Origin of the sequence: Coleofasciculus sp. G2-EDA-02 (assembly GCF_040226375.1) — a bacterium.
Lineage (GTDB): Bacteria > Cyanobacteriota > Cyanobacteriia > Cyanobacteriales > Coleofasciculaceae > Coleofasciculus.
On record NZ_JAVKEW010000197.1, the window covers coordinates 1 to 57,671 of the forward strand.

Annotated in this window: 48 protein-coding genes and 1 pseudogene (1 of these 49 running past the window's edge); 24 read left to right on the plus strand and 25 right to left on the minus strand. The window is 43.8% G+C overall.

The window, feature by feature from the left end; all coding sequences use genetic code 11:
• Positions 1-135: 135 nt before the first annotated feature.
• A pseudogene (locus RLO19_RS23150) lies at positions 136-1,008 on the plus strand (RNA-guided endonuclease InsQ/TnpB family protein); the annotation flags it as partial.
• Positions 1,009-1,150: 142 nt separating this feature from the next.
• Here the strand turns inward: RLO19_RS23150 and RLO19_RS23155 are convergent.
• Both RLO19_RS23155 and RLO19_RS23160 read right to left on the minus strand, forming a co-directional pair.
• Positions 1,151-1,294, minus strand: coding sequence for a chlorophyll a/b-binding protein (locus tag RLO19_RS23155; RefSeq protein ID WP_446359763.1), 144 nt, complete (start codon positions 1,292-1,294; stop codon positions 1,151-1,153).
• A 65-nt stretch (positions 1,295-1,359) separates the two neighbouring features.
• Positions 1,360-1,503, minus strand: a complete 144-nt coding sequence (locus RLO19_RS23160; protein ID WP_006101425.1) for a chlorophyll a/b-binding protein — start codon at positions 1,501-1,503, stop codon at positions 1,360-1,362.
• A 381-nt stretch (positions 1,504-1,884) separates the two neighbouring features.
• Here RLO19_RS23160 and RLO19_RS23165 point away from each other — a divergent pair, with 381 nt between their 5' ends.
• The 4 genes from RLO19_RS23165 to RLO19_RS23180 all read left to right on the plus strand — a co-directional run bounded on the left by RLO19_RS23165 (position 1,885) and on the right by RLO19_RS23180 (position 7,368).
• Positions 1,885-3,438 carry a pentapeptide repeat-containing protein gene (locus RLO19_RS23165; protein ID WP_446359764.1) on the plus strand — a complete coding sequence of 518 codons (1,554 nt, stop codon included), beginning with the start codon at positions 1,885-1,887 and terminating at the stop codon, positions 3,436-3,438.
• Positions 3,439-3,974: 536 nt separating this feature from the next.
• Positions 3,975-5,321 (plus strand): MBOAT family O-acyltransferase, encoded by a 1,347-nt coding sequence (locus tag RLO19_RS23170; protein ID WP_446359765.1) that lies wholly within the window; start codon positions 3,975-3,977, stop codon positions 5,319-5,321.
• Positions 5,322-5,331: 10 nt separating this feature from the next.
• Positions 5,332-6,186: a hypothetical protein gene (locus RLO19_RS23175; protein WP_446359766.1), complete on the plus strand. Its 855-nt coding sequence runs from the start codon at positions 5,332-5,334 to the stop codon at positions 6,184-6,186.
• Positions 6,187-7,368 carry a glycosyltransferase family 87 protein gene (locus RLO19_RS23180; protein WP_446359767.1) on the plus strand — a complete coding sequence of 394 codons (1,182 nt, stop codon included), beginning with the start codon at positions 6,187-6,189 and terminating at the stop codon, positions 7,366-7,368.
• A gap of 2 nt (positions 7,369-7,370) precedes the next feature.
• On the opposite strand, the gene RLO19_RS23185 is transcribed toward RLO19_RS23180, so the two are convergent.
• The 3 genes from RLO19_RS23185 to RLO19_RS23195 all read right to left on the minus strand — a co-directional run bounded on the left by RLO19_RS23185 (position 7,371) and on the right by RLO19_RS23195 (position 12,258).
• Complete coding sequence (locus RLO19_RS23185) at positions 7,371-9,671, minus strand: GumC family protein (RefSeq protein WP_446359768.1); 2,301 nt, start codon at positions 9,669-9,671, stop codon at positions 7,371-7,373.
• 119 nt (positions 9,672-9,790) lie between these two features.
• On the minus strand, positions 9,791-10,834 hold the full coding sequence (locus RLO19_RS23190; RefSeq protein ID WP_446359769.1) for a glycosyltransferase: 1,044 nt from the start codon (positions 10,832-10,834) through the stop codon (positions 9,791-9,793).
• A gap of 107 nt (positions 10,835-10,941) precedes the next feature.
• The gene (locus tag RLO19_RS23195) at positions 10,942-12,258 is read right to left on the minus strand and encodes an SLBB domain-containing protein (RefSeq protein WP_446359770.1); all 1,317 of its coding nucleotides are present in this window, start codon (positions 12,256-12,258) and stop codon (positions 10,942-10,944) included.
• A 161-nt stretch (positions 12,259-12,419) separates the two neighbouring features.
• Between RLO19_RS23195 and RLO19_RS23200 the strand changes: the two genes are divergently transcribed.
• From RLO19_RS23200 to RLO19_RS23215, 4 genes are all read left to right on the plus strand, one after another.
• Entirely contained in the window at positions 12,420-13,811 is a 1,392-nt protein-coding gene (locus RLO19_RS23200; protein ID WP_446359771.1) for an O-antigen ligase family protein, read from the plus strand.
• A 92-nt stretch (positions 13,812-13,903) separates the two neighbouring features.
• Positions 13,904-15,250 carry a flippase gene (locus RLO19_RS23205; protein WP_446359772.1) on the plus strand — a complete coding sequence of 449 codons (1,347 nt, stop codon included), beginning with the start codon at positions 13,904-13,906 and terminating at the stop codon, positions 15,248-15,250.
• Positions 15,247-16,470 carry a hypothetical protein gene (locus RLO19_RS23210; protein WP_446359773.1) on the plus strand — a complete coding sequence of 408 codons (1,224 nt, stop codon included), beginning with the start codon at positions 15,247-15,249 and terminating at the stop codon, positions 16,468-16,470. The genes RLO19_RS23205 and RLO19_RS23210 overlap by 4 nt, the downstream gene beginning before the upstream one ends.
• A 26-nt stretch (positions 16,471-16,496) precedes the next feature.
• Positions 16,497-17,723 (plus strand): glycosyltransferase family 61 protein, encoded by a 1,227-nt coding sequence (locus tag RLO19_RS23215; RefSeq protein ID WP_446359774.1) that lies wholly within the window; start codon positions 16,497-16,499, stop codon positions 17,721-17,723.
• A gap of 109 nt (positions 17,724-17,832) precedes the next feature.
• Here RLO19_RS23215 and RLO19_RS23220 read toward each other — a convergent pair whose 3' ends face one another.
• Together RLO19_RS23220 and RLO19_RS23225 are read right to left on the minus strand one after the other, a co-directional pair.
• Positions 17,833-18,651, minus strand: a complete 819-nt coding sequence (locus RLO19_RS23220) for a glycosyltransferase family 2 protein (RefSeq protein ID WP_446359775.1) — start codon at positions 18,649-18,651, stop codon at positions 17,833-17,835.
• A 117-nt stretch (positions 18,652-18,768) separates the two neighbouring features.
• Complete coding sequence (locus RLO19_RS23225) at positions 18,769-19,947, minus strand: glycosyltransferase family 4 protein (protein ID WP_446359776.1); 1,179 nt, start codon at positions 19,945-19,947, stop codon at positions 18,769-18,771.
• Between the two features lie 217 nt (positions 19,948-20,164).
• Between RLO19_RS23225 and RLO19_RS23230 the strand changes: the two genes are divergently transcribed.
• The 5 genes from RLO19_RS23230 to RLO19_RS23250 all read left to right on the plus strand — a co-directional run bounded on the left by RLO19_RS23230 (position 20,165) and on the right by RLO19_RS23250 (position 25,093).
• Positions 20,165-21,094 carry a hypothetical protein gene (locus RLO19_RS23230; protein WP_446359777.1) on the plus strand — a complete coding sequence of 310 codons (930 nt, stop codon included), beginning with the start codon at positions 20,165-20,167 and terminating at the stop codon, positions 21,092-21,094.
• A 140-nt stretch (positions 21,095-21,234) separates the two neighbouring features.
• Positions 21,235-21,870 (plus strand): class I SAM-dependent methyltransferase, encoded by a 636-nt coding sequence (locus tag RLO19_RS23235; RefSeq protein WP_446359778.1) that lies wholly within the window; start codon positions 21,235-21,237, stop codon positions 21,868-21,870.
• 94 nt (positions 21,871-21,964) lie between these two features.
• Positions 21,965-22,840, plus strand: a complete 876-nt coding sequence (locus RLO19_RS23240) for a glycosyltransferase family 2 protein (protein ID WP_446359779.1) — start codon at positions 21,965-21,967, stop codon at positions 22,838-22,840.
• Between the two features lie 75 nt (positions 22,841-22,915).
• The gene (locus RLO19_RS23245; RefSeq protein WP_446359780.1) at positions 22,916-23,905 is read left to right on the plus strand and encodes a sulfotransferase family protein; all 990 of its coding nucleotides are present in this window, start codon (positions 22,916-22,918) and stop codon (positions 23,903-23,905) included.
• Between the two features lie 36 nt (positions 23,906-23,941).
• A complete protein-coding gene (locus tag RLO19_RS23250; protein WP_446359781.1) occupies positions 23,942-25,093 on the plus strand; it encodes a glycosyltransferase family 4 protein in 1,152 nt (383 codons plus the stop codon).
• A 225-nt stretch (positions 25,094-25,318) separates the two neighbouring features.
• On the opposite strand, the gene RLO19_RS23255 is transcribed toward RLO19_RS23250, so the two are convergent.
• The 3 genes from RLO19_RS23255 to RLO19_RS23265 all read right to left on the minus strand — a co-directional run bounded on the left by RLO19_RS23255 (position 25,319) and on the right by RLO19_RS23265 (position 30,580).
• Positions 25,319-26,383, minus strand: coding sequence for an exostosin domain-containing protein (locus RLO19_RS23255; RefSeq protein ID WP_446359782.1), 1,065 nt, complete (start codon positions 26,381-26,383; stop codon positions 25,319-25,321).
• Positions 26,384-26,389: 6 nt separating this feature from the next.
• On the minus strand, positions 26,390-27,637 hold the full coding sequence (locus tag RLO19_RS23260; protein WP_446359783.1) for a glycosyltransferase family 4 protein: 1,248 nt from the start codon (positions 27,635-27,637) through the stop codon (positions 26,390-26,392).
• Between the two features lie 111 nt (positions 27,638-27,748).
• Entirely contained in the window at positions 27,749-30,580 is a 2,832-nt protein-coding gene (locus tag RLO19_RS23265) for a DUF4114 domain-containing protein (RefSeq protein ID WP_446359784.1), read from the minus strand.
• 794 nt (positions 30,581-31,374) lie between these two features.
• On the opposite strand from RLO19_RS23265, the gene RLO19_RS23270 reads away from it, so the two are divergent.
• Positions 31,375-32,208 carry a WecB/TagA/CpsF family glycosyltransferase gene (locus RLO19_RS23270; protein WP_446359785.1) on the plus strand — a complete coding sequence of 278 codons (834 nt, stop codon included), beginning with the start codon at positions 31,375-31,377 and terminating at the stop codon, positions 32,206-32,208.
• Between the two features lie 319 nt (positions 32,209-32,527).
• Positions 32,528-33,322, plus strand: a complete 795-nt coding sequence (locus RLO19_RS23275) for a DUF3153 domain-containing protein (RefSeq protein WP_446359786.1) — start codon at positions 32,528-32,530, stop codon at positions 33,320-33,322.
• A 27-nt stretch (positions 33,323-33,349) separates the two neighbouring features.
• Here RLO19_RS23275 and cobS read toward each other — a convergent pair whose 3' ends face one another.
• The gene (gene cobS / locus RLO19_RS23280; RefSeq protein ID WP_446359787.1) at positions 33,350-34,141 is read right to left on the minus strand and encodes an adenosylcobinamide-GDP ribazoletransferase; all 792 of its coding nucleotides are present in this window, start codon (positions 34,139-34,141) and stop codon (positions 33,350-33,352) included.
• A gap of 396 nt (positions 34,142-34,537) precedes the next feature.
• Between cobS and RLO19_RS23285 the strand changes: the two genes are divergently transcribed.
• Entirely contained in the window at positions 34,538-34,990 is a 453-nt protein-coding gene (locus RLO19_RS23285) for a hypothetical protein (RefSeq protein ID WP_446359788.1), read from the plus strand.
• Between the two features lie 299 nt (positions 34,991-35,289).
• Entirely contained in the window at positions 35,290-36,435 is a 1,146-nt protein-coding gene (gene tgt / locus RLO19_RS23290; protein ID WP_446359789.1) for a tRNA guanosine(34) transglycosylase Tgt, read from the plus strand.
• Positions 36,436-36,482: 47 nt separating this feature from the next.
• Here the strand turns inward: tgt and RLO19_RS23295 are convergent, their stop codons facing one another.
• The 5 genes from RLO19_RS23295 to RLO19_RS23315 all read right to left on the minus strand — a co-directional run bounded on the left by RLO19_RS23295 (position 36,483) and on the right by RLO19_RS23315 (position 40,802).
• Positions 36,483-37,589 (minus strand): mechanosensitive ion channel family protein, encoded by a 1,107-nt coding sequence (locus RLO19_RS23295; RefSeq protein WP_446359790.1) that lies wholly within the window; start codon positions 37,587-37,589, stop codon positions 36,483-36,485.
• A gap of 205 nt (positions 37,590-37,794) precedes the next feature.
• Positions 37,795-37,986, minus strand: coding sequence for a chlorophyll a/b-binding protein (locus RLO19_RS23300; RefSeq protein WP_446359791.1), 192 nt, complete (start codon positions 37,984-37,986; stop codon positions 37,795-37,797).
• Between the two features lie 446 nt (positions 37,987-38,432).
• On the minus strand, positions 38,433-38,858 hold the full coding sequence (locus RLO19_RS23305) for a hypothetical protein (RefSeq protein WP_446359792.1): 426 nt from the start codon (positions 38,856-38,858) through the stop codon (positions 38,433-38,435).
• 472 nt (positions 38,859-39,330) lie between these two features.
• On the minus strand, positions 39,331-40,176 hold the full coding sequence (locus RLO19_RS23310; protein ID WP_446359793.1) for a transglutaminase-like domain-containing protein: 846 nt from the start codon (positions 40,174-40,176) through the stop codon (positions 39,331-39,333).
• A gap of 215 nt (positions 40,177-40,391) precedes the next feature.
• Complete coding sequence (locus tag RLO19_RS23315; protein ID WP_446359794.1) at positions 40,392-40,802, minus strand: DUF2294 domain-containing protein; 411 nt, start codon at positions 40,800-40,802, stop codon at positions 40,392-40,394.
• Between the two features lie 276 nt (positions 40,803-41,078).
• On the opposite strand from RLO19_RS23315, the gene RLO19_RS23320 reads away from it, so the two are divergent.
• The gene (locus RLO19_RS23320) at positions 41,079-41,864 is read left to right on the plus strand and encodes a response regulator transcription factor (RefSeq protein ID WP_446359795.1); all 786 of its coding nucleotides are present in this window, start codon (positions 41,079-41,081) and stop codon (positions 41,862-41,864) included.
• Positions 41,865-42,036: 172 nt separating this feature from the next.
• Here RLO19_RS23320 and RLO19_RS23325 read toward each other — a convergent pair whose 3' ends face one another.
• The 4 genes from RLO19_RS23325 to RLO19_RS23340 all read right to left on the minus strand — a co-directional run bounded on the left by RLO19_RS23325 (position 42,037) and on the right by RLO19_RS23340 (position 45,491).
• The gene (locus RLO19_RS23325; RefSeq protein ID WP_446359796.1) at positions 42,037-42,831 is read right to left on the minus strand and encodes an ABC transporter ATP-binding protein; all 795 of its coding nucleotides are present in this window, start codon (positions 42,829-42,831) and stop codon (positions 42,037-42,039) included.
• Positions 42,832-42,873: 42 nt separating this feature from the next.
• A complete protein-coding gene (locus RLO19_RS23330; protein ID WP_446359797.1) occupies positions 42,874-44,058 on the minus strand; it encodes a hypothetical protein in 1,185 nt (394 codons plus the stop codon).
• 50 nt (positions 44,059-44,108) lie between these two features.
• Entirely contained in the window at positions 44,109-44,705 is a 597-nt protein-coding gene (locus tag RLO19_RS23335; protein WP_446359798.1) for a hypothetical protein, read from the minus strand.
• A 444-nt stretch (positions 44,706-45,149) separates the two neighbouring features.
• Entirely contained in the window at positions 45,150-45,491 is a 342-nt protein-coding gene (locus RLO19_RS23340) for a 2Fe-2S iron-sulfur cluster-binding protein (RefSeq protein WP_446359799.1), read from the minus strand.
• Between the two features lie 81 nt (positions 45,492-45,572).
• Between RLO19_RS23340 and cimA the strand changes: the two genes are divergently transcribed.
• Both cimA and RLO19_RS23350 read left to right on the plus strand, forming a co-directional pair.
• Positions 45,573-47,303 (plus strand): citramalate synthase, encoded by a 1,731-nt coding sequence (cimA, locus tag RLO19_RS23345; protein WP_446359800.1) that lies wholly within the window; start codon positions 45,573-45,575, stop codon positions 47,301-47,303.
• Between the two features lie 405 nt (positions 47,304-47,708).
• Positions 47,709-47,927: a DUF4327 family protein gene (locus RLO19_RS23350; RefSeq protein ID WP_446335399.1), complete on the plus strand. Its 219-nt coding sequence runs from the start codon at positions 47,709-47,711 to the stop codon at positions 47,925-47,927.
• Positions 47,928-47,973: 46 nt separating this feature from the next.
• Here RLO19_RS23350 and RLO19_RS23355 read toward each other — a convergent pair whose 3' ends face one another.
• The 4 genes from RLO19_RS23355 to RLO19_RS23370 form a co-directional block, all read right to left on the minus strand.
• A complete protein-coding gene (locus RLO19_RS23355; RefSeq protein ID WP_446359801.1) occupies positions 47,974-49,200 on the minus strand; it encodes a protein kinase domain-containing protein in 1,227 nt (408 codons plus the stop codon).
• A 563-nt stretch (positions 49,201-49,763) separates the two neighbouring features.
• Entirely contained in the window at positions 49,764-51,956 is a 2,193-nt protein-coding gene (locus tag RLO19_RS23360; RefSeq protein WP_446359802.1) for a serine/threonine phosphatase, read from the minus strand.
• A gap of 155 nt (positions 51,957-52,111) precedes the next feature.
• Positions 52,112-52,711, minus strand: coding sequence for a pseudouridine synthase (locus RLO19_RS23365; RefSeq protein ID WP_446359803.1), 600 nt, complete (start codon positions 52,709-52,711; stop codon positions 52,112-52,114).
• A gap of 20 nt (positions 52,712-52,731) precedes the next feature.
• Positions 52,732-53,619 (minus strand): mechanosensitive ion channel family protein, encoded by an 888-nt coding sequence (locus RLO19_RS23370; protein ID WP_446359804.1) that lies wholly within the window; start codon positions 53,617-53,619, stop codon positions 52,732-52,734.
• A 558-nt stretch (positions 53,620-54,177) separates the two neighbouring features.
• On the opposite strand from RLO19_RS23370, the gene RLO19_RS23375 reads away from it, so the two are divergent.
• A complete protein-coding gene (locus RLO19_RS23375) occupies positions 54,178-55,026 on the plus strand; it encodes an SPFH domain-containing protein (protein ID WP_446359805.1) in 849 nt (282 codons plus the stop codon).
• Between the two features lie 80 nt (positions 55,027-55,106).
• Here the strand turns inward: RLO19_RS23375 and tatA are convergent, their stop codons facing one another.
• On the minus strand, positions 55,107-55,271 hold the full coding sequence (tatA, locus tag RLO19_RS23380) for a twin-arginine translocase TatA/TatE family subunit (protein ID WP_446359811.1): 165 nt from the start codon (positions 55,269-55,271) through the stop codon (positions 55,107-55,109).
• A 674-nt stretch (positions 55,272-55,945) separates the two neighbouring features.
• Between tatA and RLO19_RS23385 the strand changes: the two genes are divergently transcribed.
• Together RLO19_RS23385 and RLO19_RS23390 are read left to right on the plus strand one after the other, a co-directional pair.
• On the plus strand, positions 55,946-56,686 hold the full coding sequence (locus RLO19_RS23385; protein WP_446359806.1) for a phycocyanobilin:ferredoxin oxidoreductase: 741 nt from the start codon (positions 55,946-55,948) through the stop codon (positions 56,684-56,686).
• Positions 56,687-56,889: 203 nt separating this feature from the next.
• On the plus strand, positions 56,890-57,671 hold the 5' portion of the coding sequence (locus RLO19_RS23390) for an HlyD family efflux transporter periplasmic adaptor subunit (protein WP_446359807.1). Its footprint extends 637 nt past the window's final position; only the first 782 of its 1,419 coding nucleotides appear in the window; the start codon lies at positions 56,890-56,892; the stop codon falls past the right edge of the window.

Genomic DNA, 57,671 nt, shown 5'->3' on the forward strand with positions numbered 1-57,671 from the left:
TTAAAAGCTTTGTTACGGGGTCTCAAGCCCTAAGATTTTTAGCTTGGTTTTCGCTTGCGTTCATTATAACACAACAAAACCTGGACAAAATATCCAACAATGTCCAAAAGTGTCCAGCTTTTTAGTTACAGTTACTTCCCCCTTCCTGAATTCATCGACTCCGATTGGGTCAAGGAATTGACAATCCGTCCATACTTCGGTGAATTCTGGATTGACTGGGTGATTGACGACGGCAAAGAACCCATAGAAAGTAATCCGCATCTGGATTACAGCCAAGTTTGGGGATTTGACCACGGCGGTACTAATTGGCTAACCGGAGTATCAACCCAGGGAAAAAGCCTAATCATTGACGGGCGCAAACTCAAATCAATGAATCAGGGGTATTGCAGATTGGTTGCAAAGTACAAGCAGGGGAAGTCTGATTTTTACTGGGATGCCAATCTAGACCGAGTACAGCGCAAGCGTAACAATCAAATGCGGGATGCCATCAATAAAGCCGCTCGGTTCATAGTTAACCGATGCTTGGCTGATGGCATAGGTAATTTGGTCATTGGTTGGAACGAGAAACAGAAGAATGCCCCTAGCATGGGCAAGCGTGGAAATCAGAATTTTGTACCCATTCCTACGGGCAGGCTGATTGAGCGCCTTAAGCAGCTCTGTCCTGAGTACGGAATCATTCTCACGGTGACTGAGGAAGCATACACTTCAAAAGCGTCTTACCTAGATGGTGACACCTTGCCGAAACACGGTGAAAAACCCGAAGGTTGGGAACCATCAGGCAAACGGGTAAAACGTGGGTTGTATAGAACCTCTAGCGGTCAATTGATTAACGCAGATTGCAACGGTGCTGCGAATATCATTAGAAAAGTAGCCACACAGCTAGGACTCAACCTAGCCAAGGTGGGCATGGGCAGCTTGACACTGCCAAAACGATATGACCTGTTCATTAACCTGACTCGATCATACCGCGAGAAATGTTACGCGCTGTGCTTTCAAGCCAGCGCGTAACATCCGCTCTCCAATCCCCTCTCTTTTAAGGAGGGGAGATGTCAAACGCGAATAATCAGTTCTAGATGTCTTGGCTACCAACGATTTAGCCGAGCCGTAGGGATACGAAGCGTCTTCTAGGAAGGAGTCAGGTATCGCTGCATTACATTAAACCGATTTGTTGGAGAATGCCTTGCCCTGTGAGGTATTCGGTTGCGATACCGATGATGAAACCCAGCATCGCCAAGCGACCATTCCAGGTTTCAGCAAATGAGGTGAAGCCAAACTTTGTTTGTTGTTCTTGCATAACTATTCCCTCTACATACCCTTTGGTGTACGTTTTCGCCTTGTCCAATTACCCGTCTTTTGCCATTACATTAAGCCGAGTTGTTGGAGAATGCCTTGACCTGTGAGTAATTCGGTGGCGATACCGATGACGAAACCCAGCATCGCCAAGCGACCATTCCAGGTTTCAGCAAATGAGGTAAAGCCAAACTTTGTTTCTTGTTCTTGCATGAGTGGTGTCTCCTGTATCTGTCTCTGTAATAAAATTTAACGTACTTTTTCTAAAACCGCAACATTTCTTTAGATTCATTAGCCACACAATCTGCTATGGATATGATTGATTTTGCTTATGTAGAGACGTGCCATGGCGCGTCTAGGATCAGGGGAAGACAAGTGAAGGGTTAAGCGTAAGCCCCGACACCCGCCCGGAGTTCAAACTCCGGGCTAAAAGCTTAAGTCCATTAAAATGGACTAACACTAGAGATGCATTCGTCTTTAGACGACTGCAAGCTTTTGGTTTCTTGGGTTTCACCCCAAGGCGGTTGGTGAGACTGGTGCAAGATGTAAGTTCAAACAGGTTCAAAAAACGAGCGATCGCGCACAACTGTGATCATGAAAATCCCTTTCATTCTCCCATTCAACACTGAAAACGTCGGTCGAGGCAGGTTGAGTCACATCGAGGTAGGAAAAAACACGATAAAAGTCAAACCCGCCCCTACATTCGTCAACACGGAAAACTTGGGTTGGGGTGGGTTGAGTCACATCGGCGTAGAAAAAAACACGATAAGAGTCAAACCCGCCCCTACATTCTGGAAAACCCTTGTCTTGGTGATTTCCCTCGTCATGACTCAAGGGTTCACCAACGCCACCCATGGGGCTAACCCCCAACAATTGGAACAGCTAAAGACAACCAATACTTGTCCTCAATGTGACTTAACCGATGCTGATTTAAGCAATGCTAATCTTCAACAGGCAGATTTGAGCGGTGCTAACTTAAAAGGAGCAATCCTAACGGGGGCTAACTTAAAGGGAGCAAATCTCAGCAACGCCGAATTGAACGGTGCTAAATTGGCTGGGGCAAATTTAGCGAGGGCGAATTTGAGGGAGGCGAAACTGGCGTTAAGAGAACGGGATGCGAATAACCCCTTACCCTCTCAGGTCGAACCCGATAATCTCTACAATACTCTATCCTGGCTGGGCTATTTTCCCGCATTTATTGCCAATTGGTATGAAGCCGTGGTCACTGATTTGCGCGATGCTAACCTGCAGGGGGCTGACTTGTATCGGGCTAACCTGAATGGGGCGCTACTGACTCGTGTTAATCTCCAAGAGGCTCAACTCGACTACGCTAGCTTAGTCAGCACGCACTTACAGGAAGCTACACTCACTAAAGCGAACTTAGTCAGTGCAGATCTACGCAATGCTAATTTAACCGACGCCCAACTAGAGGTAGCCGATATTCGCTCAGCGGATTTGAGGGGCGCTAACCTGAATCATGCCAATCTGGATACCGCGAATGCGGATAGCGCTAACTTAAGCGGTGCTAATTTAAGTCAAGCTTATATCAGTAGCGCTGATTTTAATGGCGCGGTTTTGGTGGGGACAACACTGCAAGGGGCGGTTCTGAATGGGAGCAATTTTCAGAAGGCTGATTTGAGTCAGGCGAACTTGCAAGGGGCGCTATTGAAAGGGACGGGACTCAATCGTGCTAATTTGACAGGGGTGAATCTGGAGGGGGCAGACTTGAGCAATGCTAAACTCGCGATCGCAGACCTAACTAATGCCCAACTGACGGGGGCGATTCTCCATTCAGCTTACCTACACAGTGCGACGCTGACAAATGCCAATTTAAGTGGTGTGGATTTGCAGCAGGCGCAACTGCGAGAGGCGAATTTAAGTAATGTTACATTGGTTGGCGCCACGTTAGAAGATGCCAGCCTGATTCGTTCTACGTTAACTGGGGCTAATTTAACCTATACCAATTTAACCCGATGCGATTTACGTGGGGCTAACTTAACTGGGGCAGATTTAAGTTATGCTAACCTGACGCAAGCCGATTTTGCCCAAGCCGCTTTGATGGGCGCAACCTTACAGGGAGCGAACCTCAGCGACGCCAACTTCAAAGGCGCGATCGGATTTAATCGCTATGCTGTACCTGAGCAGTAATCTATAAGTATCCAATATATATATGTAGTGGTGTGGCACACCTCATTTGATGAATTCATCCCACGCCCGTCAACCTTAGGGGCGCAAAGCTTTGCGCCCGATCCAATGGTAATATCTCATCATTTTAGCGATACCACGCCAGTAGTATTTAGGGCGTAAGTCCTACTTAGTTGACTTACTCTCTGAGAATATCAAGATACCGGATATGTTATTTTGTTAAGAAAGTATTTGCATCAGCTAGAGGGACTTTTAGAATATTAATGCGGATAGGAGTGGACTATATGCCAGCAATATACTTGCCCCATCCATAATAACTTGAAAAAAATGTTATGCTCCTGAGCCAATCACATTTACATTTGGTATACTCTCCCTCAAATCGTGTCTAGCGGGCTACCAAACCTATGTTATTTAATAGCTTTGCTTTCTTAGTCTTCTTTTTAATCACCTTCTCAGTCTACTACTTGCCCGCCTGCAAGACTATACAAATTCCTATCTTACTTGTAGCGAGTTTGATATTTTACAGTTGGGATAATCCGATGCTGGTTATCTTGCTAATTATATCAATGCTGCTGAATGGGTTCACAAGTTTCCGAGTTGCCCATGCGCCTGACAAACAAGGTGAATTCTTTTGGGCGTTTACAGGCGTTACGACTAACTTGGCGATATTGGGCTTGTTTAAGTATGGGTCTTTAGTAACGCATCTATTCGTTGATAACTTAACTACGGTTAATCCAGAAGAAGGGGTTGTTGCTTTACTGTTACATTTGCCGCTACCGATTGGGATTTCATTTTATACATTTCAAGGAATTAGTTTAGTTGTTGATGTTTTTCGCAATCGGGACAAAGACAACTCGTATGTAGGAGATAGTTTAGTTCGTCATCTTATCAATACTTCATTCTTTATTGCCTTATTTCCCCAAATTATTGCAGGTCCTATTGTAAAAGCAAATACCTTTTTCCCTCAGATAAAAACGAAGTATTTTAAATACATTAAGTGGGATATTGTTTTCCGTTCCTTGACCGTTGGTTATTTTCTAAAAATGGTCGTAGCGGATAACTTAAAAGATTATACGTATTGGATTACTTGCCCATACTGCCAAGGACAAGCCACTTCGACTAATCTAGTCTTGCTCTTCGGCTACTCGATGCAAATATTTGCCGACTTTGCCGGATACTCTATCATTGCCATCGGTTTAGGAGCGTCGTTGGGATACCGTTTTCCCGAGAATTTTAACTTCCCTTATATTTCGCGATCGATTGCTGAATTCTGGCGACGTTGGCATATTTCCTTATCAAGTTGGTTACGAGATTATTTATATTTCCCGTTAGGCGGGAATCGCAAGGGTAACATTAGGACATATATTAACTTGATGATTGTTATGACTTTGGGAGGACTTTGGCATGGTGCGGCTTGGAGTTATGCGGTTTGGGGGATGTTTCATGGGTTTGGCTTAGCCCTAGAACGATTTTTGGGTGTAGCTAACAAGAAAGCAGAAGAACAAGTGAAGCAATTACCACTCTGGCAGCAGTTTATCTTAGATTCCATTCGAGTGATAGCTGTATTTTGGTTTGTCTCTCTAGGCTGGCTTTTATTTAAACTACCTCAGTTTGGAGAAGCGCTACAGTTTATGGGGGCACTGTTCAATAATATAGGTAAACCTCCAGATTTAAGGTTTGTGGCTCCGATTTTAATTTTCTCGTTACCCGTTGTTATTTATCATATACCCCATTTTCCCACATTTGAACATCTAACCAACCGTTATCTTGATCCCTCAAAAAATAAAGTCGCAAAACGGCTTCAAAACATAGCCCTAGCGACAATGTTATTTTTTATACTATTAAATAGTGGCAGCTCTAATGAATTCATCTACTTCCAATTCTAGTTGGCGCTTTATGATGCGTCCGCTATTAATCTTGATTTTCTTACTGAGCTTATATCATACCTTAACGATTGGTAAAGTGTTACCTTCTAGTGAGGGCATCAGTATCGAGGAAACAAACTATGTCAAAGTTGAAAAATACGTCTATCACGATAGCAAAATTGATGTGTTATTAGTGGGAAGTTCGCGCACCGCTAAACTTGATCCCCAGTATATTAGTGATGACGCGGCGAATCTAGGAATGCGGGGATTGTCTTCAGCAACGGGTTTAGAGTTAGTGAAAAAGACTAAATTAAAGCCATCCCGTGTTTTAGTAGAAATTAATGAGACAATTGGTCGGCAAGATGAAGACCTAATCAAGTCGTTATTTAGTCCCTTCAATTACTATATTCGTCAGTATCTTCCTATGTTTAGGACTGAGTATAGACCTGTGAGTGTTTTTATCCAAGCTGTCCGAAATATTTTGGAAGAGAAAGATATTATTAGTCTAGAGGAAATAGACCAACAGCGCATTAATCTAGAATTTAGAGAAACCATCGTCAAAGAAGCGATTCAGGACAATAATCGACCATTATCAGAAGAAGACAAAGCAACTCTAAGGCGAGATGCAGAGTCTATTAAATCTCAAATTGAAGCTATTGAAACAATTGGTGTGCGGGTTGTTTTGTACAATGTACCTGGAGATCCACGGATTGATAATACAATGAAGCAACGTCAAGAGCAAGAATTTCTACGAACCTTATTTCCGCCCAATAAATTTGAGTGGTTACCTGAGCCACCCGCGAGAGAGTGGAACACTTCAGATGGTACTCATTTAATCAGTAATGATGCTAAGGTGTTTACTGAATTTATTAGAGATAAAATATAATTGTTAAAATTCACGGTATTGATTTCTCGTCCGTCCCCAAATTTGTGGGTGCGGTGTGCTTGTTTGCTGAGTGCTTGTGTACTGTTGGTTATCGTTAGCATCATTGGCTTTAACCAACACTTTGACACAAAATACCTGTATGTGGCTGGGTTGTCTTGGTGGGAAGGGTCAAATGCTTATGATCCGAATGTAGCCAGCCGTCTAGGGGCAAACCAGAGTTTAGGGAGTTTTTTCTATCCTCCCCAGATTGCGCCCCTATGTCTTTTTCTCGGCGCATTTCCTTGGACACAGGCAAAAGTAGTAATGACCCTTATCAATGGGATTAGCGCTGGGGTATTAGCTTATTTCTCTGTGTTATTGGTTAAACAGCCTCAGATGAAACGGCTAAGGGTTAAAGGTTCTGGTGCAGTGTGGTTTATTCCAGCAATTGTTCTGGCTAATCCCTTTACCCTAAATATCATTGTTTTGGGACAAACAACCTTAATTGTTGCCGCAGCGCTGGTTGGGGGTTGGTATTATGCTTATCGTGATAAGTGGGTTTTAAGTGGTATTCTGATTGCCATTTCTACGATTAAACCGCAGTTGAGCTTGCTAGTTATCCTGTGGTTCCTTTTAGAGAGACGTTGGCGAATTTTGGCAGTAGCCGCTGTTACTACCTTGATTTTTTGCCTAGTTCCAATGGCGATTAGTGGTCCAATTGAGGTGTTTTTTGATTGGTTCGCTACTTTGGGTAAACATAAAACGATATTTGCTAATGTTTTAGGCACTGGGGGGGTTTTCAGTCTCCAAGATTTATTTTATGCGGCTGGCATTAAAGTGCCACCGTTATTGCCGTTGGGAATTATCCTTACGGGTCTATTATGGTGGTATCGTTCTCGACTGATCATCGATGATGTGATTGGACTACTGATGGCAATTGCTTTACTATTTGGTTTAGCGCATCATTATGATTTAGTGGCATTAGCACCGATGGTAGCGGCATTCTGGCGGCATGTACATAATCGCCCACAAGTGACCTGGATTTCTCTAGGATTGCTATTCACTATGCTTTTCCCGCGAAATCTAGTCATGGTTTTTATTCACAACAACCTATTGCTGCAATATCGTATCTTTTTGTTACTAATTATGACAATTTGGTTATTAGTGATGAGCTTAGCAGAGAATCACCCGAATCCAGTCTAGAACTAATATCGACTTGTCTGTCTACGTGAGGACGCAGAAGTATAAGACGCCTTTGCCTCTACTTTAGCGCCATTGGCAACAATACCTAAAATAGAAGCGTCAGCAATCTTTAGTCCATCGACAGCTTTCATCACTAGAGAACGATTAGTCTTTTCAATTCCCACAACCAGTAAACTCCCATCTGCTTTAGCCGCTAAGAGGTTTCCATCTCCCAGACCTAAAAGGGGTGGAGTATCATAAATTACCAAGTCAAACTGGACTGAAAATTGTTCCATCAGATGATGCATTTTATCAGAGGAAAGAAGCTTGATGGGATCAGATAAGGTTTGACCCGCTGTCAAGACAAAAAACTTGTCATCAACACAGGATGTTTGAATTGCATCATCGATAGGTACATTCAACGCTATCACATCGCTGAGTCCCTGAGTATTCGGTAAATCTAACTGATTGTGAAGTTGGGGAACACGTAAATCTGTGTCTACGAGTAACACACGCTGACCAATTTTCGCCGCCGTTTCAGCTAGATAAATAGCCACCGTTGTTTTTCCATCTCCAGGTATCGCGGAGCTAATCGCTAGTGAGTGGATACGCTTTTTAGCATGTAGCAAGCGAATCGTCGTGTAGAGAGAGCGAAACGCTTCCATTAGGGGAGATGTACTGTACTTATCTCCACGAGTGTCACGGTTAGCCATCAGACCAGGCTCCCCTGCTGCAACTAAACTAGGGATTTTGGCAGCAGAAGCACGTTGCTTGGCACGTTGCTTGAGCTTTTTCGAGCGTTTCCGCAGATCTTTCGTCAAAGGAATGACTCCAAGAATAGGTAATTTCGTTTGCCCTTGAATTTCCTCTGGGGTATGAAAAACAGTGTGTAAAATCTCGACCAAAAAACCGACGCCGATGCCTAGCAGCCCACTTAACACGACAGCAATAGCAAAGGGACGCCTCAGAGATAGAGCTTCAACGGGAAGGGGATTACCATTTGCCGTGCGCCAAAGTTCAGGTGGACTAATCATTTCCCATGGGATTTCTTGTTGAGCCGCATCGAGTCTCAAGGATTCTCGTTTGGAGAGAAATTCTTTCAGATTATCTGTGGCAATATCTAATTTCCGCTGTAAATCAGCAATCTGACGGGTAACCGTTGGTAACTGTTCAAGTTTTTGATTGACTTGATTTTCGGTTTTGATAATGGTACTATAGCGCTCTTCTAGACCTTGGATTTCACCGGCTAGGTTTTCCAGAATGTCTTGGGATTGTTGATTGAGTAATACCCTCAAATTTTGCTGCTTTTCACGCAAAATTTCCATGGGCGGACTATCCTCCCGAAACTGGGCTGACTCTGAGGCAAGTTGAGCTTCTATAGTCTGTAACTGCGATAGTAACGTGCCATACGCTTGAGATTCTCGCGACAAAATTGCCGTAGGATTTTCTTCCACGAACTGTTTTTGTAGTGTCTCGTAGAGGGCTTTAGTTTCAGCAAGTTGTACTTCAGTCACTAATCGGTCTTTACTGATTCCTAAAGCATGTTGACTCAGGCGTAACTCTGCTTCTTCTGGATCAACGAGATTGTACTGCTGCCGAATGTTTTGTAGCTGTCCTTGGATCGAATCAACTTGTTGTTGTAAACTAGGAAGTTGAGTGTCGATGAATGTTATCCCTTGAGTCAGACTTTTCTGGCGTTCCTCCAGGCTGTATTCTAAGTATGTATTGGCAACGGTTCCTAAAACAAATAGTATTTGTTCAGTGTCTTTATGATGATACTTGACCTCAATAATTTTAGTTCCTTCTTCCTTCCCATCTTTTTCATAACTAAGACGCTCGATCGATAAACTATCCTTCAGAGAGTTGTAATTAATTTCTGGATATTGCTGTTGAAGCTTTTTAATTATAGGTTCCATTATTTTTGGACTTAGTAAAACCCTAATTTGGGTTTCGTAATCCAGTAAATTTGAGCGATTAACTTCGATTCTTTCAATATCTACACTTTGACTTTGAGACCTTAAAAATTGGTTTCTTAACCGATCTTCAGCCGTCACAGGTTCAACCAGAAGTTTAAATGAGCCTTGATACTCTAGTATTGTTTGACGCTTGTTCCAAATCAACCAGAGGGCAGAAATGATAATTAATGTTAACGCCACCCCACCCATAACGAAGGCTCGGCGACGGACAACGGCGAAAACCCAACCTAAGTCTACCTGTTGTCCACTATTATCATCAGGTTCAGCCGGGGGAACTTGAGACAAAGAGAGACGCGGCTTGCCATTAGGCTGAGAGGAGAACGGCTGTAAATTTTGGTCGGTATCCATCTAATGCACCTCTAGAGTTTTGGGGTGACTTGCGTCTAACGTAAGCTATCTGCCTTGCTGAATTCGGTTCAAGACAGACCTATCTCTATTGTAAGAATTCCTCCCACCCCAAGTCGGCACTATAGTCTGAATCGCTCTAACGCCGTTGTGGCTAAGTCCTCTTGGCGGACAAAACGAGAAGATATTCCTGGTGCGGCAAAATATTTTTCCATTAAGTCCTGTGGGTCTTTTTTGCCGCCTCCCTCCTGCTCAATCAACTGAGCCACATAAGTACATAGACCTAGCCTGACACCATTAAGTTGTTTAAGTGCTTGTTCACGTATTTTCTCAGGGTTGGGCGGTGATTTCTGCCAATGTTGTACTGCTTGGGCAACCGCATCAGTTTGCGCGGGAGTGATGATGGAATTCTCATTGTTGAAGAATTGATCCCGTCCGCCTTTACTGGCTGTACTAACCACAGGAATGCCACACAGGAGATATTCCATGGAGGCGTACATAGCGCCTTCTTGCGCCGAGAGACAGAGTCCCGCATAAGCCTGATTAATCTTTTTGGCTAATTCAGGGCGCGGAATAAATTCTTTATTATAATCAGCGTGGGCTAACTCTGGACAGAAGTTGGGCAAGTCACCCCCGTAAGAAACAACCATCAACCGCTTGATCCCTTTAGCTAACTCATGTCGCTTAAAGGGTTGAAGTTGTGCCGTGTAGATGGCATCATAGTGTTTGGGCTGATCTAGAGGTTTGTATATATACTCATTGACATAGAGGCTGGAACTTAGCTGTGTCCCTTTGATCAACCAACGTTTGCGCCAGGCGTCTTCGTCTGAAGCATTGACAATCAAGTGATATGTCCTGCCTGATATCTCATGCCAAAGTTGATTCCGCTTAAATTTCACCATTGGTTTCCATCGCGCTGACCATCCACCGGGACTTTCTAGTACATGCTTAGGTTGAAACCCTTGAGATAAAGGGGGGAAGTCTCCAATAAATGAAACAATTAGGGGTTCAACGCTCAGGATGTAAAAACCATGGAACAACACAGTAACGCACCTCTTGCTGTATGTATCATCTTCGGTCTGGATGGTAATTCCGTAACGTTTTGTCTGCCATCCATCTGCCAGCGGAGCTGACCAGGCAATCTGAAAGATGGGTTGAGAAAGCACAACTCTACCATAAATGATGCAAAACTGGGCGTCCTATTGGTTCTATTTACTCAATGCCTCACCGCCACTACTTTAAGAGATTTCCCTCTAGTAAAAAACCCTGCCCGTTAGAAAAAGATGCCCAAGAAGTCAAACAGTCTAAACAAGTCAAAGACTCGACCCACAGGGGCTAAAGGAGTATCAATAGTATCAGCGATGCGGGCAATGTTCGAGCGACCTACCACGATAATATCGTTATTTTGGAGTATAGGATTGCTTTGCTCATTGATACCTTGGGCAAAGTCAATTGGGATTTTTCGGTTGGATACAGTACCATCGGGATTGAGGCGAATCAACTCAACAGAACTTCTACGTGCTCGTTTCTGGTCGAATCCGCCTGCGGCTAAAATCCCTTGATTTAAGGGAGTATTCGGCGGTACTTCCACGAGTCCAGGTTCTGTCACTTCACCCACCACACTCACTTGAATCTTATCTGGCGAAAAAGTTGCTGTGGCTAATTCTGTAGATTCTTGCGGACTAATGTCAGTAGCTCTAGGGACAATAATCGTATCTCCATCTTGCACGACCGTATCTTGTTGGAAATCTCCAGCTTGTAAGAATTGCCACAAATTTACAGGAATAATTTGTTCGGCACCGGTTTTCGTAATGCGACGGAGCTGAATTTGACGGATATCTGCCAGCGGCTTAATTCCCCCAGCTAGCCGAATCGCGTGGGTTAGTGTTGGTAAACCCTCCGTCGTTTGGAACGTTGCTGTGTTCCCGCCAATGACGACATAGGTTCCAGGGCGGTGTACTTCGCCGACAACAGCAACGGTGCGGGGTTCTTCCAGTTCAGGGGCAAACCCACTGGTGGCGATTTGTCGGACTTCTGCCAGGTTAACAGTGGTGAGTGTCGGGACAAAAACAGTATCGCCATCACGCAATGCCACATTCTGACGTTGGTTACCGGTTTGAATCAGTTCCCAGAGATTAACAGTTATCACTTGCTCAGAACTGAAGACTTGGCTTCGGCGCAGTTGCACTCGACGCAAATCCGCCATCAGCGTCACCCCTCCAGCTTGTTCAATGGCTTGGGAGAGGGTTGGGTATTGTACCCCAGGCGAATTGCCTAAACCGCCGGTGAAGGATAGATTGTAAGACCCGGGACGATTAACTTCTCCAGCAATCGAAATATTTAGGGGACGGGGGTTGAGCAGAATAACGGTGACGAGGGGACGTTTGAGGAAACGAGCATACTCACGGGATAGAGTCTGGGCGGCTTGGTCTGGAGTTTGTCCTTGGAGGGATACGCTGCCAATTAGGGGTAAGGTGAGGGAACCACCTGGTAAAATCTGGTATTCCCCACTATACTGAGGCACTTCTAGAATATCAATGAGGATGCGATCGCCTCCGCCCAATGTATACGCTGTCTCTGCTTGTGCCAAGCTAGCGGCTGGTTGTATACTTCTCCTTTGATCAAAAGTGGGCAGTTGAGCTTGACTTTTAGATAATGGACAAGTAAGGGTTAGTGATACCCACAAGCTTAGACCCGTAACGAGTGATGGCTTTAGGTGTTTAGAGATACAGCACATACGCGACCTACATCATGAAACAAATTATTTTATCTCCTTTAATTTTAACCTTGCTTGGCTTAGCTGCTATCGTCTACGTCGCGATCGGTTTTCAGCTTATTAATAAGAATAGCAAATTAAGTCTTATATTTGAGAGATTTTTTATTCATGTATGGCTATTAGGTATTAACAATGTTGCGGTGGGTCCATTGCCATTTAACAAACTTAATCCTACGGCTCTTCATTTACACAACACAACCCTGCCTGCCATTGTCATGCAGTTTGGAGTTTATGGTATCTGCTTGATTTTTCTTATCTCTAGATTAAATCAAAACCGATATACGATTATATCAATTTATTATTTCTTGCTAAAATACATACCATCTTTTTGTTTGTATTTATTCATAATATCGATTTCTTTTGCTTGGTCAGGAACACCAGCTTACACATTAAAGTCTGCTCTTGTTTTGGTGACCACAACAGTTTGTTTTATATATGTCGGTCAAAGATATAGCATGAAAAGCTTATTTAACATAGTTTTGTTACATCAAACTCTATTGCTTATACTTAGCTTTGTATACCAATCAGAAGCGGGTGGAGGATGGTCGGGAGTTTTGTCCCACAAAAATCCTTTTTCCTTTGCCATGGCTTTAAGTACGATACTACTATATATCCAGTCAGTTCGCCTACCGCAATACAAAATTATATTTGGATTCCTATCTGCTTTGGGTGCTTTTTGTGTGTTTATCAAAGCAAACAGTGGCATGGGGAAAGTTGTTTTAATAGTCTTGTTTACTCTATTAGGATTTCTCCGTTTCATTAAACGGTTACCTCCGCGAGTGGCGTTTGCTTGCATGGGATTGTTTTTGGCTATTGGAATATCTTTAGTTATTCTGATAACCCATAATGCTGAGTATCTTATTGTAGAGAAGCTGGGCAAAGATATGACCCTAACAGGACGCACACTTTTTTGGCCCATTATAGTCAATATTATCAATAGGCAGCCTTTATTGGGTTACGGATATGATGGATTTTGGCAACCTTGGCGAGGAGAGGATGATCCTGCATCACCTATAGTTCTTCCTAATGGTTTTGTCCCGCAACATTCCCACAATGGTTATCTAGATATCGGTTTAGAGTCTGGTTGGTTAGGATTATCTTTATTTATTATAACCTTAATGATCAATGTTTACTATGGAGTTTTACATTTAACTCAGAGCAAAGATCCTGCTGCGGTGATGCCTCTGGTAATTTTTACCTGGATTGTCCTAATTAATGTCACAGAAAATGGTATTAATGACTTATCGGTAAGTTGGGTATTTCTTGTGCTAATGACAACTCGCTTAACAATGGAAATGGCAGAAAATAATTCAAGAAAATACTCTGAGGCTCAGGACTACTTGAATTTGGAATCAAAGATGCAGTAAAATTGTTGTTAACTGATGATTGACTCAGCTCCCCTTTCCAATATTTAGATTTCTAAAAGCTGACTATGTATAATCGGGTGCAATTATCCTAAATGTTAAGAAAATTAGCCGCGATAACTCAACGATTCAGTCCTGGGTTACGCCAGATTCTAGGTAACACGTCTTGGCTATTGGCTGATCGGATATTCCAGATGGGGTTGGCTTTAGTCGTCAGCATTTGGGTAGCCCGTTATCTCAAGCCACAAGACTATGGGTTGCTGACGTATGCCATTACCTGGGTTTCCATGTTCGGTGCGATCGCGGATTTAGGTTTAGGTACAATCGTTGTTCGGGAAATTGCTCGTGAACCCTCGGCTCAAAATAAGAACTTAACCCTAGGAACAGCTTTTGTTCTACGACTAATTGGTGGCGTGGTAACTGTAGTGATTACAGTTTTTACCATTTCTCTAGTCAAACCCAATGAAATTGTTACCCGCTGGTTGGTTGGTATCGTCGCAACGGGTACGATTTTCCAGGCGTTTGGCACAATTGATTACTGGTTTCAGTCACAACTTCAGTCTAAGTATACCGTTGTTTCACGCAATTTTGTCGCTATCTGTACTTCAGCACTGAGACTAGGCTTAATTTATATACAAGCTACTGTTATTGCCTTTGCTTGGGCTAAATTAGCTGAAACAGCTTTGATGGGACTAGCACGAGTCGTTTCCTATCGCATTAACGGCAATTATTTGAGTTCATTGCGCTTTAGCTGGATACGGGCAAAAAGCCTCCTCCAAGAGAGCTGGCCCCTGATTTTGTCAGGTATAGCTATTTATGTGTATTCCAAAATTGATCAAGTTATGCTAGGCTCTATGTTAGAAGACACAGCAGAATTGGGCTTCTATTCAGTTGCTGTAAAGTTATCAGAGACTTTCGATTTTATCCCTATTATTATTGCTCAATCTGTTTTACCTAAACTGGCAAAATTAAAATCGGAAAGGAATGAAATATATTATAAATACTTCCAGATATATTTTGATATAATGATGCTTATGTGGTTAGTCATCGCTCTTCCAGTTTCTCTACTTTCTCCTTACATTATATACACACTCTATGGACAGCCCTACGCCGCCGCTGCCCCTATATTATCGCTTTACGTTTGGGCACAATTTGGAACTAATTTCGGAATGGCAAGAAGCAACTATCTTAATGTAGAAAGGAAGTTACAGTATTCTTTATATCTCAGTCTATCGGGTGCGTTTATTAACGTAGTATTAAACCTTTTTATGATTCCTAATTTGGGAGCCATAGGAGCTACAATAGCTACTATCATCACCTACTTTATCGTTATTATTGTGCTGAATTTTGTCTTAACCGATTTGAGGTTAGTTGGTGTAATGATACTGCGATCTCTGAACCTATATCAAGCCTATAGAAGAATATTAGGATTAGTCCAATGATTAAAATTAAACCAGAAATTGAACATAATTCCAATTGTCCCTATTGCAAAAGCAACTTACAACCTATCAAGCTAAACTGGCATGGTATGTATACTTACATTGAATTTCAATGTCCCCATTGCAATGCCAAACTTTTAGAGAGCCTTGAAATTAGCCATGTTATTGACCATCCTTACCAGATTGACGTAAGCAAAGGACAAATTTGGGGTGACAAGACAGCCAAGGATCATGCACAACACTTGCTTAAAGCTCTGGAAAATCCTATCCCAGAGAAACTTAATATTGACCAAGAAATTTTTAAGTCATATAAACGAGTTATTCTATTAAATTGTGTAGACTATCTGTATGGACATTGCCTGCTTAAGTTGCTCAATGCCCAGAGACATTTAGACTCTCATCCTAGTTACGGTTTGGTGGTGATTATTCCACCATTTTTAAGATGGATGGTTCCTGATGGAGTTGCTGAAATTTGGACTGTCCCGATTCCTCTCAAACAAGGTCTAGGTTCCTATCCCAGCTTTTCAGAGTTTGTCAGCAAAGAATTAAAACGTTTTGATGAAGTGTATGTCAGTAAAGCTCATTCCCATCCAAGTCAGTTTGACGTGACTCGGTTCACTCAAGTACCTAAGCATCGCTTTGATCAGGATAAAGAAATTCAAATAACCTATATTTGGCGTGAGGATCGGCTGTGGTTTGATAATGAAAGTGGCTGGACTTCTTTTATTTTTCGAGTTCTGAAAAAATTAAAAATACATAAGCCGATAGTCATGTTGCAGAATTGGCGAGTGCGTCAGCTATTGAGTCAACTAAGAACGAGTATTCCTTTTTCAAAATTTGCCGTTGCTGGTTTAGGCACACAGACAAAGTTTCCTAGCTGGATTGAAGACTTCCGAGTGGATAAGTTTGACGAAAAAAGTGAGAGAGGACTGTGCAAACTCTATTCAGAAAGTCGCTTAGTTATAGGGAGACACGGTTCCAACATGCTTTTACCCTCAGGTCATGCTGGCATGACACTTGATTTAATGCCAGATGGTCGCTGGAATAACTTTGCTCAAGATATTCTCTATCAAGAAACCGATCCAAGAATAGCGTCATTGCGCTATCGCTACATACCCCTTCATACGAATCTTAATCGCATCGCCTTTATCGCTTCAAAGATGATTTTGAGGTATTCACATTTACACGCACAGATGATAGCTGATAAACCCCAAAAAAATTAATTTAAAATAAACGAATTTTATTCAAAATGTATCAATTTTTTAGAGTAATATTAAGACCCTATTGGAACAAATTTAATAAACCAATTGCCCAAAATTTTGTTAAAGTAATACTTAACTTGCCAAAAATTTCAAAGGCTCTTGGTTTACCACAAGGTTTTTATGAATTTACTGAGGATTGGATTAAGGAATCGGGATTAAATAAAACAAAGCTTCAAGAAAATTACAAAAAAATTCATTTTCCCCATCAAATAGTTAGAACCGAACCAGGGCGACTGGATAAAAATGCTAATTGGAAATTTAAGCAAGAATATCAGCGCGAATCACCAGAAACATTTGTCGTCAAAATTCCCAATGGACGAGTTTGGGGTCAAGGGGGAACAATTATTACTCCCGATGATAAGGTTTTAGCGGATCTCTCTAGAATTTATGCACAAAGTATTAATAAACATCCTATCTTTTGTCAGTGGAAGTTTCCCAAGGTTCAATGTATTGATGGCACAGTTGCTGTCTTATCAGCGATAGCAGGTGAAGGATACTTTCATTGGATGTGTGATCTTTTACCACGCATCGAATTATTGCGTCTGAGTAATATTGATGTTAATGTAATCGATAAGTTTTTAGTGAATGCTTACCAATCACCCTTTCACAAAGAAACCTTAAGCACTTTAGGCATTCCTCAATCCAAAATTATAGAAAGCATTAAATTTCCTCATATAAAGGCAACACAGTTAGTTGTTCCTTCCTTACCAGGAATCAGTGGTAATATCCCAAAGTGGGCATGTGATTTTTTAAGAAATACTTTTTTATCGGGCAACCTGACGAAAAATTATGATCTCCCCCAACGGATCTACATCAGTCGAACTCGTACAAATAACCGCAAAATTATTAATGAAGCTGAATTGGTAAAATTTTTAATTCCATACGAATTTAAAACTATTTTTTTAGAGTCAATGTCAGTTGCTGAGCAAGCATTGCTTTTTTCAAGGGCTAAGTTTATAATTGCTCCTCATGGAGCTGGACTAACCAATCTAGTGTTCTGCAACTCAGGGACTAAGGTTATAGAAATTTTCTCGCCGTCTTATGTAAATGTTTGTTATTATTCATTGAGTAATCAAGTTAATCTTGATTACTATTATTTATTAGGTGAAGGGAAAAGACCACCGGAATATGTTGATCCAGGCTTAGGTCGTGCTAATATTTTGGTCAATCTTGATTCCCTGTCAAACTTATTCAAATTAGTTGGTCTTGAATAGCAGAAAGGATGAAATCTATCTTTAACTGGTTGAGGGTAAGGGAAACTATGACTGAAAATGAAATAAAAAATAATTGGAGAGTACGCTAATAAATCTTTAAATTTCAAAATTAGTGATGTAGTTTTTTTAAATTGCTACGAATACCAAATAGTGAGCGTCCAGTTGTGAGCAAAACTTTCCCAAGAGACAGCCAAAATTGCTCTTCCCCTAAATACTCTCTAATCAAATTATGATTTAATCTAAGAGCTTGGTATTGATACTTAATATGCATTAGTGAATTATCTTGTGATAGTCCAAAGTTTGTTTTTCGGTAATTAATACCATCAATGCCAGAATGTATCCATGGATTAGGACAAGTAGCTAAGCGAATTTTAAGCTCCCAATCTTCATATTTTTTGAGACTATGCTGAATTCCCCCAATTTCTAAGTAGAGCTTTTTAGGAAAAAGCATGTCCCTCGGAATTTTGACCAAATTATTAATCATCCAGCTTAATCGTTGCTGTTGATTAAAATCCGCAAACATTGCAAGATCTAAACAATAATTTTGTTCTATTTTTTGTTGGGTGACACAAATATCAGAATAAGCTATTGAGTTCTCACGCTTGTTAAATGCTATAAATTCTTGCTCAATTTTTTTGGGAGAGTACCAATCATCTCCATCAAGTGTTGTAATTAAATTAGTTTGAGCTGCCCTAATCGCTAAGTCTCTGTTAATACTTACTCCCAGATTTTTTTCTCGAAAAATTGGCTTAATTTGGGAATGCTCATGAGCGAGAGATATAATTAAGTCTCTTGAACCATCGGTAGAGCCATCATCAGCAACAATAATTTCCTTGACTGGCACAGTTTGATTAATTACACTGAGTATAGCCTCTTTCAAAAATGACCCATTGTTGTAGCTAACAATAATACAGCTAATAGTAGACATATGTCAAAAGTTAAGTTGATTATTGACAAAGAGATGTATGCAGTTGGAGGTAGGAGATTCAAAAACCTTGAAAAGCAGAGAGAAATCTTATGAAATATTGAGTTATTTTTTCTTGGGCTATTTTTCCAAAATTTTATTTGATGTTTTAGTCAAACCACCTTGCAAAATTCTATGGAATTTTTCAGCCATCTTAGGTAGTGCATAGTAGTTTTCTACATAGTGACGTCCTTTTTGTCCCATTTCTCGTCGTTTTTGTTCAGAATCGACAAGACAGGAAATTGCTTCGCGCAACTGGACAATATTTCGTTCCTCAACAAGGAACGCTAAATCTTTCTCTCGGATAGCATAGGGGATACCACCGCAGTTAGTTAGTACACAAGGTAAAGCACAAGACATTGCCTCAAGGTTAGCAATACCAAAATACTCTTCCCAACGCCCAATACTCACCGCATGATTGACAAATATATCCGCCCTGGCTAAAATATCGGGGATTTCTTCATGAGGAACCGAATTGAAAAATGCTACTTTTTCACTTAAGTTACGTTCGGCGACTTCGGCTTCTAAAAAGGATCGCATTGGACCTGAACCCAAAAATTGCAGCAGTAAATTACTACGTGCTTTCAATAAAGGAGTCATGGCTTCTAAAATATAAAGAAATCCTTTTTCTGGTATCATTCTCGATATGACTAACACGCGCAGTATGCCATCTTGCTCAGAAAGTTTCGGTTTTGGTGTAAGCTTTTGAGTATCTATAGGATGCCCTAGAATACTAAATTTAGGAGCAATGACTTCATCAAATAAACCTATATCTTGAAAACGTTCAATACATTTAGGAACTGTAACAATTATTTTCTGGGTTTGATAAAATGCTTTTCTCATCCAAAGACGTCGTTTCAGAGACCAAGTAAAATCTTGAGGAACATCTCTAACAGTAAGTGAAACATTAAGAAAGACTGGCTTTTTAAATCGATGGGCATTTTTAATAGCTAATAGACCTTGTGGGTAGATTGTAGGATCTACAGTCAAGATGGCATTTGCTTGAGTAAAAATTGAGTTAAGACATTTATTAGCCGAATTGATCTTAGGGATTCCTAGTCGGGACAAACTTCCTTTCCATGTTTTTGTGGGAAGATCAATAATTTGAAATACTGGATCTTGATAGCTTTCTTCCTGTGATTTGACTATAGTAAAGCTATAGTCATAGTATTCTTGTAGATATTTATATATTAGTGTTTGTACTTTAAATTCTGTACGCTGACTAATAACGCCAGGACGGAATACTACCAGATTAACCATATTTGAAGGAAGTTTTGTTTGTCAAATAAGCGACTAATTTGCACTAATTATATCAAACTTAGTATAACCGAGCATTGTTTTATTGTAAATTTTTAATAAGATATATTTTTTTCTGTGACTCTTATTGCATTTAAAATTGCAATCTGCTAACTTGAACAATTATTATATCAACTTCGGTGACTTGCCCAGATAACAACTAAACGATCAAGGTAGTAACATGAGTATTCCCATTGTCATATTTCATGTTGGCTATAGAGATTATCTAGAGTTAGCATTAAAAGCAGCTAAAAAGTATAACAATGATGTCGTACTAATAGGTGATGAAGCTAATGAAAAAATTTGGTGTGATCATTTCAACGTCAAAGATTTTAATATTTTTTACGAGAAAAGCTTCCCCAATATATACAATCATTTATCTGACAATTCTGTCGAATTTGAAATGTTATGTTTCCAGCGTTTTTTTGTGATACAAGAGTGGATGAAAAAGAATGAAATACATAAAATATTTATGCTTGATAGCGATGTTTTATTGTTTAGTGAATTGTCGAAATCTATTTACTCTAGGTTTTTACAACAACAAGATTGTATAGCAGCTTTAAGTATTCCCAAAGTTCAGGAACCCTATAAATGGGCAGTTTTTTGTCATACTTCATACTGGACTTATGATGGAATAAAATCATTTACTGATTTTTGTATTTCTACATACAAATCTAATTTAGAATTGCTACAAAAAAAATATGAATGGCATTTAAGCAATCAAATAGTTGGTGGTATATGTGACATGACATTACTCTACCTTTGGTCTAAAGAACAGAAAAAAATTTTTAACCTAGCTAAAGTTTATGAGAATACAACTATTGATACATTGATAACGTCTTCAGCAAACTGGGATGTTGATGAATATGACCTAAATTTTTTGGGTATTAAGCATATTAAATTTCAAAACGGTATACCATACAGTTTTAATAATAAATTGGGTAAAGATGTAGCTTTTTTATCCATACATTGCCAAGGTTCAGCTAAAAAGTATATGAGATTTTTTGCTAATGATCATCTGAGAAATTTTTATCAGTTAGCTCCATTTTGGCACTTAGTGCGTCCTCAGCGAGTGAGAAATAAAGTAAAAAAAATGTTAAATAAAATATAATTCACAACTACAGCTACATTATATTTAGATGGAGTGCGATTACACTGCTGTGCTGATAATTTGTAATACTGTAAACAGTTAATAATTAGCTGATTAGCTTGTTACGTACCGTGCTTAAATGATTATTGAGGGATAAAAAAATGAAAAATTATGAAGAACTTAATATAGCGCAAGAAGTTAGCGAAACTGATCCATTTACTCGAGAACGATATAAGCAATTTTACTGTCACTTTCCTGACTATGTTCAAACAGTTATTGATATTGGATGTAATACAGGAAGAGGCGGAGAAATTCTAAAAGAATTGAATCCGAATCTTAAAGTTGTTGGCTTAGATTGTGTAGCTAGCCGTTTAGCTAAGATATCCCCTAATATTTATGTTAGTACAATCTGTTCATATTCAAGTAATATAGAATCACCGGATTACTCTTTTGATGTTGTCGTTGCTGGAGAATTTATTGAGCATATTTATCCAGATGAGGTACTCAGAACATTACAGGAATTCTATCGCATCCTTAAACCGAATGGGAGGTTGCTGTTAACAACACCTAATCCTAACTACCTGCGTCTAAAATTGACCGGGGGAAGCGTTTTGGGCGGTGCTCATGTCTCACAACATTATTCGACTGACTTAAAACAGCAATTAGAATCAGTGGGTTTCGTAAATGTTGAAATCACAGGCAGTGGTAAAGTTACTCGCATTTTAGGTGAAAAATTCCCAATTCTTTCCTTTTATGGCAGCTATTTGGCAATTGCCACGAAAGAGGAAAATAGATGATATGAACTCAGACTTGAATACTTACGTTCAACAAATTCTGGACTTAATCAATATTCAAAATAATAACTGCACACGTTAAAATTTAGACCAACCAATGACTTGTCGCACTGCTGTCTTGATCACCTGCCATAATCGTAAACCCAAGACCTTGGCTTGTCTAGAGGCTTTATTTGACCAGGCAATCCCTAGCCATTTTACCCTAGATGTCTATCTAGTCGATGATGGCAGCACAGATGGTACAGCTAAGGCGGTACAACAGACTTATCCCCAAGTAAAAATCCTGCTAGGAGATGGAAGTCTCTACTGGAACCGGGGAATGCACAAAGCTTTTGCTGAAGCACTCCTGCATGACTATGACTACTACCTCTGGCTTAACGACGATACCGTACTTTACCCAGAAGCGCTATCCTGCCTCTGGCAAACCTCTCACCAGCTAGCCAAACAAGGGCATGATAAAGCCATTATCGTTGGTTCCACTCACCATCCAGATACAGGCAAACTTACTTATGGGGGAGTTGTGCGGAGTACGTGGTGGCACCCCTTCAAATATCGCCTTGTCGAACCCGGTACAGAACCCAAACCGGCGGAAACCCTGAATGGTAACTGTGTATTGATCCCCCGCGCTGTTGTGCAAATCCTGGGAAACATCGATCCTACCTTCAGTCATAGCATTGGCGACACTGACTATGGCTTGCGATCGCAACGTCAAGGGTGTAGTGTTTGGGTAGCACCCGGGTATGCTGGGAAATGCCAGACGAATCCACCCCAAGGACACCCCTGGCATGATCCAGGATTCACATTAAAGCAGCGATGGCAAGCCGTCACGGATAAAAAGGGTTTACCCCCCAGAGAGTCAAAAGTATTTTGCCAACGTCATGCGGGTTGGTTATGGTTGTTCTATTGGTTACTCCCCTATGTACGGTTGGGGTTAGTTTCACTTTTGCCTAAAGCTCAGAAAAAGAAAGGATGAATACAGCTATATACGAGGCTAATCCTTTATTATAATATCTTTCTATCGCATCTACTCACTTGAGTAACTTCAACCATGAATCAAGTATCACATAAGAACATACCTCCTGTTTTTATCGTCAGTTCAGGAAGAGCTGGAACGACTTTATTAAGGGGACTTCTGAATGGCAGCAATCAAATTCATATTCCGCCAGAAAGTGATTTTATTACTAGGGCATACCCTTTTTATCACGACAAACAGCATTTTAGCGACGAGGATTACCGAAAAATTATAAAACTTTTCATTAATACCTCTGAAGACAATGGGTGGGAGATGACAGAAGACTATTTACTGACGTGTTTGAAAGAACAGTCTCCCCAAACCTTTACTGATATCAATTCTACCATCTATAACGCTTATCTTAAACACGTTGGACTAGACAGTCAGCAATGGGGCATTAAACGTCCTGTGTTAATCGCTGGGATTGATAGAATTATTCGTACTTTTCCAGAGGCAAAGATAGTCCACGTTGTCAGAGACGGGAGAGATGTTGCCTTATCCTATAAAGAAATTCATCAGAAAAGTGCTGTAAAATTTGGTCCCCAAGGTGTCGTGACCAATTCCCTTTACTGGATTGACGGACTCCGACGTATTCAAGACATTAATGTTAATGAACTCAATTTTTATGAGCTTCGCTATGAAGACTTATTAAGTGATCCCGCCGCCGAATTAAAAAAACTTTGTGCATTCTTGAAAATAGACTATGAAAAATTTGTAACCGACGAAAGTGACGCAACTACCAGTAAAAACACAAGTTTAAAGACCAAGAGTAAATTATTTATTCGTAAAATTAGTGAAATTAAGCCAACTAACACGAATAAGTATTTAAGAAAAATGCCTCGGTTTGAGCGATTTATCTATGAATTAATCGCAGCACCTTATTTAATAAAATATCACTACCCGATTGAGTTTAAAATTGTCACTTCTCCCCTTTGGTTTCCCTTAAGAAATCTTGCATACGTGGGAGCCCGACTGTTTAACAACTGGCGTTATCACAGACGTGATATCGAAACCTATAATAAATAAGCAACGTCATACATCCTCCTCCTAGAGGTCAGTAAAATGAGCGTGAAAAATCCCATCTCTATTGCTTGGCTGCTGCCTTCAATGGAACGACAAAATTACTGGCAGCCACTGTTCAAGGAATTTACCAAAACCTTTCCACAAACCCAAGTTTATACCGGGTTTTGGGAAGGTTTTGTTCCTGGGCTTGAAGACGCCTTTGCCGTTGAAGTTGTCGGTAAGACTAAATTTGTGCCAACAACCCAAGGAACGGGTTACAGTCCAGGATTTATATCCCTATCCCCAAAGATTATCGTTGAACTGTTTAAGTTTCAACCTCAGGTCATCTTTGTCAGTGGTTTCTCATTATGGACGTTACTCAGCTTGGTCTTTAAACCTTTAGGCAGGTGGAAAGTCATCATTGTTTACGATGGTAGTTCTCCCACCATAGACTATATCAATTCCAGACTGCGTTTAATCTTGCGAAGCACGATGGTTCGCTTTGCGGATGCCTATATCACAAATACGAATGGAGGCAAAAATTATCTGACCAAAATTCTGGGCGCTGAAGAACATCGTGTGTTTGCTAGACCCTACCAAGTACCCGATGTCAAAACTTTGCTGGGACAACAGGGCGAAGAAGCAGATAGTGAACCTGAGTATCAGCGTCCAATTTTTTTGTTTGTCGGTAAACTCATTCCCCGGAAAGGGTTACGCTTCCTGTTAGAGGCTTGCACAATTCTTAAGCAGCAGGGATACCAAAACTATACCGTACTCATTGTCGGTGATGGAGAACAACGAGAAGAACTGGAAATATATAGTCAAAATCAGGGATTAACGGATTGTTTGCGATGGGTGGGTTGGGGCAACTACGATAAATTAGGGGCTTATTTCCGTCAAGCCGATGTTTTTGTGTTTCCTACCTTGGAAGATATTTGGGGTGTAGTTCTTCTGGAAGCCATGGCGTTTGGTCAACCGATTCTCTGTTCTAAATGGGCGGGTTCTTCGGAACTGGTTGTTGAAGGGGAAAATGGTTATATTTTTGATCCCTATCATTCTGAAGAATTGGCTAAACATATAAAATGTTTTATCGAGAATCCAGATTTAATTATTTCAATGGGTCAAAAATCGCAGCAGCTTATCGCCCAGCATAATCCCGAAGCTGCGGCTAATTTTCTGATAGAGGTCACCTCTTTTACCTTGAACCAGTAGGGGCGACACGCCGCCCATCCGTGTCAACTTAAGCCATAACCCTTACCCATTCTAATTTTCAGCTATGGGCTTTCTGCTCCCCCGGTTATGGGAGAAGGGCGGGTTTAGTCAAGTTATCAGTTGGGTGGAAAATGTTATCTGTAAAACCCGCCCCTACACCCCCCGCTCTAAGAGCTCTTTACCTTAAGTTGACACCAATGCTCAACGATTCGCCCCTACACATCCCTACACATTCTTATATATCCTTTCATGTCCTTTCAGGATTTTCCTAAATACCTCTGGATAAAATCGCGCTGGCGTCAATCGCTCAAAAAGTAACCGTAACTGTCGCTGTAGTTCACAAAATTCCGCAGGAGAAAACTGAGAATGCCATTCCCATAACCGTTCAGGTAACTCCTGTAAACGAGTAGACGGAACCCGGACAATAAACTGATCCCAAGGAATCTCATCCTCTAGAGGCAACATACAGTCTGTGTCAATCAGTATCGGTACTTTACCCAAAGAAAGTGCTTCATAGAATCGCCAACTATAATTGTCAGTACCGCGAACACAGAGGGCATAAGCGTTATGTTGTAAATTATTCAAAAATTGCTGACGTCTGTTTCCTTGTACACTTGGTCCCATTCCCACTTTTCCACGCCGCAGAAAATCCGTCTTGATGCGATGATCCTTTTCCATAATTTGCATGGCATCAACTCGCAGTGGGTAACAACATGTTGCCCGTATTCCACGAGTTGTACCACAGAAAAAATTAGCTGCCATCTGACGGGTCAGACTTTTAGGTATCATCTTCCAAATAGCTAGTCCCAGCGTTCCTCCTTCTCTCCCACAAAAACTGACACTTGGTAAGTTTTCTTTTTCCATCGGTTGCCAGTCGCGGATGCCTAATTCCACAATTAAATCAAACCCATCTGAATCGAGGAATGCTGGACTGAGAATCACCCCAGACTCATGCAGTGAACGATACCAAGAAAAGCGGATAATATAGTCAAGCCATACAGGTTTCCGTCGCTCATGGCTAATATCAAACCCAATGGAAGGTAACTGGAGTTGAGACACTATCGTGCCAATCTCGTGGAGTCGTTCGGGGGAATAGAATGAAACATTAGAGGGCAACAAAAACCCATCCGCGTCTTGAGTCTCCACAATGTCAAACGTCTCTTGAACCACCTGATTAAAGGCTGGAGAATAAGCACCACGCCATGCTTTGAGCAGGGGGCATCCATGGGGAAATTGGTCTGGCTGTGCTAGTTCAATGCCAAGAGTGGTCAGTTTCAGTTTGCGTTCCATAAGCATTCATATAATATTTGTCGGTTTTTGCCCTTTCTTTACTGGCAACTTCCGATAAATCTGATCCCAAACTTCTCCCTTAACATCCCAATCATATATCTCCTTGACCTGCTTTTGACCTGCTTGTCCTAGGCGAATTCTTAACTCTGAGTCATTTGCCAAATGAGTCATCGCCTCTGCCAACCCCTGCACCGCCTGCTCCGGATTCAATGCTGGCACTTTAATCCCCGTTTCCGCCGTAACCTGGGTAGCTGGTCCACCTAAATCTAAACAAATAACGGGACGCCCTGCTGCCATTCCCTCCAAACAAGTCAATCCCCCGGAATCGTGCAGACTAGGATGAACGAGAATGTGGCATTCCCCTAACCGCTCCAGAGATTGTTCACGAGGCAGACTTCCAAAAAACTGGATTTGGGAGGCAACTCCTAACTCTTCAGCTAACAGTTGCAGCCGTTCTCGTTCAGCTCCATCCCCTAACAACCAATACTCAGCATCCGTCAAATTAGCTTTAGCAAAGGCACGCACCCCTAGGTGATAACCTTTCCAGTGCAACAACCTGCCCATACTGATAAATCTTACTACGGAAGCCTCAGGCATGGGACATTGTTCTAGACGAGCTAGCTCGGGTTTAGATAAGCCTATTTGAGATAATACCTGCACATTGTTTGCTCCCAGCTTTGACAAACGTTGGGCAGTTTCCGCCGTTGTTGCCAGTGCTACTATACTCTGCCGAGCCGTAATCTTGGTAAACGGATCTCTTTCACCCAACCGTTGAGCCAAGTCTCGCAATGTTTCGTAGACCTTTCCCCGTAGACTAAAATCCGCCCAAAATGGTTTGGGTGCCTGTTCCCCACCACCAACAGGTCCCCAAATAAAGGGAACGGCTAATAATGACAGAAAACTGGGCGACCAAAACTTGACATAAGTAACATGATGTACTAAGTCAAAACAAATCTTCTCATGCAACGGACGCGCTATGAAATAGGCTTGAATCTGCCACAGGTAGTAGTGCAGTTGCACAGCGCCTTGCTTGTTTCTCCAATCTTCTGTCCAATTCAGGGGATCAAAATAGATAAAGTGCAGATTGGGGACAGGATGGCGAACCAGTTCTGCCTCAATCGGAACGCGAAAAATCGTTCTGGTTAACACCCAAGTTTCGTGATACTTGGCAACTGCCAGTGCCATATTCCAACCGACTCCCTCCTCAGAACCACAACCCGGTTCACAGGTATAGGCAGATACAAGGATTTTCATCAGCGGAGTACCTCTTCGTAAAGACTTAAGAGACTTCCAAATGTAATTTACAGAATATTAATTATTGGAGAGATTTAATGGCAAATCTTTCTCCTACAGTCTCTCTAATTTTTAAACAAAATTCACCTGAATCACCAAATCATTATAGTCGAGATCGCCTCCATTCCATTCATCTTCAAACCCAATGGTATTATCCCCTAACAGGCGAACGTGGTCTACCCCATCCGGGTTAGCCCCGATAAAGGCAAAATAAGCCATCACGTCTTGATCACTCTGATTAAGGGGATTCTCTGCCAAAAACTCCTCTGCTGTACCATCAGCGATGATAAAGGGAGCAAGTAAAGTCCCAGCCGGGAGTCCAGCATTTGTGTCTAATCGTTGGCGAACAGCCGCCTCGGCATAACCGGGATCACCGGGGCGCAAATTCCCAATGCGACCATTCGGGTCATCAATGATATAAAATCCAAAGCTATTATCATAGTCCGCTTCACTATTCACGCCAAACTGAGCCGGAATCATACCTGTTACCTGATCCCGTAAGTCAATAATTTCCCCTTCTTGCCCTCCTTGTAACTGAGTGCCAAATCTTGGCTCAGTCTTTGTGAGTTGAACATTGAAAACTAAGTCTTTAAAGTCCCAATCTTCCCCATCTTCCCACGCCAGGTTATACCGATTATTACCCAGTTCGGATACTTGAATACGGTTGAACTGATCCCCATTGGCAGAGGTCAAGCCCAAAAACACGTTGTCAGGACTACCTCCAGTCGCCAACTTAGATTTTACTGTATCCGTGGTACTATTTCTGACTAGGTAAAACCCAAATTCTTGACCCCCATCTACCCCAAATTGACGAGTCAAGCTTAAATCAGGAAACTGATGACCGGGAAGCACTGAGAAAATAACTTGGGATTGGCTGAGTGCTGCTTGCAGATACCCAGCTTCCCCAGGAGCGATACCGTTAATATAACCCGACTCATTATCCACCAAAAAAATGCCAATTTCATTAACCCAATTGGTGTCGCGTCCGGTTAAATCAAACTGAAGTTGAACCGCATCCGAGTCTGCGGCGACGAGGAAAACATTCTCGGATGTGCGACTCAGCGCTGGTTCTTGGATAGGTACAGGTTCAGGTACAGGTTCGGGTACAGGTTTAGGTACAGGTTCGGGTACAGGTTTAGGTACAGGGTTGGTTATGCTATCCGTGGTTCCTTGGGTGGAGATAGCAGAGGAATCACCAATTTCGTTAATTGCCCTCAGGCGATAGTAATATTGTGTGTTCGCCGTTAAGTCGGTATCCCGGTAACGGGTAACATCAGCCGCTGTGGTAGCTACTACTGTCCAATTCTCTTGGTCGCGCGATCGCTCAATCTTAAATCCTGTTTCATCATTACTATTATCCGCCCAGGTCAATTCAATTTCTGTAGCAGAAACCCCAGTCAGGCTCAAGTCACTCGCTGCTGTTGGAACCGTATTTCTAGAACGGCTAATTACTGCTCCTGCTCTCACCAATGGATTACCTACTCTGGGGGGATCTTGTACGGCACCCCCATTATCTGTAAACTCTCCCAGTTGAGGGTCAATCAGAGTAGCCCCCTGTGTCACCTTTTTGTCATCAGGGTTGGGTTCTAACGATTGGAAGTTTCCCCCACCGTCTTTGAGGACTGTGCCTGTATGGTGGTTGATATTCCAACCATTGCCGCCATTGTAGGCAACGTTATCAACAAACAGGGTGTTTTTGACAGTGGTATTTTCTCCACCGCCAAATAATCCTCCTGCCATAAACCCAGCATAATTATTGGCAATTGTGGTGTTGCTGATTGTTTTGGGGTTGGATGCACTCGGTAGCACAAGGGCACCACCTAAACCTTCCTTGCCATCGACCGATTCAGCTCGGTTACCGTAAAATAGGCTGTTGTCAATAGTAACGGGCGCATTCTCACCGATCCATGCTCCCCCACCTTGATCAAATGCTCGATTATTAGCAAATGTAGTATTCCTGACGATTAACTCACCCACGCCATGGCGAAGTCCACCACCGATGGAATCGCCCTTGGCATCATCAATCACCTGATTATTGATGATCGTACTATCCTCTATCCTTACTGTGTCACCCTTATAAACATAGAGAAATAGCCCTCCTCCTTGTCCGGCTCCTTTATTGCCCTCAAATCGACTGTTGCGAATCTCGATCGTGCCTTGAGTGCTGTTATCATTGGTCGGCGAAGCCCCATCGGTATAAATTGCACCACCGTAACCGAGTTGTACTGAACCACCGGCGGTCGAGTCATTGTTGATAAAGGTTGAGTTTTCAACCAAAAGACCCCCTAAAACGATATTGATCGCTCCACCATTAATTCCGGTGTTCTTGATAAACTCACTATCCCTGACAATCGTGGTGCTTTCACTAGCTACCGCGATCGCACCAGCGCCACGGTCACTTTTACCAGATTCCTTATTCCCTGATGAACTATTCCCCTCAAATTTACTACTGATGATCGTATTGGTACTGCGCCAACCCCCATAAATTGCACCACCGCCCACACCATTGGCATGATTATTCTTGAATTCACTATTTTCTACGATGAGTGTGGTGTAACTATCTGTGCAAATTGCTGCACCTGCCCCATCTTCACCAATTTGATTCGTTTTGCCATTAACCAGAATCAAATTTCGTAGGGTAAATTCGGTGGAGTTATAGCCCGCATCTCGCTTAATATCAAAGATCCGGTGGGCATTATTCCCACTAATCGTTAAACCCGGTGTTTGAGACCCATCAATTGTCAAGTCTTTATCAACGACTAGCTGACCACTGGTGAGGGTAATGGTCTTATTGGCTAGACTCGAAGCAAATTTAATCCTATCCCCGGGTTGGGCTTGCGCGATCGCAGCTCTCAGAGAACCCGCTCCACTGTCAGCAGCGCTTGTTACCGTAATGGTAGTCATAATTTCTATAGCATGCACCCGTTTTTTGCCAGATTGAATCTATCCCTCGCCAAGAACGCGAAACTCAACGTTTATCTAGGTCAGGGGATTCTATACAGGGCGTCACCGTGTTAATACATCATTAAACTTGGATAAACTTGGATTACAGCTCATAATCCATTAACAATGATGCGAACTAAACAGTGTCACCGAGTTGGCTTAGATCATGTTTCAAGTCGAGGGACTTGTTAAAAATTTAATCGCTACACTGAACCCTGTAAGTATATTTTCTCTATCTGTAGTAAAACTACTGAATTTAACCAACTACTGTCTACCCAAAAATAGACTCTTCACAGACTCTTCATAAACAGCCTGTCGTATCTTCATGAAAACTTCACAGTAATTTGACCAACCCTTCTGACATCTGCCATCTGCCTCGCCCTCACCCCAAAGGGGCAAGTTAACTTGGATTAGCCGGATTACAGATGGAATAGTTGAGACTTTACAAAACTTTGTAAAGAGTCTTTACGTAAATACTCGCAATTATTGGATTTACATTTCAATCTATGTACAACTATTGACATAACTGAGCATTTATAAGTAAATTGCTTCCCATAAAGGATTTTATTTTCCAACCCAAAATAGGTGAACACCGAACTCAAAAGACTTAGCCAGACCATAAGGATAAACTCAAAAGCCGTTTACCGTGGGTCTTGCTCACTCTAGGTCTAAAGAAAAAAGGTTTTGGGAATTTGGGCGATAAAAAGGCGCATCCCCCCGTGGGTAGATATGAGGAAATAGAAGAGGAAAGAGGAATGAATACTCAAACGTTACCATCCCCCAGTCAAACCAGTATCATCGGGATTGGCGTTCATCGGACAAGCTATGATGAATGTACCGACCTGATTATTCAAAACGCTAAATGGCATCTATCCTGTACAGTAGCGGCGACAGATGTGCATAGCATGATGCGCGGTTATCTTGACCCTCAAGGTCATGGCTATCGTCTCAATCATTTTTCCATAGTTACCCCCGATGGTCAGCCTGTACGCTGGGCAATGAATCTGTTTCGCAAATCCGGAGAAAAATATCTGCGCGATCGCGTCCGGGGACCTGAACTTATGTTAAGGGTGTGCGAACGAGCGGCGGCTGAAGGCGTGAGTATTTTTCTCTATGGCTCCACCGATCCGACGTTAGAACAATTACAAGTCAAGCTGACTCAAAAATTCCCCAACTTGAAAATCGCTGGAGCAATCTCTCCACCCTTTCGAGCTTTAACTCCAGAGGAAGATGCTGAGTACGTCCAAACCATTCGCCAATCGGGAGCGGGTGTGGTTTTTGTCGGCTTAGGGTGTCCAAAGCAGGAAGAGTGGGCGTTTATCCATCGCCATCGCTTGGATTGCCCAGTACTCTGTGTCGGTGCTGCTTTTGATATGCATGCCGGTCAAGTTGACGAAGCCCCAATCTTAATGCAACAGTTCGGCTTAGAATGGCTCTATCGATTCCTGCAAGAACCCGTTCGTCTCTGGAAGCGCTATTTATTGATTAATCCACTTTATCTGGTGCTGGTAACTTTGCAGTTCTTCAAAGTCTTGCCCCGACAAAAAAAGCATAATCGAATTGACTACCAAACTTCTCATATTATATGAGTATATGAAAAGAAAGAGGATCAGATTGGTAGTACCGGAGAGCCTGCAGCTTGAGAACATACTAAGTTCTAGTTAGGACAAGGGCAGAGAGTTTGAGAATTTATTGTAATAATGCGTGCGTCAACGCCTGATCAGATAGTAGAGTAAAGCGACTCCATAAAGTGGGAGATTATGAATAATTGAGTGATTCAACGCTAGATCAAAAATGTAGGGGCGTAAGGTTTGCGGCTCCCACATACTTGAGCGGCAGAAAAAGCAATAAGTAATAAGTAATAAGTAATATAGGGAAAAGACGGTCACAGATAAAGGAGTAAAGTTGGTGAAACCAGCATTGATAAATGGATTGTCCGCCGTTCGTCTTCTCAGTCGCCTACGGGTGATTGGGGTTGTCCTGTTGGTCTCATTACTCCTGTCTGGCTGTGTCAAGTATGATGTTTTAGTGAACGTCAGGGATGAAAACCACGGCGCGATTGTGCAGCAAATCCGCCTGGGGGAACAACTGAGAAGTTTTAGTAATGCTCAAGCGACTGAATGGCTTAAAAGTATTGATCGACGTGCCAAGGAACTCCAAGGAAAAACGACGCGCCGTTCTCAGCATTCGCTTGTGGTGACAATTCCATTTAGTAATGGAGAGGAATTGACCACCAAGTTTAATCAGTTTTTTAACCCAGTGAACCCAACTCATGGGAGTGCGAAGGATAGGGGAAGCGTTGATTTACCCAGTCTGGACTCGACGTTAAGTATAAAGCAACGTAGCTTTTTTGTGGTGCAACGGAATCAGTTGAACTATGAACTGGACTTGCGATCGCTAGCGGTGCTTTCGGCAAATGGTAGTATTATTGTTAGTCCCGGTTCGCTATTGGATTTGCAGTTTAGTTTGCAGACTCCTTGGGGGGCAAACATTATTGAGCTAGGTGATAATACGATCACGCCTAAGATTTATGAGAATGGGCGTCAGCTTGTGTGGACTCTGATTCCCGGTCAACTTAACCGCCTAGCTGTGGTGTATTGGGTTCCTAGCCCTCTGGGAATCGGCACAATTGCGATTGTGCTGTTGGTATTGGCTGGTTTTTTGATTAAATATAGGTCATTTCCGGGGACGGCAACGGCTTGAGATACCAGTGCCTCAGATACCCAAGGCTCATAGAACTATTGTCAGTAAACAGAGCAATAGGGATTCTGTCCATTCCACCACCGCCCCATAGGTATCCCCGGTATGTCCTCCCAACTGGCGGTAAAACCAGAATCCGGTCAAAAGCGCGATCGCACAACCTCCTCCAGCTAGAATTACCCCTAGCTTAAGACTACCTCCGCTCCAGATTAGGGGCAATCCACACACCCCCAGGAGTAAAAATCCCCCCCACAGACTATCAATCGGCACCTGAATCCCTTGTTGATGAAATGCGCCTTTCCCGGTGGGTTTGAGGTAAGGATAAATCGAAATCGCCACTACTTGTCCCCAGCGCCCCCATCCAGCTACACTGATTAATGCCAACCAGCGATAGGTTTCAATATCGCTAAGCGCCGCCGTTTTTAGTAATAGTAGCGCGATCGCGGCCATCGCCCCAAACGCCCCAGTAACGCTATCTGCCATCACCTCCAGCCGTCGCTTAGGATCTTGTACCCCTAAGCCATCTGCCGTATCCATGACGCCATCAAGATGCAATCCTCCCGTGAGTGCTACCCAACTCACCACGATAACCCCACTCCGGGTTAAGTTAGGCATCCCCCAGTGTTGCAATACGGCGTCTAGCACCGCTAAGATAACACCAATAAATAGTCCCACCCCAGGTGCCCAACGGGCAATGCGCTCAAAGTCCAACCCCCAACTCATGGGAATGGGGATACAGGTATAAAAGGTGATCGCACCCAGCCAAGACTGCCAGGACTTTTGCCCCATCTGCCACATTGATTGAACGTTAAACCACTTCATAGAGAATAATTTAATCCAGGGGGACACCGGTGCAGGGAAGCCCGGAAGCACAGGGATACAGGCGTTAGAAAGCTATTGAGCGGGTCAGGATTTGGGTTCATCGTTTACTACACAGAAATTTACGTATATTGTCCGATGAATAGCTGGCGAATATTGGGATAGTATGGTCTAGTAACCCTACTGTAATACCCGTAACACTCAAGTATTTCAGAACACAGTCCACCGGCACGAGCCTGTGGATGAATTTCTGATTCTTGATAACTACAGCTTCCGACTGAACCTTTAGCTGGGCAGTCGTTAAGAAAAGAAGTATTGGGTTTTGCAGTCGGGTCTAATCACAATGCCAATCCTCCTGGCAAGGCAATATTAGCCCCTTATGCATCATAGGCTTTACCCATGAGTTATCATCAACCTCCACGCCGACTTCCTGCCCCTTGTATTATTGATACGGGCATTATTATCAATAAACAAGACATGGGACGCCTACTCACTGATTTGGGTCGCGTCCGCTATAGTCACACAATTGATAGTAACGTGCAAAGTGAAGGGGAAGGATATGTGCTGGAAGTCTTTGCTGATTCCCGCCGTTCTACCCTAATTGCCAATCAAGCTATCTACATCAATGTCCAGAGTTTTGATTACTTGCAACTGCATCAGACGCCGGAAAAGCAGGCTTATTTTGATTTAATCCAGGAGAACCGTCGGCTGAGGCTGATTCCTCTATCCAACCCGTTACAGGAGCAATCCGTCGAAACCCTCAACGCCGAAGCCTTAGAAGCCATGGTTACCCAAGTCCTCAATGCCCGGTGGGACGTACAAATTGATGATGAGGGCGAATGTCCTTTCTAATCGGTTTGGCTGTCCGAACAGAGCGAGTACAACAAGGCTCCCAGGCTGCAGTTGTTTATGGCAGGGTTTCTGCTTTTTCCTCTGTTGTTAATAGCTAGGTATTTGCCGCCCTACTGTACTCGGTCATTGCTGAGTGAATCTGAGGGAAGCGAAAACCAGAACAAGAATTTCCACTGTTATTGGTGTATGCCTTTTATCCTTGACGACTGATTCGCTGGCATTGTTAAAAAACCCTGACAGTACACAAAACAGATGATGAGCCACAATAATCAAAGCACGATCACGAACCCTTAACCGCGTTGGCTCAAACATACAATTCATTTTCCTTCCAATGTCAGGCATGGTGCAGCCAAACCAAGGCACGCGCCGGTTTACTGCACAGTCCCCATGGTCTGATAGAAACGCCCCGGTTTATGCCCGTGGGTACTTTGGCAACGGTCAAAACTCTAACGCCTGCTCAGTTAGAAGCGGCACAAGCACAAATTATTCTCGCTAATACCTATCATTTGCACCTGCAACCCGGAGAAGGGATTATCCAGCAAGCGGGAGGATTGCATCACTTCATGGGTTGGCATCGCCCTATTTTGACGGATTCGGGCGGCTTTCAGGTTTTTAGTTTAAGTAAGTTGCGCCAAATTAGTGAAGAGGGTGTGGTTTTTCGTTCGCCTCGGGATGGACGATTGATTAATCTCACCCCAGAACGGTCAATTGCCATCCAAAATGCTCTAGGGGCGGATATTATTATGGCATTTGATGAATGTCCCCCTTATCCGGCGAGTCGTTCGCAGATTGAGGCGTCACTGGAACGAACGGATCGCTGGCTTAAGCGCTGTATCAATGCTCACACTCGTGCGGATCAGCAAGCGCTGTTTGGTATTGTTCAGGGTGGTGTTTATCTGGATTTGCGTCGTCAAGCGGCTGAGTCTTTGGTGTCTTTGGATTTACCGGGCTATGCCATTGGTGGGGTGAGTGTGGGGGAACCAGTGGAATTTATCCATGAAATCGTAGCAGCGACTGCACCTTACTTACCCGCCCATAAGCCACGGTATTTGATGGGGGTGGGGACGTATCGAGAAATGGCACGCGCGATCGCAGCCGGTGTGGATTTATTTGATTGTGTGATTCCCACACGCTTAGGGCGTCATGGGGCGGCGTTGGTTCAGGGGGAACGGTGGAATTTGAAAAATGCTCGGTTTCGTGAGGATTTTACGGCGTTGGATTCGACTTGTCCCTGTTATTGCTGTCAGAACTTTAGCCGCGCCTATCTGAGTCATCTGGTGCGATCGCGGGAAGCTTTGGGCTTTATGTTAATCTCTCTGCATAATGTGACGGAGTTGATTCGCTTTACCCAACAGATTCGAGAGGCGATTTTTCGCGATACCTTTACCACAGATTTTGCCCGGTGGCTAGGGGATGAGGTTGATATGACATCCTCCCAGCACTAAGTCAAAGATTATAGGGTGGGCTTCCCTTTTTCACAGCAAAGATTTGCTCAATGTCTGCCATCACCCACCAACGCACTTAAGGAATCGCTAATTTCTCCCGTGTTGAGATTCCCAAAATAGGTGACTTGGGTGGGGTAAGCAAATTCAATCTGACGCGCCTCAAATTCCTGTTTAAGCTGTAAATTAAGCTGCTGTTGGATATCCATATAGAGGTTGTAATCACTGCTTAAAACGTAATAGACAACCTCAAAATTTAAGCTAAAATCCCCATAATCGCTAAAATGCGCCCGGTCAAAGGTAGTATTCTCCAAATTTTCAATAATACTTTGGACAATTCCGGGGATGCTTTGCAGCTTAGCTTGAGAGGTTTCATACAGCACGCCAAATTTAAACGCTACCCGTCGTTTAGGCATCCGTTTATAGTTGCGAATCCGCGAATTAGTTAAATCGGTGTTGGCAAAAACGAGTTGTTCTCCACTTAAACTCCGCAGGCGGGTTGTTTTAATGCCAATATGTTCGACTGATCCGAGGAAGTCATCAACAATGATAAAATCTCCCAATTCAAAGGGACGATCAAAGAGGATAGAAAAGTAGCTGAATAAATCCTGGAGGAAGCCTTGAGAGGCTAAAGCAATTGCCACACCACCAATGCCTAATCCAGCTACAACAGCGGAGATATCAAAACCCAGATTATCTAACAAAAAGACAATTCCCAGCGCCCAAATAGCAATCCGAGCCGCCGGAATCAACGCATCAAGCGCTTGCTCGACTGTTTCACTTTGGCGGCGAGTGAGCCAATAAAGCCGGAAACCGTATTCCACCAGGGAAACCAAGAGGCGAATTCCCAGAATCGTGGCAATAATCAACGTCAAGGCATCAATCACCTGATCCAGAATTGGATGTAAGGTGAGATTGGCAATTGCGACGTAAAACGTGCCAACGTAAAGCAGAGGAATCACGGCTCGCTCAACGATCCGGATTAGGGAATCATCCAGTAGGGTTGTGGTTTTTGCCGCCCAATTTTTGAGCTGTCTTATAATCACTTGGCGGAGAATTTTGATCAGAAAAATTCCCACAACCAAGATGATTAAGGCGATGAGATAGTCGGCAACTTGATTGTCTAAAAAGGTAACCTGTAAGAAATCTAGCGTCATGAACTCCTTAAGCGAATGATACTGATCCTCATTAGGATTAACGGTTTTTCTCAATCAGGCATCAACCTTAAGACAGAAATAAAATTCCCTCCCCAAGACGGCGGGGAGGGTGAGGGAGGGTTCAAGTTAAGGTATTACTTTCTTTTTGACCTTAAGTTGACACCCATGGATATATCGTCTCCCTACACTGAGGAACCAACGACGCTTACATGATTCCTAATGCGTGCAGAACTCCTTGACCCGAAAAGTACTCAACGAATACGGCAATAATGAAGCCTAGCATGGCTAGACGACCATTCCAAATTTCGGCTTGGGGGCTGAAGCCAAATTTCCAAGCATTGCGTTGTTCGGGACTGGTGAGGGTTTCAGGTGCTGGTGTAGTGGGTTGGTTTGTCATACTCTAATTCTCCGTTTAAGTTATCTATGATTGCCTTTGTAAATAAATGTAACGTTAATTGAGGCTAATGTTATCCCTCTTAGGTGAGAAACTTCTGGATTGTTTATCTTTCGTTATCGATGTTAGTGATGCTTTCGCTCTTGTTGCACGGGGGAAACCAGAGGATGCTTCGCTCTTGTTGCACGGAAGGGGGAAAATTCAAAGCCTTCTCTCTCTAACCCCCCTTTATACCCCCCTTTCAAAGGGGGGCAAGGGGGGATGGGGGCAAGGGGGGATGGAGAGAGGTTTGGAGAGAGGTTTTCCAGATCCCGACCAAAAGTAAGCTCGCATCCCCCTTAAAAAGGGGGAGCTTTTATTAAGGAAGGGTTTCAGCCTTCAGTTGACAAAGGCTTTGCGCCCCTACAGTTTCCAGTTGAGAATAGTGCCAGATCTGAATTCAAACTGGATTATTTACCATCAGTCATCCGATCAAGTGTTAATTTTTCTGTGTCGTTCAAGGATGCTTCAGATTTTTTGGCTTTTTCGGCTTTATCAGCTATCGATTCCCATTTACGGCTTGCCTTTTTCCGTCCATATTCGATCGCCTGCTTTCTTTTCTCGGTTTTGCCGATCAATTCTTTGGTTGTCTCTAAGCCATCAAATGCCTTTTCTGACGCCTTTTTCGCTTGCTCAGCCCCTTTATCTAAATCTACAGATTCCTCGGATTGGGGATGAGCTGGGGTTAATTGTGCGGTTGGAGTTAGAGAGGTAGCTAAGGCGGCACTATTATTGTTAATGATCGCTAAACCGAAAACTAGGCAAATTGGAATTAAGCACAAGGCGAGGATTTGACGCAGTTTGCTGAGTTGTAATTTCATGTTTAATAGCGGCATAATAGTCTTTAAAGGGAACAGGGGACAGGGAATAGGGAACAGGGAATAGGCGATTTAAATGCACATCAGCTTATTCTTTTTTTGACTAAACCTACCCTGACAAGTCCATCAAATGGTGTTGGATCTTGCATTATGGATGCTCTTGGCGTCTGTGGAGACTCTCCACAACTCTGAGCATACTTTCCAATAGTGGCAATAAACCCCTACAATTTCCTTCATACTAAAGACAGAAAAAAGGAAAATTTGACCCTTTTATACCCTTGCACCGCTATCAGGTAAAATGTACTAGGGTTTCCCCTGCTTCCCCTGCTCCCCCTGCTCCCCCTGCTCCCCCTGCTCCCCCTGCTCCCCCTGCTCCCCCTGCTCCCCCTGCTCCCCCTGCTTCCCCTGCTTCCCCTGCTTCCCCTGCTTCCCCTGCTTCCCCTGCTTCCAGAACTCCCTACCCCCACCACCAGACTCCCTGCAGCAACCCCTATATTAATGCGATCGCGCGATCGGTATAGTCGGGTAGATGAGGCGTTTTCCCATCTTGATCCGGAACCGCTTCTACAAAAACATCCTTATACTCCATCTGAACATTGCCAAAAATAGTGGCAAAGGCTACGTCAGCAGCATCTCGCCCTATCCCAATCCGAATGAACCCATTACAGGGGGCGAGTCTGGTAGGGTCAAACAAATACCAGCGATCGCCTAAATACGCCTCAAAATAAGCATGGAAATCTGGAGGTTCTAAATTGTAGGCATATCCAGTAACAAATCGAGCCGGAATATTTAACGCCCGACAAAAAGCAATCCCCAAATGGGCAAAATCTCGACAAACCCCCGCTCGTTCTGTTGCGGTATCATAAGCCGAGGTATGTTGATTGGTGCTACCTGACAAATAGGTGACGTTATCGTAAATCCAGTTACAGATCGCCGTAACTCGGGAATAGTCAGGAATCAAATCACCAAACTCATGCTGTGCCAGACGCATAAGCCGATCTGACTCACAGTAACGCGATGGGTAGAGGTAATGTAAGTTTTCTAATGGTAACTTAGCCGGAGGAATTTCCTCAATCGAACTGGGATCTTCATCCTGATAAGATAAATCCACAGTTGCTTGATAGGAAATCTGCAAATCACCTGGGGATGCATTGATTCGTAGATATCGGTTTTCCATCACAGGAGTAACATACTCCTCATAATTCATGGATGGTTCTATTTGCAAGCTTTCTTGCAGGATTTTTTGATGTTTTTTCTCAACAACACTGATATTTAAAATAAGGGTACTGCTTGACGCAACACTATAGTTTAATTTACAGCCCAGCTTGAATTTCATAATCTAAAGGAGAATGAGTTTTGAGTTTTTCTCTAGTAAAGTAAATTTGCCATTATTTGGCATTTATATTAATCTTCCTTAAGTCACATTTTTTTAATCGACAATATCGAGTATAATTGCGATAAAAATAGAATTTTCTTGAAAATAACAAATTATAAATAACCAATGGCTAATGACGAGCTTAACGTTAACCTGTGCCCACCTACTTCTTAATCTTAAGAAGCTTTATGAGTCGGCTGTTTGGCGGCTGAACCCGAAGAGCGACATTGAGGAGGCTCGGCTAACACCGCGATGATTCCCACCCTTTTGGTTTCTAGGGTGGTATCGCTAAGCAAATCAATCACCTCTACTCCCAAAATTTCCTGGATTAGCTCTCTCAATAGAGGCTTGATCGCAGCATTCAAATCCGATCGCACCTGCTGGGTTAGGGCTTCCTCTCCCTGGTTAGCGAGTAACTGCTCTGGCTGAGTAACGGCATCTTCGAGAATAAGCGTAACTCTATTGCCTTGAATACTGCTAGTTATTTGGCTCGGTTGATGCCCAAGTTGCTCACGGTACAGTGATTGTACTCCTTGGGAGAGGTTGCGTTCCAACTGCCCACGGGTCGGAAGTGCTTTTTTTGACATAGACGTAACGGCTGTAACGTAGAGGACAATAGCGATGAATTAGCTCAGATGGATGCTTGGAAACTAAGCGTATCACAAAATGTCACACTCAAACTCTTGATCGCACAGGTTGCATCTGCTCACGTCCACCAAGTCCTCTGGGAGCATCTGATGAGATGCATTAGTAGCCAAAATATGACCAATGGTGAATCACTATCTAGAGTAACAGTTGTTACAAAATCTTGACATTAGCTTTGTTAACCTAAGTAACAACGCCGAAAAAGGAAGCAAAATGCCGTGGGCTCATCGGTTTGTATTCAGATTATCGAGGGAAATCCCCATTTGCGATCGCTGCTAGGTTGGCACTTGCAGCAGGCGGACTATTGGGTTTATCAATCCGCCACCCTCTATCAAGCCAGAGAGACATTCTACAATCGCCAACCCACTCTCGTCATTCTCGACTCTGACTTGCCCGATGGCGATGGAGTAGAGTTTTGCCGCTGGATTCAGCAGCAGCGACGTTCTTTAATTTTAATGCTGTCTGCCCGTAATCACGAAGCCGATATTGTCCAAGGGTTAAAAGCCGGTGCTGATGATTACCTGACTAAACCCTTTGGGATGCAGGAATTTCTGGCAAGAGTTGAGGCGCTGATTCGACGCATCCGGATGACGGCTGTACCAATGACGCTGGAATATGGTGATCTCAAAATTGATTTAGTCCAGCGCCGGGTTTGTTACCAAGGAGAGTTTGTTGATTTAACACCTCAGGAATTTAGTTTGCTCTACGTCTTAACCCAAGCTGAAGGACTACCATTGAGTCGTTCTGAATTACTACGTCGGGCGTGGCCCGATGCTATTGACAATCCCCGTACTATTGATACCCATGTCCTCTCGTTACGTAAAAAAATTGAAACCGATCCCCGACAACCGAGTTTAATTCAAACGGTACGGAATGTCGGTTATCGGTTTAATCCAGAGATGCTGGAGAGCAGCCAATCAACTGTAGGAGGACCAGAGAATCATTATCCGACTTCTCGATCCAATGCCGCACCCGTAGCCGCGAGTACAGCTTGGGGGCAATAGTACACAGGTGCAGGGGAAGCAATGTAAAGACGCGATGGAAGAAGCGTCTGGGAGTTAACTGTTGCAGTGACTCAGGGCGGGTTTTGAACAAAAGTTATTATCAATAGCTTGCGCGAAATCCCTAAACCCGCCCCTACACCCACGCGCCATACCCTATGTGTCAAGTGAAGGGTCAAAACTCTTCCACCCCCCACTCTTGAGCCGCTTGCGCTTGGGCTTTTACTAAGGAATCTCGTAACAGGTTCCAGTCCATATTAGTCGCTGATGTATCTTGTATGAGCTGACCTGTCTGTAAGTACAATATCCGATTACAGAAGAGTTTAGCCATGTCTAACTGATGATTGACCATTAAAACAGTGATCTGATCCTGATCCGCCATGTCAGCCAAGACACCCAGAACATGAGAGGCGGTCCCCGCATCGAGGGCGGATGTGGGTTCATCCAGTAAGATAATTTGGGGTTGACAAATTAAAGCCCGCGCGATCGCAACCAGTTGTCGCTGTCCGACTGAAAGTTGTAATTCGGTGCGTTCCAGCAAATTTTCTGGGATGTGAAGCCGTTCCCCATAGGTTTGAATCCGTTGTGCGATCGCGGATTTTCCTAGCTGCTGTAACACCAATGGATAAGCCAGCGCCTCCCGTACCGTCATTCCCAATAGTTTTGGTTCTTGGGGAACCAGCATAATTTGCCGTCGTAACTGAAGTACAGGAATAGTCTGAATCTCTTGATTATCCAGATAAATCTTACCGCTGGTTGGCTCACTCAATCGGTTCAACAGCCGCAGCAGTGAACTTTTGCCTGCACCAGACGGACCAATTAAGGTTATGCGATCGCCTTTAGCTACCTCAAAAGAAATATCACCCAGAATAGTGGTTCCTGGAATCGCCCCTTTAGCTGATGTGACAAAACTCACTTGCTTCAGTTGGAGTTGAGCAACCGTCGGGGATAATGAATAATCATATACCATGGGCGAGTTCATGCTTAACTAGAGGTACAGTCTCATGGTTACCTATTGTTCTCCTGATTCGTCTACTTCTCTGACGTTTCTCACTTTTACGGTAGTTTCTGCCTGGGCAATCACATCTTTAGCTAACCTTTCACTAAATCCCACCGTAAACGCGATCGCAAAATAAAATAATTCCTCTTTTCTACCTGTAGCATTGGTTGGGTTCGTATCTAGGGGAACAAGTCCAGAACTAATCAAGGCATACATAAAAACACCAAATGATGCTCCAATTACTGGCTTAAATGCCCCAATTAAAAATGGAATGATTGGATCGAGAATTTCTCGAAACTCCACATCAAATTCCTTAAGTCTAATTAAAATACTGACCACACTCCCCAACGCTCCAGATGCCCCAACCACAAACACTCGGAAAATAACTTGAGAATCTTCTGGAGATAAAGAAATATTTTCCAAACCAAAGGGCAAAGTTATGGTTAATTGTTTATCCGCTTGATTTTGTTCCTTCATTAATTGAAGTTCCTCCTTGACATCATCTAGCGATGCTAAGGTTGATTCAATCGTGCTGATTCTTTCTTCCAGCGTTTGACCGCTTTCCCCAGCAACTGAGCTTAACGCTCTTTGTGGAGCCTCCATACCTGCTAACGTTTGTTCTATTTCCCGGCGTTCATTGCTAATTTTCTCCAAGGATTGACTAACTTGGGCTATTTCTGAGTTTTGAGTTCCATAATTCAAAAAATAAACAGAAGAAACCAGCGCAATAATCCCCGCCAACGAAAAGGGAAAACACAGTCCGATGATCACTTTGGTTGGCACTGAATCTAAATAGTAAATATCGATAAAAGTATTATAAATTGATCGTCTGAGTATGATAAAAAATGATTCGTGTCTCCGTAACGAGCGCAACAGTCTAAGGCGGGTTCGTTTTACCAGAGAAATATTAGCTTTGCCATCCACAACAAATTTAATCGCTGGAATTAAAACATCAATGATACTGGTAAGTTCAAGAACTCTTGGTTCATGTCCTTTGTCAACTTGCTTCTTTTTTATACTCAGTCTTTCAAGCCTCTGAATAAAGACTAAAATACTAGAAGTTTCATCAAGAATTTCTTGGCGAACCTTTGGTAATTTATCAATACTTGTTTCTTTATTGACTAATTCATTAACTAATTCCATAATTTCTTGCTTTTTGATAGCGAAATTATGCATATAGTCTTGAGTTGAATTCATTCTAGGCTTCCCGATACATCATCGTTCCCAGGCAGAGCCTCCCCTAATTTTCAAGGGAGCAAACCTTGACTAAAAACCGTCCAAATTGTCCAACCATCGACAAGTAATAACAATAGCGTCAATCCTAACAAAATTAGATACATCCAAGGTTGTGCCAATGGACGAATATCCGTGGTATCGATACCTGTATAAGTTTCTACTAACTTAACTAACCGAGCAAATCCCACCACACGCATGGGTAATAAATACGCCTGATCCGATGACTGACTCACAAAATAGTAAACCAATCCGCCTTGTCCCGTCGTCCGCATTTTTAAATCTTTAACATCCGCCCAAGGTAACTCCCAACCCTTACGGAAAAAACGAGGAACCCATTTCGGATAAGTCACCTGAATTTTCTCATCATCCACAATTACTCGTTCACTCAACGCCCCATAAAGCGCTAATGACCCCAAACCAATTCCTCCCCACAACAATGCTGGCGGTACAGGTGCCGAAGACACTTGAGCTAAAAAGGGTAGAGGTACAGTGAGCGCCACGTATAGACTCAAAAGAGTGATCCGAATTAAGGGAGAAAGGCGAAATGTAGAAGGGCTAGACTGAACGTTTTGTTCTGATTTTGATAAGATTTCCATATTTGATGACATAAGTTTAAAGTTGTCTTTCTTTCCAAAATGCACAAGCTAAATTAACCAGCATTTCTACCTTTAATAAATAATTTTCCTATTTGTTTCGTGTAAAACTTCTTTTATATTCTCATCAAAATTAATAATTCTATAGCCAATATTTAAAACTTGTGTAACTTTTGCCGGCTCAGAATATTTATTTAATAGAGAATTAAGTGCCTGGAGGGAATGATTTTCAGATTCGGAATTCATTTTTACTCTTTAGTATCAGTTATTGCGTTTCTCATAAGCATGAGGGAAAAGGGTGGGGGCGCAAGGATGGTGCCCCTACAGTGCGTCTAAAGCGTTTTTCAACTCGATGTAGTACATCCCATCTTTTCCAATACTGCTCGGATAAGTTCTAAGTTAATTTTTTCTTCCCCAGCTTCCCCAGCTTCCCCAGCTTCCCCAGCTCCCCCAGCTCCCCTATCTCTCTTCCGGTGTCCACACAGCATCCTTCCCTTGTCCCCAAAAGCCGTCATATTTTGTCACCCGTACATCCCCTAAAACCTTCGTCTGACAGGCTAGACGACGATTATCTGTGGGAGAATGGGGAGGCAGAGAACGTCTTGCCTTATCCTTCCAGTTGGCTTCTGAAACCTCCCCTTCTACCTCAACGGCACAAGTACCACAGCTACCAATTCCCATACAGTTGATAATTTTGGCATTGCCGTTGTAAAGCGCTACACCATTCGCCAGTAAAACTTTGCGTAAATTACTGCCTGGGTCACATGTAAATGTTTTTCCTTGAGCTGTTACTTTAGGCATTGATGATTTATCTATCTTAGTTACTACAGCTTTCTCTTTCTAGTTTACATTTCTTTACAATTTACACAACCATCCTCACTTATGACTTCCCAAACCCCCACCCCCATCTGGATTTACGACACAACGCTGCGGGACGGTTCCCAGCGTGAAGGACTCTCCTTGTCCATCGAAGATAAACTCCGCATCGCCCGCCAACTGGACCAACTAGGGATTCCCTTCATCGAAGGCGGTTGGCCCGGTGCGAATCCTAAAGACGTGCAATTTTTCTGGCGACTCAAAGAAGAACCCCTAATCCAAGCAGAAATTGTCGCCTTTTGCTCAACGCGACGCCCTCATAAAGCGGCAGCTGATGATCCGATGCTACAAGCTATTTTGGCAGCAGGGACACATTGGGTCACTATCTTTGGTAAGTCTTGGGATCTCCATGTCACTGAAGGGTTGGGTACTACCCTCGACGAAAACCTGGCAATGATCCGAGATACCATAGAATATCTCCGCAGTCAAGGGCGGCGAGTGATTTATGATGCCGAACATTGGTTTGATGGGTATAAAAATAACCCAGATTACGCCCTGAAAACCCTGAAAGCTGCTATGGATGCGGGGGCTGAATGGTTAGTCTTTTGCGACACCAATGGCGGGACTTTACCTCATGAAATTGGTTCCATTGTCCGAGATGTTATCGAAAGTTTAGAACTCAACCCGGAAAACCAAGGCAGGGCGGGTTTTGAACCAACGTTATCACCAACAGGCGGCGCGAAAGCACATAAACCCGCCCCTACACACTCAACACTCAACAATCAAAACTCGCCTCGATTGGGCATTCATACCCATAATGACTCCGATACCGCCGTGGCTAATGCTTTGATGAGTGTGGTGGAAGGCGTCTGTATGGTTCAGGGAACTATGAACGGCTATGGCGAACGCTGTGGTAATGCTAATTTGTGTTCCTTAATTCCTAACTTACAGCTCAAGCTAGGGTATCACTGTATTCAAGAGGAACAATTAGCCACATTGACTCAAGTGAGTCGTTTAATTAGTGAAGTCGTCAACTTAGCTCCCGATGACCATGCTGCATTTGTGGGTCGGTCGGCGTTTGCCCATAAAGGCGGGATTCACGTTTCCGCCGTCGAACGAAATCCACTCACCTACGAACATATTCCACCCGAACAGGTGGGGAATCAGCGGCGGATTGTAATTTCTGAGCAATCCGGACTCAGTAACGTTTTGGCAAAAGCCAAGAGTTTTGGACATGAACTCCACAAACAAGACGCCGCCTGTCGCCAAATCTTGGGACGCCTGAAAGAGTTGGAAAATGAGGGCTATCAATTTGAAGCCGCCGAAGCCAGTTTTGATTTACTGATGCGAGACGCCCTAGGACAGAAGCAGCAGCACTTTGACCTGAAAGGGTTTCAGGTTCACAGTGACATGCTCCAAGGTATCGGTACACCTTACAGTAATGCTATGGCGACGATTAAGGTCACGGTTAATGGTGAGGATATTTTAGAAGTGGCGGAAGGCAATGGACCTGTGTCAGCGCTGGATGCGGCGTTACGGAAAGCGCTGGTGCGATTCTATCCAGAGATAGGAACGTTTTACCTGACCGACTATAAAGTGCGGATTCTAGATGGTGCGGCTGGCACATCAGCGAAAACTCGCGTGCTGGTGGAATCGAGTAATGGCAAGCAGCGCTGGACGACAGTGGGTGTTTCCGCCAATATCCTAGAAGCGTCTTATCAGGCGGTGGTTGAAGGGATTGAATATGGTCTGTTGTTACAGTCTGCTGTGAAGACAGCGGTTGAACAGAACGTGTGAACTATAGGAGAATCTAAGCCAACTGACTTAGACAGTACTTACGCACAAACGCCACATATAGTAGGGGCACGGCAGTGCCGTGCCCCTACAGGTAGCGCCTGTGCCGTCAAGAAAGCGTAAGTCCTATTAGATTCTCTTAACCCATAAAGAAAGTCCTAACCTTTATAGCGACAGCTATAATTTTTTCTTACCCAGCTGCCCTTAACGGCAGCAATTCCAGGCGCAATGGTAGTGATTACCGTACATTTTCCCAAAAGGGCTTGCGTAAATGCCCTCGGATGAGTTACAAAGGTATAGTAATGCTTCCTTGCCGAGCGCCAACTCTACGAACCGGCAAAATTTAAAACAGGAAGCGTTTTTATTGATCCAAGCATTTGCAAAAGTTACTTCGAGAAAATTGAGAGTATGACTCAGCAAGTTACTCACCCCATGGTGAAGATGCAGCGTCAGGTGCGTTCACTCGTGGAATCCAAGATTATCAAACCTAGCGATAGTATATGGAAAATCGCCCTGCTTTATGGCGACGAGTGGTCGTTCTGGAAAAAGGAACTCATAGAATTTGGCTTCACCATGCAAGATCCAATTGGTGACTTACTCGCCGTGGAAGCATGGGATGAAGAATAGAGATCCTGACGCCTTACAGATAAGAGCGATTACGCCAGCCAACCCTCTAGCGACAGGCGGCTAAAGCTGCTGCGAGTTCTTTCGCCGTTTGGTAGCGATCGCAAACTTTGAGTTGACACACCCGGTCGATTACTTCCCGTAATGGGGGAGCGATCGTGGGTGCTTTGGACAAGTCAAACCCATAGCCTAAACTACGGCGGCGATAAAATTTAAGGGGAGTCATCCCGGTTAACAGAAAAATCAGGGTCGGACCAATGGCATAGAGATCGGATTGAGTGACTGGAGTCCCTCGGTCTTGTTCTGGGGCGCTATACCCTTCGGCACCAATTCGAGTTCCTGGCATTGTCCCGATCTCTTTCACGGCGCCAAAATCAAGAACAACAATGCTGTTGTCTCGATGACGCACCATTAGATTCGCGGGTTTAATATCCCGATGGATCAATGGCGGATCGCTCGAATGAATGTAGTCAAGAACATGACAGGTTTGAATCATCCACTCAATGGCTTGATCTGGAGTGACCGGTCCTGCCATCAAAATCCGTTGCTCCAAATCTTGTCCGTGGATGAGCGACATGGCTAAATATTTTTTACCCCCTTCCATAAAAAAGTCGTAATACTGGGGAATTCCGGCATGATGTAAAGCTTTTAGGGCACGCGCCTCTCGCTCAAACAGTTCTTGGGCTTTGGCAATTTGTGCCATATCGGCATTCATTTCCTTGAGGACGAGTAACGTCGGGCGTCCCTCAATTTTGCCTGTACTATCCCAGGCGAGATAGGTTGTCCCCATTCCCCCCTGTCCCAGGGTTCGTAACACTTGATAGTGGCGGATGACCCGTTGTACGGGGACTAAGGGTTGACCACAGTGAATACAAAATAAATTACCGGGAGGATTGCCCAGGTGAGTGCAAGACAGTTTAGAGTTAGGCGTTGGAGAGACTAAGCCAGAACTTGGCACAGAAACTGGGTTAAGTTCAAATTTGAGCATCGGTCCTTCTCGAGCCAGCCGAATCAGGGCTTGATTCGGTATCATTTCTCGTGACACCAATACTCCATTGAGAAACGTGCCGTTGGTTCCCTGATTAACCAACTGCCATTTATTTCCAGATCGGGCGGGGGTGACTCTCAGTTCTAGGTGATGCCGAGACACTAACGGATTGTTGATAATCACGTCATTATCTGGCGATCGACCAATACGAATTGTAGACTGGTTGTGGAATTTCCACTGTTGTAATGGAGTGGATGCCTGCGGATGTAGAAGGGTCAGCGTGACCATAGTCCTCAGTTTTTTGTTCTTAACTCAGGGCTTGTCTCAACGTATTCGCGGGAGTCCCTTGAGCCAAGATATGGCTCTTGCCGCCCGGTTTGGTATTGGTGGTTTACTATTCAGACTGATTACTGGTACTTGTTGCATAAGAGATAATTTAATCCTTGATTAAAGTTAGTCGCTCCCGTCCTTTGCGGGGACTGGGATTCCTATAAGTCCTTGATGAACCCACCGATGCACCTCTTTTTTTAGTAACTTGTGTAGTTCGCTTACATTTCTGGAAGCTAAGGCTTGCCTCGCTGTCTACACCATCAGTCTTTTTCCTCTGATTCAGTTGTGTCATATCATGTCCGGTAGCATCGGACATAAATTGTGTTAGCTAAGTTTAAAATTGTAAAGACTTTCCATCCCTTACTGTTTCCTGTTTTCCCTGTTCCCTGTTCCCCAAAATGATGTGCAGACAGGCATAAGATGCGTCTCTACCGCAGGGGGAAACAGGGGAAGAAAACCATCAAGAGATTTGGATACATCGGTTGATTTTAACTAACTAATCACAGATGACCAACGTCCTATCACCAACTCCGTTGCTGAAAATTAGGTCGCACTTTTACTCGGATGAGTATCGCGGTGATGTTGTCATGACCATTTTGCTCATTGGCTAGGTCAACTAACTGTAGGATACCCTGCTCAAGGTTAGCGCGAGAACTGAGCAAAGGAGCGAGGTGGGTCTGCCAGTGATTCTCTATTAGTTCATTATCCGATAAACCATCGGAACACAAAATGAATAAGGTATCCTCATTGAGTTCCAAAAAGTTAATGTCAGGATTGACAAACTGGTCACTGCGTGGTCCTAGGGCTTGAGTGAGCTGATAGGCATCGGGGCGAGAATAAGCTATCGCCTCTTCAACGCCGCGTTTAATTTCCCGTTGACCGACTTCATGGTCTACGGTGAGTTGCTCTAAACCGCCTTTGCGGGTTAACCGATAGAGACGGCTATCACCCACATGAGCGATCGCGACTTTGGTATTCTGAACCAACATCATTGCCAAGGTAGTCCCCATGCGACCACTGCCTGAGCGAGCATTTTGTTGGTTGACATCATAAATCTCCTGATTGGTTAGGCGAACAGCTTCGCGAATAGTCTCTTGTGTGGGTAACTCTTCCTGCCAATGGTCTTGAAAATACTCCTCCAGCTTCTCCACCGCCATGGAACTAGCAACTTCTCCGGCTGCATGTCCACCCATTCCATCACAGAGAATATAAAGACCACGAGCGTCTAAGGTTCGACCAATGGGGGTTTCGTGCTTTTTAATCTGTGCTTGAATGCCAAAGCAGTCTTCATTGTGATCCCGTTGGCGACCAATATCCGTGCAACCAACATCGTCAAGGCTGAGTAATTGCATCGGTAGCACAACCGTAGGACCCCCATCGTCATAGGTACCAACCGTGTCTCCTAGGGACATTCCCAGCAAACTCATCGCCTCTTCAGATGTATAATCAGCCATATCTAAGGTGACCGTCGTTGCTTGTTCTTCTTGTGCCTCTTCTTCCGCGTGAGCGATCGCTTCTAACTCAGATCGCAATTGGTCAATCGTGGTAATTTCCTGGGTACACATCTGCCGGAACACCGTCCCCAATGAGGTCAGTTGAGTCCGTTGCGACTGGTTAAATAACAGCCGCCACATTTGCCCCAAATCCTCTAACGTGGGCGGTTCATCTTCGGGATCATGGTAGAGGCGGGCTAACCCCAACACCTGGTCTTCATCAACTCGTAAATTGTTAATTTCCAATAGACTTTGGCAACAATTCCAAGATTCAAGTGCCTGCCAAAGTCTTGCCATTTCATCGAGCCAGTACAATAGCTGTAACGTAGATAACTCTTCACTCCCCCACAAATCACTAAGGAGTTGCCATCCTGAGCGATCTTGGATCAACATCACTGCCTGATTATCCTGCTGCCACGCATCATGAACCTCTGGCACAGTGGGATAATGACTTTGTTTCAAGGCTAAATAGGGTTGTGCGATCGCCGGAATTCCCAAAATTGACGAGGATGGGGACGGAAATTCCCCAGATTGTTGTTCCAGTAGGGCTTCCAGAAGTGATTTCTGAAAGGGCTGGCAGTCCAAAACTTGGACAGACGTTTCTGAGCCGACTGGGATATTTGCTAGAGTGTCGCGATTTAGGGGTTCTATGAGTCGGTAACGTTGTTGAACATCCAGATAGGTGATCGAGTGAGTATTGTAGGAAGAACTTGCCTCAGACGTTGCCGTTGATGATGCTTCGCTTAGATTTGGCTCTAACTTATGCGTCTGTGATGTTGCTGGGATCTCTTGATCGGGTTCAACCGTTGATTTTGCCATCAAGGTAGAACTCTTTGCCGTTTCTGGCTGATCCATTTCCTGCGCCAGAGTATCAAAATCGGTTTTGGGAGCACGGGGAATTTCTCCAGATGTCGGTTCACTCTCCTGGGTTTGTGTAAGTTGAGCTGATGACTCCAGATCCGCGTTGCTAGCGATTGGCTCAGCATCGGCTGAGGAACCCTCTACATCATCGGTTGAGGTGACGCCATACTCCGGCTCTTTGGCAATAATTGCCCACCAAACCGTTCCTGTAAACGCACCACAGTTATGGCAAGTTTCAGCATTAACAGGAACTTGGGTGTCGCATTCTGAACACACTTTATGGATCAAGGAAGTTCCACATCGCTGACAAAACTTGTGAGTATTCGGGTTTTCAAAATGACACTGGGGACAAATTAACATAACGGAACTTCCTCAATTCCTATCAGGTTTCTAAGGCTTTACTATGAGCTAGCTGCCATCTAGTTTGCCACGCCAGAATCCAAGGTTGCAGCTTTTAAGGGGGTTGTTTATCCAGTGTAAAGGCGCAGGGAAGCAGTATTGACAAGGGAGTTAACTCAAAACTCAAAACTTCCCCTCTTCACCAGTTTTTGGAGACAGACAAGTTCAGTGGGCGTCAGATCACGCCACTGACCCGGTTGCAACCCAGAAAGACGCAGGTGCGCGATCGCCACTCGTACTAGTCGTAGGGTGGGAAATCCCACGGCTGCGGTCATACGCCGTACCTGACGGTTACGCCCTTCGGTCAAGGTGATTTCTAACCAGCAGGTGGGTACAGTTTTCCGAAAGCGAATCGGGGGATCGCGAGGTGGTAGAGCGGGTTCTTTTCGTAATCGCTGCACTTGAGCTTTTCTTGTACGGTAATCTTTAATCACTACACCCTGGCGCAACTGATTCAAGGCAGCTTCATCGGGAATATGTTCCACTTGCACCCAATAGGTACGGGGATGTCGAAAGCGGGGGTTAGAGAGTCGGTGCTGCAAGCGTCCATCATTGGTCAACAAGAGCAATCCCTCGCTGTCTCGGTCAAGGCGTCCGACGGGGTAAACCGACGACACCGGAATGTAGTCTTTGAGAGTTCGACGAGGACTCTCCTCCCTATCCGTAAACTGACTTAAGACATCGTAGGGTTTGTAGAACAAAAGGTATCGATACACATCTTCAATCTTAACCGTTGTCAGTTGGAAGCTTCATCTTGGGACAGGGGTAAATAATCATTAAACCGTTGCTGGTCATAGAAGTAAAGCGTGCGAATTGGGTAAGGAATATTAATGTCGGCGCGATCAAAGGCTTTTTTTATGGCAATAATGGATCGGGTTTGCACCTGACGTACTCGTTGCTGCTGCGGCAATGTCCAGTAGCGGACGACGAAATCGATGGAACTATCGCCAAAGCTGACTAAATCGATTTCTGGTGTTGGATTGGACAATACACCCTCCACCTGAGTAATGGTTTCCTCTAGGAGTTGAGCCGCTTCAGACAAGGGAGTATTGTAGTCAACTCCGACACCTAAATCCGTTCGTCGCTGTCCGTAAGCTGTTCTGACTTGCACCGCACTGGTAAATACCGTTGCATTCGGTAGGAGAACTCGTTCGCCTTGATAGGTACGAATTTGGGTGGTACGGATGTCAATCTTCTCCACCGTTCCTTCATAGTCTTCAATAATCACCTGATCGTTGATGCGAAACGGTTCTTGCACCAGTAACAGCACCCCAGCTAAAAAGTTTTTGAAGATATCTTGAAAGGCAAAACCGACGGCGACTGAACCCAACCCCAGCGCCGCGATAATGTCACCAAGCCGCAAGCCAGGGAAGGCGATAACACTAGCGGCTAAAACGCCAACCACCCACGTTGCTACATAACTCATTTTCGCCAGCAGCAGTTGCAGCGATTGGCTACGGATTGTACGCTCTCCTATCTTAGCGGTAACTTGCTGGATGCCATCGGCGCTGTAGCGAGTCAACAGGACAATGATCACTCCGCCGATAAGTCCGGGCAAAACTTCAATGGTCGAGCCAAGTAGATTGAGTAAACTGGATTGGATTTGTTGAATGAGACTGTTCACAAGTCGATCACTAAAGGTTTAGACTGACTGTTCAAGATCTTCGCCGCGAAAGTTTCCCACCCGTGTAATTGGTCAAGACTTCACTAGTCAGGATAAAATCGGCGACTAGTCGGTACGACGACGGAGGACGGAACCAGGAAATTCTCCTGCTTGAGTTCACCTGAGAAAGAAGCTGAACAAAGCCTCTACATCCCTCATCCTTTCACAACGAGTCTGTGCCGGGTGAGAAAATTTCTCGAAAATTCAGCTAAAATGCTGACATAACCTGGCTGAATCTAGCTTATTATTCTGGCACAAGCCAAGGATGTTTCCGGGGGAGTGGGTATTGTCCCTCTTTGCGGATGTTTTACCACCAGAGTACATTGTAGGTAACACGTACTGCTAGACAAAGCGGCTTGAGAACAAGCCTCGTTTGAGGAAATCTGAAAGGTGGCTTAGCTCTAACTCTATGTAAATTCAAGCTAGGTGTTACCTGCAAACTTATTGAAGAACGTTCTAGACAATCCTATTTGTCACTCCAATTGATTCATTCACCTTCTAGTAAAAGTGTAAAAACCTATGGGATCTCTTTGGTCGTATATTTTTGCACTGATTTTAATCGGCGGCGGCTACGGTATCGGTTCCGCCAAAGTTATCAATCAGGGCAATCAAGCTATAGTTGAACGTTTGGGGAAATATAAGAAGACTTTACAGCCTGGACCGAGGGTGGTTTGGCTGTTTTTGGAACGTATTGCTGTGGAGGAAACTACCCGTGAGCAAGTCTTAGATACTGAACCTCAGCAGGCAATCACGAAAGACAATATTTCTGTAGAAGTCGATGCGGTGGTTTACTGGAAAATAAACAACCTCTATAAAGCCTACTATGATGTTGAAGATGTAAAAGAGGCAATTGGAAATTTAGTTATCACAACGTTACGGTCGGAAATTGGCAGAATGGATTTAGATGAAACCTATTCATCCCGCTCCGAGATCAATAAGCATTTGTCAATTCATCTCAAAGAGGCTGCCGATAGCTGGGGGGTAGAGGTCACCCGCGTGGAAGTCCAAGGAATTAAACCTCCCCAGACAGTGTTAGACTCCTTGGAGAAGGAACGGGCAGCAGAAAGCGAGAAAAAAGCAGCGATTTACCAGGCAGAAGGAGAGAGAGAAGCCGCGATCGCCCAGGCAGAAGGGACGGTGAAATCCCTCGAGATGATCTCAAAAGCGCTGCTAGAAAAGCCTAACAGTCAGGAAGTGCTAAAGTATTTGATTGCCACTCGTTATGTGGAAGCTAACGAGAAGTTGAGTGAAAGTAGCAACTCCAAAATTGTATTTATGGACCCCAAAGCCTTGACTGAAGCGATGACTGATTTAATGGAAATTCCGGAATCACCAATTAAGAGGGATGGCGGAAATGGCTCGAATTAAGTCAACACAGACGTTCCGACGGAACGTCTCTACTGATGCGTGACTTCTGTAACCGTAATCAGGTTACGTCAGCCGACTCTCTAGTCAGCGTCCTCCTCCTCAGATGTGGGAGTATTCATCTCTTCTTTAAAACCTTTAAGGGTTTTTCCTAATGCGCGACCCATGTCTGGAATCTTCTTGGGACCGAAAATTACTAGCGCGACAATCCCAATAATCGCTACTTCGGGCCATCCTAAGCCAAACATACTCGTCTGCTCCTGTAGACTCTGCTTACCTATCATATATAGCCAGAGACTATCTTGTGAAAACGGTTATTTGGTGGAGATGGGTCTTTTCGCAATACCAAAGGGATGAGCTATAGGCGACAGCAGAGCGTTCTCCCAAAGGGGAGCGTCGGGAAGGATAGCCTGACAATGAAGCGAAGCGGAATTGTCAAATTTCATGCGTCGAATATTATATACTAGAAATGTGGCAAACGTAAAATAAACAGATTTGCCGTTCTACGCCTTTGTTTCGGGCAATGCACAGAGTAGACACCCATAGCTGGAATACGTTTTCTGGAAAAGCAAAAAACGAAAGTTCACAAACAAGTTCTCACACTTAAGAGAAAAGTATTTAAAAGTGGGTCTGGCCATCTTACTCACTTTTAAAAGCTCGAATCCTACGCCCTAGAAATAGAGATCGTCATAGATGTAGTAGGTGGGAGAAGCCAGCAGCGTATACTTGTATCGCTGTCTGGAGTATGTCACAAGCTGATATCCTATACGAGTAAGGTGGCTCGACGAGCCAGGAAACCCCGTCAGTAATAATGGGAATTCCCACCCTCAGCAGATCCTTCGCAGGCTCAGGAGGGTGGGGAGGATGTCAAACCTACCCCCCTATCGTGATGGGTTGAGCGTTAACGTTTAAGATTCAAAGAATGTCAGTAACCACCAAGCCTTCCCTGCGAGAGCAACAACACCCCCTTATTTGCCAATTAGCCGACTGTATTGAAGCCAATTGGCGGCGTTACCTGGATTTGTCGCCCTATCAGCTTCCCGCCGAGTTAGGCTATGTTGAAGGACGCCTAGAGGGTGAGAAACTCACGATTGAAAACCGTTGTTATCAGACGCCACAGTTTCGCAAACTGCATTTGGAATTGGCAAAAGTGGGAACAATGCTCGATATTCTCCACTGTGTCATGTTTCCCCGTCCAGAGTACAATCTACCCATGTTTGGCTGCGATTTAGTCGGCGGACGAGGGAAAATCAGTGCCGCGATCGCAGATCTGTCTCCGGTGAATGCTAAAGGTATCTTACCCGACGCCTATCGTCAACCGTTACAGGCTTTACCAACTCCTCATTTCCAAGACGTCCGTGATTTGCCAGAGTGGGGCGACATTTTTTCAGAATTTTGCCTTTTTATTCGACCCAATAATCCTCAAGAGGAACAGCAATTTTTATCGCGAGTAGAGAATTTTCTTCAAATTCATTGTACTCATGCAACTAATGCTACACCCGTTTCGGCTGAAGACCAGGCAGAAATTCTAGCCGGTCAGCATTATTATTGCACCAAGCAGCAGAAAAATGATAAAACCCGTCGTGTGCTAGAAAAAGCCTTTGGCGCGGATTGGGCAGATCATTACATGACTACCGTATTGTTTGACTTACCATCTGGGTGATTTGTCATTTGTCATTTGTTGATTGAGAAACCTCTTCCCCTACTTCCAGACGTTCCCCGCCTTACGTCTCTACTCCCCCTACTCCTCCGGCTCCTGGAGCTTCCCCATCTTCCCCATCCAATTAGACGTGGCTTGCTCCTAGCGTCTATAACTGAAGGAGGGGGCGCGAATTCAGAAATCAATCCTATTTATATTAGGAAGATATGGGGCATAAACCTGGGATGGATGAAGGACTATTTTCTAAACCGATAACTCGTTGGGCGATCGCTCTGGCTGTTGGCGGAACCCTCGCGACTGGAGTCGCGGCTGTTTACAGCCTCAATCGGGTTCAACTGCGTCCAACTCAATCACACCCGCAGCCAGTAGCTACACCCGCTATCGAAGCAGTAACCGCCTTAGGACGCTTAGAACCTGATGGAGAAGTTATTATTATATCCGCTCCCACATCCTTGGAGGGTGCCAATGTAGTGAAAGCATTACTCGTCTCGGAAGGCGATCGCGTGCGGGCAAATCAAGTCATGGCGATTATGGATAACCGCGATCGCTTGCAAGCGGCTGTAGATCTTGCCAAAAAAAAAGTTGAAATTGCCCAAGCGAACCTGGAACAAGTGAAAGCGGGTGCCAAAGCGGGCGCAATTCAAGCCCAAGAGGAAACAATTAATCGCCTTGAAAAAGAATTAGAGGGAGAAAAAAAAGCCCAACAGAGCAAAATTAATCGCTTAGAAACTCAACTGAGAGAAACCACCAAAGCTCAAGAAGCCACGATTCAAGCTCAACAAGCTACCGTTAAAGCTCAAGAATCTACGATTAGACGACTAGAGGCAGAAAAACGCAACGCTGATAACGACTTTGCCCGCTACGAGCAGTTAGCCGAAGATGGTGCAATTTCTACCTCAGAATTAGAAAGCCGCCGCTTAAGGGTAGAAACTGCCCTAGAACGCCTCAGTGAGGCACAAGAGAACCTCGCTCAACAACAGGCGAATCT

Coding starts and splice junctions, on each gene's coding strand:
- RLO19_RS23155 (WP_446359763.1), bottom strand. CDS start 1,294: ATGCAAGAACAACAAACAAAGTTTGGCTTCACCTCATTTGCTGAAACC.
- RLO19_RS23260 (WP_446359783.1), bottom strand. CDS start 27,637: ATGAAAATCCTTGTATCTGCCTATACCTGTGAACCGGGTTGTGGTTCT.
- RLO19_RS23170 (WP_446359765.1), top strand. CDS start 3,975: ATGCTGGTTATCTTGCTAATTATATCAATGCTGCTGAATGGGTTCACA.
- RLO19_RS23300 (WP_446359791.1), bottom strand. CDS start 37,986: ATGACAAACCAACCCACTACACCAGCACCTGAAACCCTCACCAGTCCC.
- RLO19_RS23220 (WP_446359775.1), bottom strand. CDS start 18,651: ATGTCTACTATTAGCTGTATTATTGTTAGCTACAACAATGGGTCATTT.
- RLO19_RS23160 (WP_006101425.1), bottom strand. CDS start 1,503: ATGCAAGAACAAGAAACAAAGTTTGGCTTTACCTCATTTGCTGAAACC.
- RLO19_RS23215 (WP_446359774.1), top strand. CDS start 16,497: ATGTATCAATTTTTTAGAGTAATATTAAGACCCTATTGGAACAAATTT.
- RLO19_RS23240 (WP_446359779.1), top strand. CDS start 21,965: ATGACTTGTCGCACTGCTGTCTTGATCACCTGCCATAATCGTAAACCC.
- RLO19_RS23235 (WP_446359778.1), top strand. CDS start 21,235: ATGAAAAATTATGAAGAACTTAATATAGCGCAAGAAGTTAGCGAAACT.
- RLO19_RS23265 (WP_446359784.1), bottom strand. CDS start 30,580: ATGACTACCATTACGGTAACAAGCGCTGCTGACAGTGGAGCGGGTTCT.
- RLO19_RS23245 (WP_446359780.1), top strand. CDS start 22,916: ATGAATCAAGTATCACATAAGAACATACCTCCTGTTTTTATCGTCAGT.
- RLO19_RS23385 (WP_446359806.1), top strand. CDS start 55,946: ATGTCAGTAACCACCAAGCCTTCCCTGCGAGAGCAACAACACCCCCTT.
- RLO19_RS23250 (WP_446359781.1), top strand. CDS start 23,942: ATGAGCGTGAAAAATCCCATCTCTATTGCTTGGCTGCTGCCTTCAATG.
- RLO19_RS23210 (WP_446359773.1), top strand. CDS start 15,247: ATGATTAAAATTAAACCAGAAATTGAACATAATTCCAATTGTCCCTAT.
- RLO19_RS23375 (WP_446359805.1), top strand. CDS start 54,178: ATGGGATCTCTTTGGTCGTATATTTTTGCACTGATTTTAATCGGCGGC.
- RLO19_RS23285 (WP_446359788.1), top strand. CDS start 34,538: ATGAGTTATCATCAACCTCCACGCCGACTTCCTGCCCCTTGTATTATT.
- RLO19_RS23295 (WP_446359790.1), bottom strand. CDS start 37,589: ATGACGCTAGATTTCTTACAGGTTACCTTTTTAGACAATCAAGTTGCC.
- RLO19_RS23255 (WP_446359782.1), bottom strand. CDS start 26,383: ATGGAACGCAAACTGAAACTGACCACTCTTGGCATTGAACTAGCACAG.
- RLO19_RS23355 (WP_446359801.1), bottom strand. CDS start 49,200: ATGGTCACGCTGACCCTTCTACATCCGCAGGCATCCACTCCATTACAA.
- RLO19_RS23185 (WP_446359768.1), bottom strand. CDS start 9,671: ATGGATACCGACCAAAATTTACAGCCGTTCTCCTCTCAGCCTAATGGC.
- RLO19_RS23165 (WP_446359764.1), top strand. CDS start 1,885: ATGAAAATCCCTTTCATTCTCCCATTCAACACTGAAAACGTCGGTCGA.
- RLO19_RS23335 (WP_446359798.1), bottom strand. CDS start 44,705: ATGTCATCAAATATGGAAATCTTATCAAAATCAGAACAAAACGTTCAG.
- RLO19_RS23175 (WP_446359766.1), top strand. CDS start 5,332: ATGATGCGTCCGCTATTAATCTTGATTTTCTTACTGAGCTTATATCAT.
- RLO19_RS23225 (WP_446359776.1), bottom strand. CDS start 19,947: ATGGTTAATCTGGTAGTATTCCGTCCTGGCGTTATTAGTCAGCGTACA.
- RLO19_RS23230 (WP_446359777.1), top strand. CDS start 20,165: ATGAGTATTCCCATTGTCATATTTCATGTTGGCTATAGAGATTATCTA.
- RLO19_RS23200 (WP_446359771.1), top strand. CDS start 12,420: ATGAAACAAATTATTTTATCTCCTTTAATTTTAACCTTGCTTGGCTTA.
- cimA (WP_446359800.1), top strand. CDS start 45,573: ATGACTTCCCAAACCCCCACCCCCATCTGGATTTACGACACAACGCTG.
- tatA (WP_446359811.1), bottom strand. CDS start 55,271: ATGTTTGGCTTAGGATGGCCCGAAGTAGCGATTATTGGGATTGTCGCG.
- RLO19_RS23270 (WP_446359785.1), top strand. CDS start 31,375: ATGAATACTCAAACGTTACCATCCCCCAGTCAAACCAGTATCATCGGG.
- RLO19_RS23350 (WP_446335399.1), top strand. CDS start 47,709: ATGACTCAGCAAGTTACTCACCCCATGGTGAAGATGCAGCGTCAGGTG.
- RLO19_RS23305 (WP_446359792.1), bottom strand. CDS start 38,858: ATGCCGCTATTAAACATGAAATTACAACTCAGCAAACTGCGTCAAATC.
- RLO19_RS23330 (WP_446359797.1), bottom strand. CDS start 44,058: ATGAATTCAACTCAAGACTATATGCATAATTTCGCTATCAAAAAGCAA.
- RLO19_RS23360 (WP_446359802.1), bottom strand. CDS start 51,956: ATGTTAATTTGTCCCCAGTGTCATTTTGAAAACCCGAATACTCACAAG.
- RLO19_RS23340 (WP_446359799.1), bottom strand. CDS start 45,491: ATGCCTAAAGTAACAGCTCAAGGAAAAACATTTACATGTGACCCAGGC.
- RLO19_RS23310 (WP_446359793.1), bottom strand. CDS start 40,176: ATGAAATTCAAGCTGGGCTGTAAATTAAACTATAGTGTTGCGTCAAGC.
- cobS (WP_446359787.1), bottom strand. CDS start 34,141: ATGAAGTGGTTTAACGTTCAATCAATGTGGCAGATGGGGCAAAAGTCC.
- RLO19_RS23315 (WP_446359794.1), bottom strand. CDS start 40,802: ATGTCAAAAAAAGCACTTCCGACCCGTGGGCAGTTGGAACGCAACCTC.
- RLO19_RS23325 (WP_446359796.1), bottom strand. CDS start 42,831: ATGGTATATGATTATTCATTATCCCCGACGGTTGCTCAACTCCAACTG.
- RLO19_RS23205 (WP_446359772.1), top strand. CDS start 13,904: ATGTTAAGAAAATTAGCCGCGATAACTCAACGATTCAGTCCTGGGTTA.